Genomic DNA, 56,096 nt, shown 5'->3' on the forward strand with positions numbered 1-56,096 from the left:
AGAGCCGCCGCGGCCCGGCGTCCGCAACCGCAGCCGGACGGCGACGGAACGGGCCTGACGACGCATCCGGCCCGGCAGCGTCGTCGAGCGCGGCGCGGCGGCGACAAGCTGCTCCGACAGCCACAGCGAGCGCTTCTCCAGGTCCAGCTCGTCCAGCAGCCGGTCGATGTTGGCCAGCAGCGCCCCGTACAGGTCCCAGCTCTCCCAGCGCTCCTCCGTCTCCGCGCGCAGCAGCGCGGCGATCCGGTCCCGTTCCTCCCGGCCGCGCCGCAGGGCGTCCTCCAGCCGCGCCTCGGCCTGTTCCGCGCCCGCCGTGACCTGGGCGGCGATCAGCCGCCCGAAACTGTCCACGGCATCGGCCATGTCGGCGAACAGCTCGTCGATGCCCGTGGCGAGCTCGCCGGTGAACAGCGCCTGCCGGCGGCCGCGCTCGCGGTCCAGTTCCGTCAGCGAGCGGCACAGTGTCCGCAGCAGCACGGTCGACACCTCCAGCGTGTCCAGCCCGCTGCGCAGGAGGAGCCGGGCCATCGCGCCCTCGGCCGCCTTCACCCGCGGGTTGAGCCGGGTGCCCTCCTCCGCCCTGCGCAGTGAGGCGTCGAACCGCGCGATCTCGTTGTCCAGCCGGCGCGCGTCCATCAACCAGGTGCGGGCCTGCTCGGCGGTCGCGCCGCGGCGCACCTCGCGGCCCATGCGGAGCATCAGGGCGCGCATGTGCTCGGCCATCTCGCGCACCGCGTCACCGGCCGGCTCCACGAAGGCCGGCGGCGGCACCACGACGTTCAGCAGCACCCCGACGACGGCCCCGACCAGGGTCTCGAGCACCCGGTCGACCGCCTCGCCGGACGGGGCGGGGACGGCCAGGATGAGCATCGCGCTGATCGCGACCTCGGCCACGAACTCGTCCACGCGGATGAAGTGACCGATCACCAGCGAGGCCAGGATGATCAGCCCGAGGCTCCACCACGTCAGGCCGATCAGCTCGGCGAAGCAGACCGCGATGAGGACGCCCGCCACCACGCTGACCACCCGTCGGATGCCCGTCGTGACCGTCGTGTAGAGGGTCACCTGGACGACCAGCAGGGCGGTCAGCGGTGCCGTCAGCGGTTTGGGGTTGGGCAGCAGCCACACGGCCACGGCGTACGACAGCACGGCGGCCACGGTGGAACGCGCCGTCTGCACGACGATCGGGTCGTTGGTGCGTCGCAGCAGGTCGGCGAGGGGGGCGGGGAGGGCGCCGGGCACCCTGCCAGTGTCACCGGCGAGGCGACGGGGTACCGGGTCAGCGGCGGCGGGTTGCGCCGCCCGCGTGAATCCCGCACCCCGACACGCCCTTGAGGCACCGTCGGCGCGTCCCGGCGTCGCTTCATGGTCCCGGGCCGGTGTGTGTCCGGGCAGGGGAGCGAGGTGCGTATGGCGTGCGCGGTGCGGCGCTCGCGGGCCCTTGCCGCGGTGCTCGTCCTCGCGGCCGTCGCGGTCGCCTGCGGCGGGACCTCGCGGACGTCCGGGCGGCCGACCCTCGACTGGTACAACTTCCCCGACGACTCCGGGGCCCTCCAGCAGGCCGCCGACCGGTGCGGCCGTGCCTCCGGCGGCCGCTACGCCATCCGCTACAACAAGCTCCCCCGGACGGCCGACGGCCAGCGGCAGCAGCTGGTGCGCCGGCTCGCCGCACACGACCCCGCGATGGACATCCTCGGCCTGGACGTCACCTGGACCCCCGAATTCGCCGAGGCAGGCTGGATCCGCCCGTGGACGGGGGCGCACCGGGAGGAGGCCGAGCGGGACACCCTCGCCGCCCCGCTGAGCACGGCCACGTGGAAGGGCCGCCTCTACGCCGTCCCGTACAACACCAACATCCAGCTGCTCTGGTACCGCGCGGACCTCGTGCCGGAGCCGCCCGCCACCTGGGCCGAGATGATCGACGAGGCCCGCGCCCTGGCCAAGGCCGGCAAACCCCACCGGATCGAGGTCCAGGGAGCCCAGTACGAGGGGCTCACCGTGTGGTTCAACACGCTCGTCGCCAGCGCCGGGGGGTCGATCCTGAACGCCGCGGCCACCGCTCCCTCACTGGGCCCGCCCGCCGTCCGGGCCGCCGGGATCATGCACGACCTGGCGACCTCGCCCGCCGCCGACCCCTCGCTCGCCAACCAGATGGAGGATCAGAACCGGCTGGCCATGGAGTCGGGCACCGCCGCCTTCGAGCTGAACTACCCCTTCGTGTATCCGGCGATGAAGGCCGACAACCCGGAGCTGTTCCGGCACTTCCGATGGGCCCGCTACCCCCGGGTCGACGCCGACCGCCCCGCGCGGGTGACCATCGGCGGCATCGACCTGGCCGTCGGCGCCCACAGCCGTCACCCGGCACTCGCCTTCGAGGCGGCGCTGTGTCTGCGCGACCGCGACAACCAGCGGACCGCCGCGCTCCGGGGCGGCCTGCCACCCACCCTGCGCGGCCTCTACACCGATCCCGAGATCGAGCGCAGCTACCCCTTCGCCGGGGACATCCTGGCCGAGCTGGAGAACGCCGCCCTGCGGCCCAGGACCCCCGCCTACCAGAACGTCTCCATCGCGGTGTCCCACACGCTGTCACCACCCGCCGGGATCCGCCCCGTCGAGTCCGTCCGGGATCTGGGCGGACAGATCGAGGACGCGCTGCAGTCCAAGGGGCTGGTCCCGTGACCCGGCCCTCCGCGGGTGCCCGGCAGGAGCGCCGGCTCGGCCGGCTGCTCTGCGCGCCCGCCGTCCTGGTGATGCTCGCGGTGACCGCCTACCCCGTGCTCTACGCGGTCTACCTCTCGCTCCACCGCTACGACCTGCGCTTCCCCCAGCTGGCCCGCTTCGTGGGCCTGGACAACTACGCCGCGGTCCTGAGCTCCGGCTTCTGGTGGCAGGCCCTCTGGGTGACCTGCCTGATCACCGTCGTCTCCGTCGCGGTGGAACTGGTCCTCGGCATGGCCCTCGCGGTCGTCATGCACCGCGCGGTCCTCGGCCGCTCCACCGTGCGCACCGCGATCCTGCTGCCGTACGGGATCGTGACGGTGGTCGCCGCGTTCTCCTGGCAGTACGCCTGGACCCCCGGCATCGGCTACCTCGTCGACGCGGCCGGCGGGGCCCCGCTGACCGACCAGTGGAAGGCCATCGGGCTGATCATCCTGGCCGAGGTGTGGAAGACCACCCCCTTCATGGCGCTGCTGCTGCTCGCCGGGCTGGCCCTGGTGCCCGAGGAGACCCTGCGCGCGGCCATGGTCGACGGGGCTACCCGTTGGCAGCGTTTCCGGCTGGTCACGCTGCCGCTGATGAAGCCCGCCGTCCTGGTGGCGCTGCTGTTCCGTACTCTCGACGCGTTCCGGATCTTCGACAACATCTATGTGCTGACACAGGGTTCGAACGGCACCGGATCCGTGTCGATCCTGGGTTACGACAACCTCTTCACCGCGCTGAACCTCGGCATCGGCTCGGCGATCTCCGTACTGATCTTCCTCTGCGTGGCCGTCATCGCCTTCGCCTTCATCCGGCTGTTCGGCACGGCCGCCCCCGGAACGGAGGGCCCCGGACGATGAGCACGAGCGCCGCGCAGCGGCGGCGGACCGCCCGCTGGAGCGTGATCAACACCGTCGTGGTGCTCTACGCGCTGTTCCCGGTGTGGTGGATCGTCGCCCTGTCCTTCAAGGACCCCGGGACCCTCTCCGACGGCAGTTTCGTCCCCCGCACGTGGACGCTGGAGAACTACCGGGGCATCTTCGCGACCTCCGAGTTCACCCGCGCCCTGGTCAACTCCATCGGCATCGCCCTGATCTCCACCGTCATCGCCGTGACGCTGGGCACCATGGCCGCGTACGCCGTGGCCCGGCTGCGCTTCCCCGGCAAGGGGCTGCTGATCGGCACGTCGTTGCTGATCGCGATGTTCCCGCCGATCTCCCTGGTGTCGCCGCTGTTCGACATCGAGCGCTACCTCGGGCTGTTCGACACCTGGCCCGGACTGATCATCCCCTACATGACCTTCTCGCTGCCGCTGGCGATCTACACGCTGTCGGCGTTCTTCCGGGAGATCCCGTGGGACCTGGAGAAGGCCGCCAAGGTCGACGGGGCCACCCCCGCGCAGGCCTTCCGGCTGGTCATCGCGCCGCTCGCGGCGCCCGGGGTGTTCACCACGGCGATCCTGGTCTTCATCTTCTGCTGGAACGACTTCCTCTTCGCGATCTCCCTGACCTCCACCACCGCCGCGCGCACCGTCCCGGCGGCGATCGCCTTCTTCACCGGCAGTTCCCAGTTCCAGCAGCCCACGGGATCGATCGCCGCCGCCGCGGTGGTGATCACCGTTCCGATCGTCGTCTTCGTGCTGCTGTTCCAGCGGCGCATCGTGGCCGGACTGACCTCCGGCGCAGTGAAGGGCTGAGGGACCGCACATGGCCGAGATCACCCTCGAGGGCGTCACCAAGCGCTACCCCGACGGCGCGGTGGCCGTCCGCGACGTCAGCCTCGCCATCGCCGACGGCGAGTTCGTGATCCTGGTGGGCCCGTCCGGCTGCGGCAAGTCCACCACCCTCAACATGATCGCCGGGCTGGAGGACATCACCGAGGGCACCCTGCGCATCGGCGGGCAGGTGGTCAACGACAAGGCCCCCAAGGACCGCGACATCGCCATGGTCTTCCAGAGCTACGCCCTCTACCCGCATATGACCGTCCGTCAGAACATGGGTTTCGCCCTGCGCCTGGCCGGTGCCGACAAGGCCGTCATCAAGGCGAAGGTCGAGGAGGCCGCGCGCGTCCTCGACCTCACCGCCCACCTCGACCGCAAGCCCGCCAACCTCTCCGGCGGCCAGCGCCAGCGCGTCGCGATGGGCCGCGCCATCGTCCGCGAGCCCAAGGCCTTCCTGATGGACGAGCCGCTGTCCAACCTCGACGCCAAACTCCGGGTCCAGATGCGCACCCAGATCGCCCGGCTGCAGCGACGCCTCGGCACCACCACGGTCTACGTCACGCACGACCAGACCGAGGCCATGACCCTCGGCGACCGCGTCGTCGTGATGCGCGGCGGCGTCGTCCAGCAGACCGGCTCGCCGCAGGAGCTGTACGACCAGCCGCGCAACCTCTTCGTCGCGGGGTTCATCGGCTCGCCCGCGATGAACTTCCTGCCCGCCACCCTGGAGGGGGACGGGCTGCGCACCCCGCTCGGCGACCTGCCGCTCGACGACCGCCTGCGCACCGCGCTGGCACGGCGCGGCGCGCCGCGCGAGGTCATCGCGGGCTTCCGGCCCGAGCACTTCGAGGACGCCGAACTCGTCGAACCGGGACGCGGGGGAGCCACCCTCACCGTCACCGTCGACGTCCGGGAGTCCCTCGGCTCCGACGTCCACGTCCACTTCGCGCAGGGGGGCGGCGCGGCCGCCGCGGAGCAGTTGGCCGAACTCGCCGCGGACTCCGGACTCGCCGACACCGGCGCCGGCGGCCCCGAGGTCGTCGCCCGGCTCTCCACCCGGAGCCGGGCCCGCGAGGGCGAGCGCCTGCGGGTATGGCTGGACACCGCCGAGGCCCACATCTTCGACCCGGCCACCGGTGACAACCTCACACTCCCCGAACGCCCCGCCGACACGGCCGCACGGTGAGGGCACGGCCGTGGCCTCCGCCCCGCCACCCCTGCCGGGCCCCCTCGCACACCTGGCCCCGCTCCTCGACGACTGGGGCTACCTCGCGGTCGGCGTCCTGGTCCTGCTCGACAACTGCGGCATCCCCGTGCCCGGCCAGACCGTCCTCGTCGTCGCGGCCGCCTACGCGGGCACCGGGCGGATGGACATCGCCGGTGTGGTCGCGGTCGCCGTCCTCGCGGCCGTCGCGGGTGACTGCCTCGGCTACCTGATCGGACGCAGCGGCGGCCGCGCCTTCGTCCACCGGTGGGGCCGCTACGTCCTGCTCACACCGGAACGCTTCCTGCGCGGCGAGGAGTTCTTCGCCCGGCGCGGCGAACTCGTCGTCCTCCTCGCTCGTTTCGTCGACGTCCTCCGCCAGACCAACGGCATCATCGCCGGCACCGCCGGCATGCCCTGGTGGCGCTTCCTGCTCTTCAACACCCTGGGCGCGATCCTCTGGGTCGGCGTCTGGGCCGGCCTCGCCTACGCGGCCGGCACCCGTCTCGGCCCCCTCTACGCCTGGCTCACCCGCTTCCAGCTCTACGCCCTGATCGCCGTGGCCCTTCTGGCCGCCGCCCTGACCGCCCGCCACATCCGCCGCCGCCGTCTGCGCCGCCGGTCCCCGGGGCCCGGCGGGGGCTAGAGGAGGTCCTCGATGGTGATCGGCATCTTGCGGACGCGGCGGCCCGTGGCGTGGTGGACGGCGTTCGCGATGGCGGCACCGGCACCCACCTGGCCGATCTCGCCGACGCCCTTGACCCCGAGGGGGTTGACGACGGTGTCCTCCACCTCGACCAGTTCGACCTCGACGTCCGGCACGTCCGCGTTGACGGCGACCAGATAGTCGCCCAGGCTCGACGCCGCCCAGCGGCCGGTGCGGGCCTCCATGTGGTTGGCCTCGAGGAGGGCCTGGCCCAGGCCCCAGATCATGCCGCCCGCCAGCTGGCTGCGGGCGGTCTTGGGATTGAGGACCCGCCCGGGGGCGAACGCGCCGACCATGCGGCGGACCCGGACGAGCCCCAGGTCGGCGTCGACCGCGACCTCCGCGAACTGGGCGCCGAAGGTCATCAGGGCATGCCCGCCCGCGCCGGCGTCGGGCGTCCAGGAGCCCAGCGCCTCGACGTCGGGCAGGAACCGGCGGTGCATCAGCTCGGCGTAGGTCTCGCCGGTGCCCGCGTCGTCCCGGAGCACCATGCGGCCGTCGCGAAGCTCGACGGCTTCGGGATCCGCCCCGTGCAGCGGTGACTCGGCGTCGGCGACCGCCCGCCCGATCAGCTCGTCCCGCAGCGCGGTGGCCGCCGTGTGGACGGCCGCGCTGATCATGCCGGCGCCGGCCGAGCCGACGGCGGCGGCGATCTGGGGGAGCGCCGTGTCGCCGTTCTCGAAGCGGCACCGCTCGGCGGGCAAGCCGAGGGCGTCGGCCGCGACCTGGGTCATCGCCGTGGCCACTCCGGTGCCGAAGTCGGGGGTGGCCGCCTGCACCAGGACCGTGCCGTCGGCGTAGAGCCGGGCACGGGCGCGCTGCGGGGTGACGGGCTGGGCGACGGGATAGCCGGCGCTGGCCATGCCCGTGCCGATCAGCCAGTGGCCGTCCCGCCGGGAGCGCGGGCGGGGGTCGCGGTCCGCCCAGCCGAAGCGCTCGGCGCCGCGGCGGTAGCACTCCTCGAGCCCCCAGCTCGACCACGGATCGCCCGTGGCGGGATCCGTCGCCGTGATGTTGCGCAGCCGCAGTTCGAGGGGGTCCATGCCGAGTCGCTCGGCCAGTTCGTCCATCGCGCACTCCATGGCGTACATGCCCGACGCCTCGCCGGGGGCGCGCATGAAGGTCGGCGTCATGGTGTTCGCCCGGAACAGCCGGTACTCGCCCTCGTAGTGGGGGCAGCCGTAGATCTGCGAGGCGACCCCGAGCGACGGCTCGGCCCACTCGTCGAAGTGCGAGGTGGGAGAGAGTTTGTGATGGCGCAACGCCGTGATCCGGCCCTCACCGGTCGCGGCGAGGGTGATCGTCTGTTCCTGCTCCTCGCGGTGCCCCGTCGAGGTGAACATCTGCTCCCGGGTCAGCGCCAGTTTCACCGGGCGGCCCACCTGCCGGGCGGCGATCGCGGCGAGGGCGGGATGATGCCAGATCATGGCCTTTCCGCCGAAACTGCCGCCCGTGTAGTGCCCGATGACGCGGATCCGGGACGTCGGCAGGCCGAGCAGCGCGGCGACGGTCTGCTGGGTGGAGGTGATGCCCTGCGTGGCGTCCCACAGGGTGAGGTCGCCGCCCTCCCAGAACGCGGTGGTCGCGGGCGGCTCGATGGGGTTGTGGTGGTTCGCGGCGTAGGTGAAGGTGGCGTCGACCCGTACGTCCGCCTCGACGAGTCCCTGCCGCACGTCGCCGCGGCTCATGCGTCCGGGGATCCAGCCGCCGAAGATCGCCTCGGGCACGAAGGCCCGGTCGCGTCCCTGGCCGAGGGTGGTCACGGGGGGCTCCTCGGCGTACCGCACGTGCAACAGGCTCGCCGCGTGCCGGGCCCGTTCGTGCGTGTCGGCGACGACGACGGCGATGTGCTGGCCCGCGTAGTGGACGACGTCGTCCTGCAGGGGGAAGAAGGTCTGGCCGGGGGCCGCCGTCCCCGCGAGGGAGGGGATCAGCGGCGGCTGCGCCGCGATGGGCGGGGTGTTCTCGTGGGTGAGGACCGCGAGTACGCCCTCGGCGGCCTCGGCCTCGGCGGAGTCGATGGAGGTGATCCGTCCGGAGGCGATATGGGCGCCGACGAGTGCGGCGTACGCCATGCCGGGGAGCGGGATCTCCGCCGAGTACTGTGCGGAGCCGGTGACCTTGGCGTGGCCGTCCACCCGGTCCATGGGCTGTCCGATGGCCGAGGTCACGACGGGCTCCCGGTGAGGGTCTCGAGCGCGCGGACCACGCTCCGGCAGGCCAGTTCTACTTTGAACGCGTTCATCGCCGTGGGCCGCGCCGCGGCCAGTTCGGCGCGTGCGGCCTCGTGGAAGTTCTGCGGGATCGCGGGGGCCCCGAGCAGGAACTCCTCGGCGCGCTCGGCCCGCCAGGGCCGGGTGGCCACCCCGCCCAGCGCGATGCGGACGTCCAGTACCAGCCCGTCCGCCAGTGCCAGCGCGGCGGCCACGGACACCAGCGCGAACTCGTACGACTCGCGGTCCCTGACCTTCAGGTAGGTGGAATGCCGGGCGATGGGGACGGAGGGCACCTCGATGAAGGTGATCAGTTCCCCGTGCTCCAGCGGGTGCTCCCGGTCCGGGGTGTCGCCGGGCAGCAGGAAGAACTCCTCGAAGGAGTAGGAGCGTTCTCCTCCGGGCCCCTGGGTGTGGATCGTCGCGTCCAACGCGGCGAGGGCCACGGCCACGTCCGAGGGATGGGTGGCGATGCAGTGCGCGCTCGTGCCGAGGACGGCATGGCCGCGGCTGGTCCCCTCGACGGCCGAACAACCGCTGCCCGGCACCCGCTTGTTGCAGGCGGACGCGGCGTCGCGGAAGTAGCCGCAGCGCACTCGCTGCATCATGTTGCCGCCCATGGAGGCCATGTTGCGCAACTGGGCGGAGGCGCCGAGCTCCAGCGCCCGGGCGATGAGCGGGAAGCGCTCCCGTACCACGGGCGCCTCGGCGACCTGGCTCATCCGGGCCAGCGCCCCGATCCGCAGCGACCCGTCGGGCATGCCCTCGACCCCGGTCAGGGGGAGGTCGTTGATGTCGACGAGCCGCCGCGGCGCGAGCACGTTCTGCCGCAGCAGGTCGACCTCCGTGGTGCCGCCGGCCAGGAAGTGGCTCTGCGGGTCGGCGGTGACCGCGGCGATCGCGTCCGCCGTCCCGGTGGCCCGGGTGTAGCTGATGGGGCGCACGGCGTCACGCTCCGCCGGCTGGTTCGGGAGCGGTGTCCGGGCCCGCGTCGCGGACCGCGCGGATCGCCGCACGGATGTTGGGGTAGGCCGCGCAGCGGCAGATGTTGCCGCTCATCCCCTCCTTGATCTCGGCGTCGTCGGAGGCGTGCCCCTCCCGCAGCAGCGCCACCGCCGACATGATCTGCCCCGGTGTGCAGTAGCCGCACTGGAAGGCGTCGTGTGCGATGAACGCCTCCTGCATGGGATCGAGCCGGCCCTCCTCGGCGAGGCCCTCGATCGTGGTCACCTCGCGCTCCTCGCACGTGATGGCGAGCGTCAGGCAGCCCAGCACGCGACGTCCGTCCACCCATACGGTGCAGGCCCCGCAGGTGCCCTGGTCGCAGCCCTTCTTGGCGCCGGTGAGTCCGAGGTGCTCACGGAGGGCGTCGAGCAGGCTCACCCGGGGCTCGATGTCCAGCGCCCGGCGCTCCCCGTTGACCCGCAGCACCACCCGGACGGGATCCGGGCCGCGCTCGGGCAGTACGCCGGATTCCGCCGCGATGTTCGTCGAAACCTCTGAGGACACCGGTCCACCTCCAGAACGGTCTCCTCTTCATGCTGTTTTGCCCGTCAACAACCCGCAACCGGGATCATGCCGCGACGTCGCGGCCCCGCGCCACACCGTGCTCGCCGTCCCGGGCGCGGGGCGGCCCCGCGGCCTCGTCACCCGGCCTCGTCACCCGGCGTCGGCCGGGACCGGACGGACCCGGGCGCCCGCCGGGCGGCGGCCCAGGACCGGCCCTCCGGACGCGATGTGGACGGGCGGCTCCCGCGGTACGTCGTCGGCGGCCGCGACCGTCGCGGGATAGGGCGGGTCGTCGACGTGCCGGACGGCCGCTACGCGCCCGCCAGCTGCCGGACGACCGCTTCGGCGACCGCGCGGGCGCTGCCCGGGTTCTGGCCGGTGATCAGGTGTCCGTCCTCGACGACATAGGTGTCGAACGGCCGCTTCGCCGTGGTGTATTCGGCGCCGAGCTTCTTCAGTTCGTCCTGGAGGCTGTAGGGCACCGCCTCGGCTCGCTGGGCGAGTTCTTCCTCGGGCCACGAGAACCCGGTCACGCGCTTCCCCCGGATCAGGGGCTCGCCGTCGCTGAGGGTTACGTTGAGCAGGCCCGTCGCGCCGTGGCAGACCGTCGACACGATCCGTCCGCTCTCGTAGAACCTGGCCATCAGGTCCTCCAGTTCGCGGCTCTGCGGGAAGTCGAACATCACGCCGTGGCCGCCGGTGAGGTAGATGGCGTCGTAGTCGTCGAGGTTCACGTCGGAGACGCGCAACGTGTCCTCGAGGAGGTCCATGTACTCCCGGTCCGCGTAGTGCTTCCCGGTGCCGAGCTCCGCCAGCACGTCGTGGGACAGGCTCTCCGGGTCGATCGGTACCTTGCCGCCGGCGGGACTGGCGATGTCCATGGTGTAGCCGTCCTGTTCGACCACGTCCCAGAAGTGCGTCAGTTCCCCGAGCCACAACCCGGTCCGCATGCCGACCTTCTCGTACTCGTCGACATTCGTCACGATGACCAGGATCTTCTTGGTCGCAGGCATGCCGCTGCCCCTCTTCCTGGCGGGATGGCGCCGGTCGCGGCGGGGGGCGCCGCTCGATCGCCTTGCCGATTCGAGCCTAAAGGGGCCATATGGGGCAGGCAAGGTGATCCGGCGCCGCCGCCGGACGCACCGGCTACACGACGCAGAACTCGTTGCCCTCCGGGTCCTGGAGCACCACCCCGTAGTGGTCGACGCCCGGTTCCGACAGCACGCGCAGCCGCACCGCCCCCGCCGCGACCAGCCGGCCGACCTCGGCCTCCACCCGCCGCGTTCGGGTCTCCAGCGGCACGTCGGCCCGCTTGCCGCCCACCTTCACGTCGAGGTGGAGCCGGTTCTTGACCGCCTTGCCCTCGGGCACCCGCTGGAACCAGATCCGGGGGCCGTCGCCCTCCGGATCCACGATCGAGTCGCAGCAGTCACCGTCGCCGAGCTCGTCCTCGGGCACACCGATGCTCAGCCAGTACGCCCGCCAGGTGGGGAAGCTGTCCGGCGCGTCCTCGGGCCGGTAGCGCAGCGCGTCCGCCCAGAAGCGCGCCTGCGCCTCCGGATCACTGCAGTCGATCGTGAGCTGGAACGCGACCATGGTGTCTGTCTCCCGTCGGGGCGGCCTGTCCGGTGCCTGCACCGGACACACCCATGCTGCCCGAGGGGTACGACAACGCCGTCCGCCGGCAGAGACGCCTGGGGACCGGCCGGTCAGTCCGTCCCCTCGATCCGGAAGCCCACCTTCAGCCCGACCTGGAAGTGCCCGACCTGCCCGTCCGCGAGGTGGCCGCGGATCTGCGTCACCTCGAACCAGTCGAGGTTGCGCAGGGTCTCCGAGGCCCGGCTCAGCCCGTTGCGGATGGCGGCGTCCACGCCCTCGCTGGAGGAGCCGACGATCTCGGTCACCCGGTACGTGTGGTCGGACATGGGGCCTCCCTGATCGGTGGGACGGGCGGTTCCGCCGCCCCTCCACGGTGCCTCATCGACCGTGCCCCCGCGAGAGGAGGACGGCGCCCGGGTTAGCCCGCGGCGCGGCGCGGGAAGGGGCCCCACATGGCCAGGGCCAACGACGAGGTCGAAGCCCTGCTCCGCGAGTACGCCGACCTCGTCCGGATCACGGGCGGCGACGCCTACAAGGCGCGCGCCTACGAGAAGGCCGCCCGCGCCATCGGCGGCCACCACGAGGACGTCTCCCGGCTCGACGACAAGGAGCTGCGGAAGATACCCAGCGTGGGCAAGTCCGTGGCCGAGAAGGTCACCGAGTACCTGCGCACCGGTGCCGTCCCCGCGGTGGAGGAACTGCGCGCCCGCATCCCCGCGGGCGTGCGCGAGATGACCGCGATCCCGATGCTGGGCCCCAAGCGGGCCATGCTGCTCTACCGGGAGCTGCACATCGCCTCCGTGCAGGAACTCGCCGACGCCATCCACGCGGAACGCCTGCGCGGCCTGCCCGGCTTCGGCCCCCGCACCGAGGAGAACATCCTGCACGGCATCGGCCTGCTGCGGTCCTCGGGCGGCCGGGTCCCGCTGAACGTCGCCATGGAGGTCGCCGAGGAGGTCGTCGCGGAACTCTCGGCGCTGCCCGGCTGCGAGCGCTGCACCTACGCCGGTTCCCTGCGCCGCATGCGGGAGACCGTCGGCGACGTCGACGTCCTCGTCGCCGCCGAGCGGTCCGGGCCGTTCATGGAGGCGTTCACCCGGATGCCGATCACCGCCGAGACCGTCGTGCGGGGCGCGAAGAAGACCTCGATCCGCACCACCAAGGGACTCCAGGTCGACCTGCGGGTCGTGCCGCCCGACTCGTGGGGCGCGGCGCTGCAGTACTTCACCGGCTCCAAGGCCCACAACATCCGCACCCGCGAGATGGCCGTCCACCGGGGGCTCAAGCTCTCCGAATACGGGCTCTTCGACACCACGACCGGCGAGAGGATCGTCTCCCGCACCGAGGAGGAGGTCTACGCCCGGCTCGGACTGCCCTGGATCCCGCCCACGCTCCGCGAGGACCGCGGCGAGATCCAGGCGGGTCTGGCGGGAGAGCTTCCCGACCCGCTCACCGAGCGCGCCGTCCGCGGTGACCTGCACACCCACACCGACCTCACCGACGGCCTCGCGGGGCTGGAGGAGATGGTCACCGCCGCCGCGGCACGCGGCTACGCCTACTACGCGGTCACCGACCACGCCCCGAACCTGTCCATGCAGCGCATGACCGACGAGAAGATCCTCGCCCAGCGCGAGCAGGCCCGGCGCCTGGACCGCGCCCACCGGGGGATGCGCGTCCTGCACGGCACCGAGCTCAACATCGACCCCGACGGGGGCGTGGACTGGCCCGACGAGTTCCTGGCCGGCTTCGACCTCTGCGTGGCCTCGATCCACTCCCACTTCAACCAGGGCCGCGACGCCCTCACCCGGCGCCTCGTGCGTGCCGCCGAGAACCCCCACGTCCACGTCATCGGCCACCCCACCACGAGGCTGCTGGGCAGGCGTCCCGCGATCGACGCGGACCTCGACGAGGTCTTCGCCGCCTGCGCCCGCACCGGCACCGCGCTGGAGGTCAACGCGCAGCCCGACCGCCTCGACCTCGGCGACGAACTCATCCTGCGGGCCCGCCGGCACGGCGTGCGGTTCGCCGTCGACAGCGACGCGCACTCCACCGTCCACCTGGACTTCATGCGCTACGGCGTGGGCACGGCCCAGCGCGGATGGCTCACCGAGGACGACGTCGTCAACGCCTGGCCGCTCACCCGGCTGCGCCGCTTCCTGCGCAAGGACGGCCGTACGCATCCGTGACCGTACCCGGGGTAGGCGCATCGCGACGACCCGCACCACGGCCCGACATCGAGGAGGACACGATGCTGCTGCTGGGACTCGTGCTCATGGGCGCCACCGCCGCCTTCACCGGACTCCTGATCGCGGAGAACCTCGGCGGAGGACCCGACTACACCGTGACGCTGTTCGGCTCGGACATCGGCACCGTCAACACCCTCGGGGCGTTCCTCGCCGGCCTCGCGCTCGCCCTGGTCTTCTGCCTGGCCTCGGTCATCGCCCTGGCCGGCGCCGGACGCGAGCGCAGCAGGCGCGCGGAACTCCGCCATCTGCGCCGCCGGGCCCGTGCCGCCGAGACCGCCCCCGACACCGCCGCCACTGCCGGCACCACCACCCCCGCCGCCGGTGCCGCCAGGACCGAGGACGAGACGGTCACGACGCAGAAGACCCCCACGACGACCGCGCGCCGCCGGGGCATGCACCTGTTCGGACACTGAGCCACCCGGCGCGCGGCGCGTCCGCACGCCGGTACGTACGACGGACCGCCGGAGATGCCTGCCGGACCCGCTGCCGCCATTCTGGGAACGGGGCAGGACAAGGAGGCCGGTACGTGTCCACCACGAAGATCTGCTGTGTGGCGGGCGCCCCGTGCTGGGTCAGCCTGATGGCACGCGACCTGGACGTGGCGAAGGCGTTCTACGGACCGCTGCTCGGCTGGGAGTTCGAACCCGGGCCCTCGCGGTGGGGCGCGTACGAACGCGCGCTGGTGAACGGCACCGAGGTCGCCGGGATCGGGGCCATCGCCCGGGACTGGGAGACCTCGGTCAACTGGACCACGTACTTCGGGGTGGAGAGCGCCGACGCCACCGCCGCCGACATCCGCGACCGCGGGGGTACGGTGGCCGTCGGCCCGCTGGACTTCGACGCCGGCCGGCTGGCCCTGGTCGCCGACTCCATGGGCGCCTCCTTCGGCATCTGGGAGGGCGAGCAGGGCCCCGCCCGCAAGCTGCGGATGCCCGGCGCGCCCTCGTGGATCGAGCTGCGCACCCGCGACGCCTTCGCCGCCGCCATGTTCTACGGCGAGGTCTTCCACTGGGACCGGCGCGGCCCCCGCTACGTCGTGGAGTGGGAGAACGACCGCGTCGTCCTCTATGTCGACGGGCACAGCGTCGCGGGGATCCGTGGCGGGGGCGTCGAGGCCGCGGCCGACCCCAAGGTCCGGCCGCGGTGGCACGTCTTCTTCACCGTCGCCGACGTCGACGAGGCCGTCCGGCGCACCAAGGACCTCGGCGGCGAGGTGACCGGCGAACCCCTGGACAGCGCCTACGGCAGGGTCGCGGGCATCCGGGACCCGGAGGGCGGCCTGCTCTCCCTCGTGGCCGACCACCAGTAGCACGTGCCCGCCGCGTCCCATCGGATGAACCTCGCCCCGCCATCGCCCCGCCGGGTCGCGGACACCCCGGCGGGGCACTAGAGAAGCGGCCATGGAGTGGTTCACCGCACCCGACTACTGGCTGAGCCGCGTCGTCGTCCAGCGCGGCCTCGGGGTGCTCTACCTGGTGGCCTTCCTCGCCGCCGCCCTGCAGTTCCGCGCCCTGATCGGCGAACGCGGACTGCTGCCCGTCCCGCACTTCCTGCGGCGCGTGCCGTTCCGCCACGCGCCCAGCCTGTTCCACCTGCGCTACTCCGACCGGCTCTTCGCCGCCGTCGCATGGGGCGGGGCGGCCCTGTCCGCTGCGGTCGTGGCGGGCGCGGCGGACCTCGTGCCGCTGTGGGCCGCGATGCTGATCTGGGCGGCGCTGTGGCTGCTCTACCTGTCCATCGTCAACGTCGGCCAGACCTGGTACGCGTTCGGCTGGGAGTCCCTGCTGCTGGAGGCCGGCTTCCTGGCGGTGTTCCTCGGCAACGACGACACCGGGCCGCCCGTGCTCATCCTGTGGCTGATGCGCTGGCTGCTGTTTCGGGTCGAGTTCGGCGCCGGACTGATCAAGATGCGCGGCGACGCCTGCTGGCGCGATCTGACCTGCCTGTACTACCACCACGAGACGCAGCCCATGCCCGGCCCGCTCAGCTGGTTCTTCCACCACCTGCCGCGCGGAGTGCACCGCGCCGAGACCGCCGCCAACCACTTCGCCCAGCTGGTCGTGCCCGTCGTCCTGTTCACCCCGCAACCGGTGGCGGGCATCGCCGCGTGCGTCGTCATCGTCACCCAGCTGTGGCTGGTGCTCTCGGGCAACTTCGCGTGGCTGAACTGGCTGACGATCGTCCTCGCCGTCGCCGCGCTCGACGGCTCGTACCTCACCGCGCCGCCGCCCGCCGCGTCCGTCCCCCCGCCCGCCTGGTACGCGGTCCTGGTGATCGCCGCGACCGTCCTCGTCGCCGTCCTCAGCTACTGGCCGGCCCGCAACCTGCTCTCCCGCGGCCAGATGATGAACGTCTCCTTCAACCGGCTGCACCTGGTCAACTCCTACGGTGCCTTCGGCAGCGTCAACCGGATCCGGTTCGAGGTCGTCGTCGAGGGCACCGACGCCGCCGAACTCGGCCCCGACACGGTCTGGAAGGAGTACGGCTTCAAGGGCAAGCCCACCGACCGGCGCCGGCTGCCCCGCCAGTTCGCCCCGTACCATCTGCGCCTGGACTGGCTGATGTGGTTCGCCGGGATCTCCTCCGCCTACGCGTGGAGCTGGTTCATCCCGTTCGTCGGCAAGCTCCTGGAGAACGACCCCCGCACGCTCCGCCTCCTGCGCAGCAATCCCTTCCCGCACGCCCCGCCCACCTACGTCCGCGCCCGCCTCTACCACTACCGCTTCACCGACTGGCGCACCCTGCGCGCCACCGGTGCCTGGTGGGACCGCAGCCTGGTGCGCGAGTACCTCCCCCCGGTCGACCGCGACACCCTGCGACGCCACGGATAGCGAGCGCCGATCTCCCGGGGCCGGACGGGCACGGCCCTTCGTGACGACCGGCCCCGGGACAACTCCCCGGAGCCGTCCACGGGTTCCGGCCGCCCCCGCGCCGGGATCCGCACGGGGGCGACGGGCGCCGTCAGTCGCGCCAGGGCGTCGGACGGATCTCGAACCCGGTGAGGCCCTCCGGCTCCTCCTCGAAGACCTCCACGCGGTCCACGATGGACAGCGGCGAGCCCTCGTGCGCCCAGGCCACCATGGACTCCACGGCCTCTTCCGCGCCCTCGAAGACCGCCTCGACCGTTCGGTCCGGACGGTTGCGGACCCAGCCGCTCACACCGAGCCCGTCCGCCGTCACGCGGCAGGTGTCCCGGAAGTACACCCCCTGGACGTCGCCCGAGACCGCGACCCGCCGCCGGATCACGGCCACACCTGGCGGACGGCCTCGCCGAAGGCGTCGGCGTCCAGCACGGCCGCACCGCCGGGGTCGTTGTTGAAGTACACAAACACGTCGGAGTCCTCCGGCCAGGTGTCCGCGATGCGGTGTGCCCAGGTGGTCAGCGCCCGCGGACCGTAGCGGGGCCAAGGCCGGGCGATGCCCTCATGGAAGCGCACATAGCCCCAGTCCGCGGTGCGCCACAGCGGCGTCGCCGGCCGCGCCCGCCAGTCGGCCCAGCACAGCGCGGCGCCGCGGCGCTTCAGCACGGCGCGGATCTCGGGGGTCCACCACGTGGCGTGCCGGGGCTCGACGGCCACCCGCACACCGTCCGGGAAGCAGCGCAGGCACGCCTCCAGGACGCGGGCGTCCGCCCTCAGATTGGGCGGCAACTGGAGCAGCACCGGTCCCAGCCGGTCGCCGAGTCCCGCGGCGTGCGTCAGCAGCCGGCGCACGGGCTCCTCGGGATCGCGCAGCCGCTTCATGTGGGTCAGGTAGCGGCTGGCCTTGACCGCCATCACGAAGCCCTCGGGCGTGTGCTCCCGCCACGCGGCGAAGGTCTCCGGGGACGGCAGGCGGTAGAAGGCGTTGTTGCTCTCGACCGTCGCGAAGTGCCGGGCGTACTCCTCCAGCCACAGCCGCTGCGGGACGTCCGGCGGATACAGCACGCCACGCCAGTCCTTGTACTGCCACCCCGAGGTTCCCACGAGCACGGACATGGCGCGGTCCCCGCCGATTGATTGCCGGACACTGTTCAGGGTAGGTCGTAAGGAGTCCCGCATCTCCCGCTCGCGGGGGTGGAATCATGCACTTCACAGACCGCGCGGATGCCGGACGGCAGCTCGCGGAGCGGCTGCGGCATCTGGACTTCGACAATCCCATCGTGCTCGGCCTGCCGCGCGGCGGCGTGGTCGTCGCCTACGAGGTGGCACAGGCCCTGCACGCGCCCCTGGACGTGATCGTCGTCCGCAAGCTCGGCGTCCCCTACCACCGGGAACTGGGCTTCGGCGCCATCGGTGAGGGCGGCGCCAGAGTGCTCAGTGACGACATCGTCCAGATGAGCCATGTCTCCCACGCGGACATCGACGCCGTCGAGCACCGCGAGGAGGCCGAGCTGGCCCGGCAGGCGCACCGCTTCCGCGAGGGGCGCCCGCGCATCGCCCTGTCCGGCCGCACGGTGGTCGTCGTCGACGACGGCGTCGCCACCGGAGCCACCGCCCTGGCCGCCTGCGAGGTGGCCCGGGCCCAGGGCGCGGCCCGGGTCGTGCTCGCCGTCCCGGTGGCCTCGCCGCAGGCGATGCCCGCCCTGCGGCACGCGGCCGACGACGTGGTGTGCCTGTCGGCGCCGAGCGCCTTCTTCGCGGTGGGGGAGTGATACCACGACTTCTCCCAGACCGGCGACGACGAGGTCTCCGGGCTGCTGAAACAGGCCGCCGCCCGGGGACCGCGGAGCACCGAGGTGGAGCTCGCGGTGGGCGGCGAGACCGGTGCGCGGCTCGCCGGGACGCTGACCATGCCGGCCGACGCGCGAGCCCTGGTGATCTTCGCCCACGGCACCGGCAGCAGCCGGCACAGCCCTCGCAACCGGGCCGTGGCCGCCGCCCTCAACCAGGCCGGGCTCGGCACGCTCCTGTTCGACCTGCTCACCCCCGCCGAGGAGGCGGACCGGGCCAATGTCTTCGACATCGAGCTGCTGGCCACCCGCCTGGTCGACGTGACGGAGTGGGCCCTCCGGGAGAACCTGCCGGTCGGCTACTTCGGGGCCAGCACCGGCGCGGCCGCCGCGCTGTGGGCCGCCGCCGACCCCCGGGCCGCACCGTATGTCTCCTCGGTGGTCTCCCGGGGCGGCCGCCCCGATCTGGCGATGCCCAGGCTCGGCGGCGTACGGGCGCCGACCCTGCTGATCGTCGGCGGGCGCGACACCACCGTCCTGGAGCTGAACCGGCGTGCCCAGGAAGCCCTCACGTGCCCCAGCCTGCTGCACGTGGTGCCCGGCGCGACCCACCTGTTCGAGGAGCCCGGAGCGCTCGGCGAGGTGGCCCGCCTGGCGCGTGACTGGTTGGCCGGTCACCTCCCTGCGACGGCCGGTCCGTGACCGTACCCTGAGGTCAGGGGGCATGGAAGGGAGCAGGAGGATGCGCCGATGAGCAGCACGGTCACCATGCTGGACTCACTCCCGCCGGCCCACCGCAGGGCCTTCCTGGAGCACGCCAAGAAGGTGAGCTTCCCGCAGAGCTGGCGCATCTGCGACGAGGGCAGATTCGCCGACCGGTTCTGGGTCGTCGAGTCCGGTGCGGTCTCCATCGACATGGACGTGCCCGGCCGCGGCGCCGTCTCCGTGGAGACCCTGGGCCCGGGTGAACTCGTCGGCTGGTCCTGGCTGTTCCCTCCCTACCGGTGGCAGGTCGGCGCCCACGCGCTGGGCTCGGTGGGCGCGTACGAGTTCAGCGGGGCCGAGATCCGCGACCTGTGCCGGGAGAACCCGGTGCTGGGGCAGGCCATCGTGCTGGCCGCCGCCCAGACGATCGCCCAGCGGCTGGGATCGGCCCGGGCCAGGATGCTCGACATCTACGGCCCGCGTCTGCAGGAGCACTCCTGAAGGCACGGCCGACCCTCGGGGGTGCGCCCTGAGGGCCTTCGCCGGCCGTCGCGATCCGGCCATGTGCGCCGGACGCGGCACCTGACCGGCGTGCACCGGGGGCAACTGCCGGTGGCGCTCGGCACGGTCGTCCGGGCCCGCCTTCAGCCGGGCCGGCGCGGTGGTTGCGGCGGGAGGGCCGCCCCTGGGCGAGCGGCTCGATGCGCGTCGGGGTGTCCCGGGGCCGGGTCTCAGCTCACCCAGCTGTCCGCGGTGCCCCTCGTGCCCGCCGGCTGTCGCGATGCGGCCGTGTGCGCCGGACGCGGCACCTGACCGGCGTGCACCGGGGGCAACTGCCGGTGGCGCTCGGCACGGTCGTCCGGGCCCGCCTTCAGCCGGGCCGGGGCGGTGGTTGCGGCGGGAGGGCCGCCCCTGGGCGAGCGGCTCGATGCGCGTCGGGGTGTCCCGGGGCCGGGTCTCAGCTCACCCAGCTGTCCGCGGTGCCCCTCGTGCCCGCCGGGCGGCGGAACAGGGCCTCGCGTTCCGCGTCGTACAGGACGAACGACCGGTGCGTCCGCGCGGCGGGGCGTACCGCGACCACCTCCGACGCCCGGAAGCCGGGCCATGCGGGCCCCGTGTGGCCGGCACCCTCCGCCGCCTTCGGGACCGACAGCGGATCGCCGCTCGCGCAGCGCACCCGGGGCACGCCGCGGTCGTCGACCAGCACCGCGGTGCCCGCCTCCAGCACCGCCGCGAAGGAGGTGGCCGAGCCGTTGTCGAAGCCGTGGTCGGTGACCCGGGTGTCGGCGCGCAGCAGCGCGGGGGTCAGCGACTTCAGGTACCGCCCGATCCCGTCGGCGTCGATGCCCGCCACCCGGGCGAACGCGGCCGCCTTGGCCGGGGTCCCGGTCAGAAGATCGGTCTGCCCGCCGACGTCGCAGGCGGACTTGCCCTTGGTCCCGCCGTACAGCGCGCGTGTGGCGCCGGAGACGCTCGGCGCCCCGTAGGCGGCGGAGGGAGCGGGGCTCAGGCTGGGCGTCGGGGCGTTCGCGGGCGGAGACTCGCGGACCGTGCCCGAGGTGAAGGCGTCCGGGCCCGCTGCCTCCGCCGGCTGGAGCACGATCCGCGCCCGGCCGGGGGACGGGCTCCCCTCCGGGGCGGCGGTGCCGCCGCCCCCGCCGTCGCGTGTGGCCAGGAAGACGGCCAGCACGAGTACCGCGGCGCCCAGCGCCGCCAGAGCCGACAGCCCGGCGCTCGACTTCCACCACGGCCGGCGCGCGTGCGCGGGCTGACGAGGGTCGGGGCCGGGGCCGGGCGCGCCGGATGGTTCCTGGGGCGGAGGAGACGTCACTCCGCATTCTCCGTCCACGCGCCGCGAAGGCCGCAAGCCGGGATGTTCCGGACGGGCGGGCCGCGGCCGGGCTGCTTAGCCTGACACCGTGACCCGGCATCCGCCCTCCGCCCCGCACCCCGCCCCGGGGCTCACCCACGGCTGGCTGCACGCCCTGGCGGCGGTCGTGGCCGGGTACGCCGTCATGGTGGTCGTGGCGGCCCTGGGCCTCTGGCTCGCGGGGGCCTCGGGGCTGCCGCCGGGCGCCTTCCTCCCGGTCATCGCCGCCACCGTCGTCATGGCCCTCGGGGGCCGGGTCAGCCTGGAGGGCGGCGCGGGTGCCATCGCCCAGTCGGACGCGGCCGTGACCGTCGTGCCGCTCTCCGTCGCCCTCGCCGGGGCCCTCGTCACGGCCTACGTCGTCGTACGGCCGCTGCGCCGGCACGCGGTGGTGGCCGGCGACCGGCTGCTCTGGCTCTTCGTCCGGACGGCGCTGCTCTGGGCCCTGGCCACCCTGCTGATCGCCCTCGGCGCACGGCACACGTTCACCGTCTCCACGGGCGAGGACTTCCTCAACGACCTCGGCGAGCTGCTCGACATCACGCCGACCGTGGGCTTCCGCGCCGACATCCCGGTCACGGTCGTCGCGGGCCTGCTGTGGCTGGCGGTCGTCCTCCTGCTGGCCTTCGCCGTGTCACGGAGCGCGCCGCTGCCCTCCCGGCTGGTGCCCGTGCACACCGTCGTGCGGCCGGCCGCCCGCGCCATGGTGGGCGTCCTGCTGGCCTACGTGGTCGTCGGCGGCGTGATCGCGTTCGTCACCGCCTTCACCCGCGCGGAGCCCGCCAACAGCTTCGCGGTCGTCTTCCTCGGTCTGCCGAACGTGGTCTGGCTCGCCTTCGGACTCGGCATGGGCGCCTCGTGGCACGGCAGCGTGGAGGGGGCGCTCGGCGTGCCGATGCCCGAGGCGCTGGCAGCCGTGCTCCGCAGCGGGGGCGGTGACGTCACCCTCGACCTCGCCGCGCTCTCCGAGCGGGACGGCCGGGCGTGGTGGCTGGTGGCCGCCGCAGCGGTCGCCATGCTCGGCGCCGGCTGGGCGACCGCCCGCCGCGCCCCGCCGGGCACGGGGCACGTCCGCAACGCGGTCCACCTGGCCGTGGCGGCCGCGGTGGCCATGCTGCTGATCGGTGTGCTCACCCGCATCGACGCGCACTACGGTCTGTCGCTCTTCGGTATCGGCGACCCCTCCGACACCGGCGGCCTCGGTGGGTCGATCGTGCTGCTCCCCCACCTGCTCCCCGCCATCGGCATCGCGGCGCTGTGGGGTGTGGCGGCCGGTCTGCTGGGCAGCATGGCCGTGCACCTGCTGGCGCGGCGGCGCGCCGCGCCGCAGTCCGGGGGCGCCGGGCGCTGATCGCCCCGGCAGCGCGGCCGGGGCCGCCGGTCAGGGTTCGCCCGTCCAGGAGATGGGATGGGTCTCGGTCGGGGACGCGTCCCCGCCGCGCGACGGTCCCCTCGACGGCTCCGGCATCGGCTCCGGCATCGGTTCCGCCGCGGGTTCCGCGGGCGGCATCGCGGGCGGTTCCGAGGTGGCGTAGGTGGCCATGCGGGCACCGTCGCAGTAGCACCAGCGGTCGTGTTCGGCGTCGAAGAGCCACACCGACTCGCCGTCCACGACGGCGCCGATCCGCACCCCGGTCGTCGCCCGGTTGAAGGTCTCCAGGTCGATCCGGCCGGCCGCGAGGTCCTGCACCAGCGCCTGGTAGCCGTCCAGCGCCTCCACCAGCCGGCCCAGCAGCGGCCGGGCGTCCGCCGTCCGCGCCGGGGACCCGCCCACCGCCGGGGGCCCCTGCGGCACCGTGATGAGCAGCCGTCCGTCCACCCACGCGGACCAGCCGTTGGAGCACACGATCCGCGCCCAGTCGCCCCGGTGCTCGGTCACCCGCACCGGCAGCAGGGGGTCCAGCCCGGCGGAGGGGCTGGAGTCGTCCGGGGCCTGCCAGGTGGGCAGTCCGGTGGCCGGGGCGACATGGGTGGGGACGAACTCGGGCTCGTACATCAGCGCCTACCTCCGCATGACGGCCGGCTCCTGCCGCCTCAGCAACCTGGCGACGACGAGACCGAAGGCCGCCGACAGGACGACGAGCATGCCCATGTCCAGCAGCCACATCGAGGGCACGGACCGGAACAGCGGGTCGGAGGTCACGTTGCCGGGCGTGATGGCGTGCAGATCCAGCGTCGCCGCCATCGCCCCCAGCGCCCAGCGCGAGGGCACCAGCCAGGCCAGCTGCTCCAGACCCGGGACCCCGTGCAGGGGCAGCAGGGCACCGCAGAAGACGACCTGCACGATGGCGAGCAGCACCAGCAGCGGCATGGTCACCTCCTCCTTGCGCACCAGGGCCGAGATCAGCAGCCCGAGCATCATCGAGGTGAACGCCAGCAGCGCCACCGCCAGCGTGATCTCGGCCAGCGGCGGCATCAGCACCCCGCCGCCGCCCTGGGGTCTCAGACGTACGCCGATCAGGGCGACCATCGTCAGCAGTACCGCCTGCGCGATCGTGATCAGCCCCAGCACCACGACCTTGGACGCGAGGTACGCCGAGCGGGACAGTCCCACCGCCCGCTCCCGCTGGTAGATGACGCGTTCCTTGACCAGCTCGCGGACCGCGTTGGCGGCACCGGTCAGCACCGAGCCGACGCACAAGATCAGCAGCACGTTCAGCGCGTTGTTCCGGCCCAGCGATCCGCCCGCCAGGGCTCGCGCCATCCCGCCCATGACGAAGGGCAGGGCGATCATGATCGCCAGGAAGGTGCGGTCGGCGGCGAGCGACGCCGTGTAGCGGCGTACCAGCGTCCACAACTGGTCGCCCCAGCCCTGCGGCTTGGGCGGTTCGAGGGGTTCGAGGTCCGCCGGGGCGGCCGGTTCCGCGGGCTCCAGCGCCGCCGCCACGTACTCCTCGTAGAGCGGGGACGCCTCGTACTGGCCCGCCCAGTCGCGGTTCTCCTGGCTCTCGAACGCCTCGAAGGCTTCCGGCCACTGCCGGAAGCCGAAGAAGGGAAGGGTCTTCGAGGGCGGCCCGTAGTAGGCCATGCGCCCGCCGGGCGCCATCACCAGCAGGCGGTCGCAGACCTCCAGGCTCAGCACGCTGTGCGTCACCACGATGACCGTGCGCCCGTCGTCGGCCAGCTCGCGCAGCATCGTCATCACCGAACGGTCCATGCCCGGGTCCAGGCCCGAGGTCGGCTCGTCCAGGAAGAGCAGCGACGGTTTGGTCAGCAGCTCCAGAGCGACGCTGACCCGCTTGCGCTGGCCACCCGACAGCGTGTGGACCGGCTGCTTCACCCGGGCCTCCAGGCCCAGTTCGGCGATCACCTCGTCCACCCGGGCCTGCCGCTCCTCCTTGGCGGTGTCGCCGGGGAAGCGGAGTTCGGCGGCGTACGACAGGGCGCGCCCCACGGGCAGCTGCTGGTGCAGGATGTCGTCCTGCGGGACGAGGCCGATGCGTTGGCGGAGGTCCGGGTACTCCCGGTAGAGGTCGCGTCCGTCGTAGAGCACCGAGCCGCGGTCCGCGGGGCGCAGCCCGGTGAGCGCGTTCAGCAGCGTCGACTTGCCCGAGCCGCTCGGCCCGACCACCGCCAGCAGGCACTTCTCGCCGACGGGGAAGCTGATGTCGTCCAGCAGCACCTTGTCGCCGTCGTCCACCCGCACCGACAGGTCGCGGACGTTGAGCGAGACCTCGCCGATGTCGGTGAACTCCTGCAACGTGTCGCCGAGCAGCCGGAACACCGAGTGGCCGACGTCGATGATGTCGCCCTGGTGCACGACGGCCCGGTCGACGCGCTGGCCGTCCAGATAGGTGCCGTTGTGGCTGTGCAGGTCGATGATCTCGTAGCCGCCGTCGGGCAGCGACCGCAGCTCGGCGTGGTGCCGCGAGACCAGCAGGTCCGCGACGACCAGGTCGTTGTCGTCGGCGCGCCCGATGTGGATGGTGCGGTCCGGCAGCGTCCGCACCGACGTCGGCCGGCGGAAGGTGCCGGTCGCGGCGGGGGAGGCCATCGGCGGCGCCCGGTAGACGCCGGTGGGGGCCTCCGCGCTGCTCAGCCGGGCGCACGGTCCTTCCTCGGCGTGCCCGAATCGGATGACGCTGCCCGGGCCGACGCCCCACTGGCGGACCTGCCGGCCGCCGACGAAGGTGCCGTTGGTGCTCCCCACGTCCTGCAGCATCCAGCTGTCGCCGGCGGGCCGGATCACCGCGTGGTGCCAGGAGACCCGGGGGTCGTCGAGGACGACGTCGCCGTCGGGGTCGCGACCGACGTGGTAGGCCCGGCTCGGGACCAGGATCCGGGTGTCCCCGTCGGTCTCGAGCACGAGCTTGGGCGCGGTGGGCGCGGAACGGCGCTCGGCCACGCTTCGATCGTAGCCGCGGACCCGCCGCCCCGCCTGTCCCACCTGTCCCGCAACGGGCCGTCACATGGCCCTGAGGGACGGTGCCCGGGACCCTCACCAGTCGGTCGGCGCGTAGTCCTTGAGGAAGACACCGGACAGGTCCTCGCCCAGCTCGCCCCGGACGATCGGGTCGTAGACGCGGGCCGCGCCGTCGATCAGGTCGAGCGGTGCGTGGAAGCCCTCGTCGGCGAGGCGCATCTTCTCGGGGTGCGGGCGCTCGTCGGTGATCCAGCCGGTGTCGACACTGGTCATGAGGATGCCGTCGGTCTCCAGCATCTCCCGGGCGCTGGTACGGGTCAGCATGTTCAGCGCGGCCTTGGCCATGTTGGTGTGCGGGTGGCCGGGGCCCTTGTAGCCGCGGCTGAACTTGCCCTCCATGGCGGAGACGTTCACCACGTACTTGCGGCGTGCCGGCGAGGCCGCCATCGCCGGGCGCAACCTGCTGACCAGGATGAACGGCGCGGTCTCGTTGCACAGCTGCACTTCGAGCATCTCGACCGGGTCGACCTCGCCGACGGCACGGCTCCAGCTGTTCTCCGCGTCGAGGTCCGGGATCAGCCCGCCGGCGTCGATCGCGGTGCCCGCCTCGATCCGGGCGAGCGAGGCCGAGCCGCTGACCAGGGCCAGTTCCGTGACCTCCCGGGCGCGGGACGAAAGTTCCGCGCGCGGGGCGGGCAGGGCCGGCTGGGAGCCGCTGCCGAAGGCGCCGAAGACCTCCGAGGCGGGCAGCACGCCGGCCGGCATCGGCGCTGACTCGGCGGCCACCAGCTCCGCGTACGCGGCGGGGGAGCGGCGCACGGTCTGCGCCGCGTTGTTGATCAGGATGTCCAGCGGGCCCTCGGCGGCCACCGAGTCGGCGAGCGCCACCACCTGGGCAGGGTCGCGAAGGTCTATTCCGACGATCTTGAGGCGGTGGATCCACTCGTCACTGTCCGGCATCGCCTTGAAGCGCCGGATCGCGTCCGCGGGGAACCGCGTGGTGACGGTGGTGTGGGCGCCGTCACGCAGCAGCCGCAGCGCGATGTACATGCCGATCTTGGCCCGGCCGCCGGTGAGCAGGGCGCGTCGTCCGGTCAGATCGGTGCGCGCGTCGCGCCGCGCCCGGTTGAAGGCCGCGCACTCCCGGCACAGCTGGTGGTAGAAGGCGTCGACCTCGACGTAGCGCCCCTTGCACACGTAGCACGAGCGCGGCCGCTCCAGGATGCCGGCGATCTCACCGGTCACCGAGGCCGAGGGCAGCAGTCCCTGGGTCTCGTCGTCGATCCGCTCGGCGGAGCCGGTCGCGGTGGCCTCGGTGACGGCCTTGTCGTTGGCGGTCTTGGCGGCCCGGCGCTCCTGGCGACGGCGATGCTTCACGGTCCGGTAGATGCCGGCCGTGGCCTTGCGCACGGTGATCGCGTCGGGGTGGTCGATCGGCAGCTCGTCGAGCTCCCTCAGCACGTCGAGGCACAGTTCCAGACGTACCGGGTCGATGCCGGGGACGCCGTCCCAGGCCGTGGCCGTGCTCTGTTCGTTCTCGGTCGCCGTCATGCCCGCCGTCGTTCCCTGGATCGTGTGTTCCCGCTGGTTTCCTGCGGAACTCTACGGAGGGTGTGGCGCCCGGCCAAAACGGCGGCATGTGCCCGGGCCGTGCCCGGCGGCCGCCGCAGGGGCCCTGGAGGGGTTTAGGGCGGCGCCCGGGAGGTGGCCGGTGGGTGGCTGGAACGCTCACTCCAGGGGAGCGGTGGCCTCGCTCTCGTACTCGTAGTCCCATGGCTCGTCGGCCATGTGCTCCAGGCGCTTGTAGTACGCGGCGCTGTCGGGCCACGCCTGGTGCGCTCCGGCGTCCTGGACGCTGATGGCCAGCGGGTCGTACAGGATGCCCTCGGGGGGCTGCCGCCCGGATCCCAGGGGGATGCCGAGGGTGAGACCGTCCCCGGGACCGCCGTGGAGTCGGATCCTGGTGGTCATGGAGGTCACCTCCTGTATCCATGATCTCTCGCCGGGGGAGGTTTGGTGAAGAAGCCGCAGGGCGACCGGTCGCGGGCCGACAGTGCGTGAGAGATCCGTTACGTTACGCATCTCCGCCCGCGCCAACCCCGTGAGGAGCCCGCGTGCGCGAATTCAGTCTGCCCGCGCTGGTCCCGGCCACCCATGTCGGCGGTCTCGCCGACGTGGTCTTCGAGACCGCGGCGCAGGCCCCGGACGAGGTGCGGCTGGGCCGCAAGGAGGACGGCCGCTGGCGCGACGTGACCACGGCCGAGTTCCGGGACGAGGTGACGGCCCTGGCCAAGGGGCTCCTCGCGCACGGCGTGCGGTTCGGGGACCGGGTGGGGATCATGTCCCGCACCCGCTACGAATGGACGCTGTTCGACTTCGCGCTGTGGACCATCGGGGCGCAGCCGGTGCCCGTCTACCCGACCTCCTCCGCCGAGCAGCTGCGCTGGATCCTGCACGACACCGGCGCCGTCGGCTGCGTCCTGGAGCACGAGGACCACGCCATGACCCTGGGCTCCGTGATCGACCGGCTGCCCGCCGTCACCCGCGTGTGGCAGCTGGACTCCGGGGCCGTGAAACAGCTGGTGGCCGACGGCGAGCGGATCTCCGAGGACGTGGTCCACCGGCACCGGCTGGCGGTCACCCCCGAAGCCGTCGCCACCGTGATCTACACCTCGGGCACCACCGGGCGGCCGCGGGGATGCGTGCTCACGCACGGCAACTTCATGTGCCAGACCGACAACCTCATCGCCGGCTGGCGCCCGGTCTTCGACACCGGCGGCTCCGAGCAGCCGTCCGTGCTGCTCTTCCTCCCGCTGGCCCATGTCTTCGGCCGGATGATCCAGGTGGCGGCGGTGCGCGCGAGGGTGCGCCTGGGCCACCAGCCGGAGATGTCCGCCGCGGAACTGCTGCCCGATCTGGCCCTGTTCCGGCCGACCTTCCTGCTCGCCGTGCCGTACGTCTTCGAGAAGGTCTTCAACGCCGCGCGCGACAAGGCGGAGGAGGCCGGTCACCTCGGTGTGTTCGACAAGGCCGCCGACGTGGCGGTGCGCTTCGCCGAGGCCCGCGAGCGCCGTGCGCTGGGCACCGGGCCGGGCCCGAGCGCGGCGCTGCGCGTGCTGCACCGCTTCCACGACCGGCTGGTGTACGCGAAGGTCCGCGAGGCGCTGGGCGGGCGGGTCCGCAACGCGGTGAGCGGCGGCTCGACGATGGGGCGGCGGCTCGGGCTCTTCCTCGAGGGCGCGGGGGTCACGGTGTACGAGGGCTACGGACTCACCGAGTCGACCTCGGCGGCCACCGCCAATCCGCCCGGGCGGGTGCGCTACGGCACGGTCGGCCTTCCCGTGCCCGGGACGGAGGTGCGGATCTCCGAGGAGGGCGAGATCCTGCTGCGCGGCCCGGCCGTCTTCTCCGGTTACCTCGACGACCCCGAGGCCACGGCGCAGATCCTGCGCGACGGCTGGCTGTTCACCGGCGACCTGGGTTTCCTCGACGAGCACGGCTATCTGACGATCACCGGCCGCAAGAAGGAGATCATCGTCACCACCAGCGGCAAGAACCTCTCCCCGGCCGTCCTGGAGGAACGGGTCCGCGAGCATCCGCTGATCGAGCACTGCCTGGTCATCGGGAACGACCGGCCCTTCGTGACCGCCCTGGTGACCCTGGACACCGAGGCGACGACGCAGTGGCTGCGGCTGCGCGGCAAGGCCGAGGCCGGACTGCCGGAGCTGGTCCGCGACCCGGATCTGGAGGCCGAGGTACGGCGTGCGGTGTCGGCGGCCAACACACGGGTGTCGAAGGCGGAGTCGATCCGTTCGTTCCGTGTGCTGGCCGCCTCGTTCACCGAGGAGCGGGGGCTGGTCACCCCCTCCCGCAAGCTGCGGCGCCGGGCGGTCGAGGAGGCCTACGCGGCCGAGATCGACGCGATGTACCGGCGCTGAACGACGGTCACGGCTTGGGGAGCGGGCATCCCGGCAGGGTGAGGTCGAAACGGTTGCCCGTGGTCACGCACGCGGCGATCCCGTAGGTCTGCTCGGCGTAGTTGATGCCCTGGCGGACGGTGACCGTGCCGTTCGCGTCCACCTCGCAGGGGTTGTTGAGGGTGCAGCGTCCGCCGTCCTCGTTGCCCGTGTTGTTGACGGCGACGACCTTGCCGGTCGTGGTGTCGATGACCGGCGAACCCGAGGTGCCGCCGATGGTGTTGCACGAGGAGGTGTAACGGACGGAGTCCTTCCAGGTCCAGTCGCCCTCCTTGAGCAGGTGGACGAAGCCGTCGATGCTGCAGCTGTACGTGGTCTTCCAGTAGCCGGAGACCACCTTGATCGCCGTGCCCTGCACGGGGTGCGCGGCCGAGAGCTCCAGCGCGGAGATCCCGTACGAGGACTGGATCTGCGCGTAGGTGCGGCCCAGCTGGTAGACCGAGATGTCGGTGTCGGTCATGGTCGCGTACGCGAGCCTGGTGGCGCGCAGCGTGGCGACCGTACGGCCGGAGGCGTTCAGCAGGCCGAAGGAGCGCGTCGACGACTGGTTGACCACCACCTCGCCGGGGTCGAGGAAGCCGCTGGTGAGGCAGTGGCCGTTGGACAGCACCAAGGCGGGGTCGGTGGACGCGGAGTTCGGAAGCCGGATCAGCGATCCGGAGCAGTTGCTGAGCGACACCGTCCCGGCGAAGTCGACGACGGGGGCGGCCGTCCTCGCGTTCGGGGCCGCCGCGGTGTCCCGGCCGGCGGCCGAGGCCGGAGCGGCCGACAACCCGAGGGTCGCGACCGCGGCGAGGGCCGCAAGGGCAGCCGCCAAGGCTTCTTTGAGAGGTCGTTTCATGTGGGGGGTCCTCTCGAGACCGAAGTTCTTTCGGTTTTGGCATGGACATTGTTATGACTCGAGAGGGTGGTCACAAGAGGGCCCCGGCAGCGGCGGACCGCGCCCCGGCGGTGCCGGTGACGCGGTCCCGGAGCGGCGCCGCTCGCGGCCCGCCGTGTACGAAGTCCCCGCGGTCGCCCGGCCTTTCGGGACCGGATCCGGCGGCCCGGGAACCGCGGACTCAGCCGGGGAGGCCCGCGACCGGCCCGCCCGGCCGCGGGACGGGAGCGCCGATCCGCACGTCCGTCTCCCGCGGGTGGGAACCGGCCTGGGAAGGTACGGAGGCGCGCGCGGCGGCGGGAGCCACCGCGTACCGGGCGGCGCTCGCCAGGGCGCGCCGGTCCGGCAGCGAGCCCGCCGCGATCCTGGGGAGCATCGTCACCTCGGCGGTGAGACCGCGGGCCGCGACCACCCGGCGCACCGAGTCCATCAGGGTGTCCTCGCCGAGGAACGCCGCCGCGGTGCTGGGCCGCCCGTCGGCGTGCCGGTAGCGGATCAGCAGCGGCTGGACGTCGGCCCCGGCGTCCAGCGCTGCCTGGAACAGCGCCCGCCGGTACCGGCCTTCCTCACGGCCGCACCAGGTGCTGCCCTCCGGGAAGGCCACCACCGTCGCGCCCGAGCGCAGCGCCTCCGCGACCTCCGCCACCGTGTCCGGCAGCGAGCGGATCCGCTCCCGGTCGATGAAGATGGTGCGGCCGCGCACGCACAGCCGTCCGATCAGCGGCCAGTCGCGGATCTCCCGCTTGGCGACGTTGCGGCCCGGGAGGACGGCGGCGATCAGCACGATGTCCAGCCACGACACGTGGTTGGAGACCACCAGCAGGCCGCGGCCCGGCTCCCGCGGCGCAGGCTCGGGCAGCCGCACCCCGACGCCGAAGGCGGCCACCACGGAGCGGGTCCAGCGCCGGATCAGCCGCTCGCGTCCCGCCGGGCCGCACAGCGTCCCGAGCGGCACCGACAGCACGACGCCGATGAGCAGCACCACCACCGCGGCGGCGTACCGCAGCAGCCGCCGGGCCCGGCCCACGACCGGACCGTCGCCGGTCACGCACGCCTGCGGGGTGCAGGGCGCGACCGGCGACCACCATGCCGCGGCCATCTCACACCGACCCGAGCGAGCCCAGGGCACCGAAGTGGCGCAGGTAGCGTTCGTCGGTGCGCTCCAGCGAGAGCAGGATGAACAGGTCGGCGACGCCGAAGTCCGGGTCGTGGGCGGGCTCGCCGCACACCCAGGCGCCCAGCCGCAGATAGCCGCGGAGCAGCGCGGGCAGCGCGGTACGGGCCGGGCGGGCGATGCCCGCCGGGTCCCAGGGGCGGTGCGGGGAGACCCGGTACTCCTCGGGGGCCAGGTTCTTCGCGGAGACCCGGTCCCACACGCCGGCCGCCGTCGAGCCGCCGTCGGCCAGTTCCACCGAGCAGCAGCCGGCGAGCCAGTTGTGGCCGGTGGTCGCCATGTAGCGGGTGATGCCGCCCCACATCAGCGCGACGACGGCTCCGTCACGGTGGGCTGCGTGCACGCACGAGCGGCCCACCTCGACCATGTCGTGCTGGATCGGGGCGAGCCGCGTCAGGTCGAACTCGGACTCGGAGTAGGTGCGGCCGGCGCGGCGGGCGTTGGCGGGGGTGAGCAGCCGGTACGTGCCCACCACCTCGCCGGTCGCGTCCTCCTTCACCAGCAGGTGGTCGCAGTAGGCGTCGAGGGCGTCGATGTCCAGGCCCGGCTCGGGCGTGTCCAGCACGGCCCCCATCTCCCCGGCGAACACCTGGTGCCGCAGACGCTGTGCGGCCCGCACCTCGGCCTCGTCCTGGGCGAGACTCACCGAATAGCGGGGGCGGTCGGTCGGGGTGTCGACGACGGGCGCGAGTTCGTACGAAGCGGTCATGGCGCGATTCCCTGGTCAGGGGGACGGGGACACCCCTATCTGTCCCGTCGCGGCCTTGCCTTGGCGTGTCCTTGGCGGAGCGCGCAGATGTGGGCTCGCTGAAGTGCCGGTGCCGTGGGCGCGGATGCCGCCCGCTTCACCCGGAAAGCGCGCCCAGGCGGCCTTCGAGGAGCAGCAGGAGTTCGCCGAGGATCTCCGCCAGTTCCTCGCGGCGGCCCTCCGGGAGCCCCGTCAGCAGGCCCGTCTCGTAGGCGAGCTGCTCGGGCAGTACGCGGTCGACCAGGGCCAGCCCCTCCTCGGTCAGCCGCAGGTGCGAGACCCGGCGATCGCGGCCGTCCGGGCGGCGGGCGACCAGGCGGCGTTCCTCCAGCAGCTTGATCCGCTTGGTGACCGCGGCGCCCGAGGCGAAGGTCTCGCGGGCCAGTCGTCCCGGTGTCAGCTCGCCGCCGACCCGGCGCAGGGCGAGGAGGATGTCGTACTCCGGGCGGGTGAGTCCCTCGCGTCCCAGGGGCGTGTCGGTGACCTGCTGCAGCAGGGCGGCGCAGCGGTTCAGCCTGCCGATCACGGCGACGGGCCCGAAGTCCAGGTCCGGGTACACGTCCTGCCACTGGCGCAGCACCGTCGCGACGGCGTCCTCCACGCGGGATGTCCTTCCTCCGTACGCCGGCGGCTCCGGCGGCGTCCGCATGATCGTACGCGTCGTCACGCCGTGGTGACGGACCGGCCGCCCTGGCGGCGGCCCGCGAGCGTCAGGTGGCCGCGCTCCTCCGCCGCGGCGATCCGCCGCTCGGGCAGGGCCGGGCTCCGCCACTCTCCGGAGGCGGTGTCCGCGGCCTCGCGCAGTTCCAGGAGGGCGGCGGTGAGCCGGGCCCCACGGGCGACGGGGGCGGCGAGTTCGTCCTCCAGGCGCTCCAGGGCGGCGCCGACCCGGCGGCCCGCGTGGCGGTTCGGTACGGCGAAGCAGGCCAGCAGCCCGGCGGCGGCGCCGACGAGGGTGTCCAGCCAGCGATCGGCCACCAGTCGGCCCGTGGGCAGGGCACCCGCGAACTCGGTCATGATCATCGCCATGGGCGTCACGAAGGCGCTGGCGATCCAGTAGTTGCGCGCGATGGTCGCCTCGGCCGCGACGTTGCACACCAGCGCGGTCACGATGAGGGCCACGGCGCCGGTGGTCGTGAGCGGCACCAGGGCGGTGAACAGCAGCACCCCCAGGAGGTTGCCGAGCACGCGCTGCAGCGCGCGGTGCCACGACAGGGTGGTGTTGGCGGCGAAGACCGCCGCGGCGGTCACCACGGCCCAGTAGGGCCGGTCCACGCCCAGGGCCAGCGATCCCCATCCCCCGAGGGCGCTGCCCAGCAGGACGCGAAGCCCGAGCGGGAGCAGATGCCGCGGAGCGGGCCGGTGAGGCCGTCCCGCCCGGCCGGTCCGGGTTCCGGGGGAGGGTGCGGGGGTGCGCGCGGCGGGGTCGGGGCCGGGGGTGCGCGCGGCGGGGCCGGGGTCGGGCAGGGTGCGGGTACGGCGCAGGGCGCGGGCCCATTCGGTCAGCCGGGCGGCCTCGGCCGGGTCGGCGGCCTCGGCGCGCGCCAGCAGCCGCTCCAGGCCCGTCGCGTGGGCGGTCGTCCTCGCCGCGCGCAGGGTGTGCCGGGCGGCGTGCACGGCGGCGATGGCCTCGTGCCGGCTGCCGGCCGTGCCCCCGTTGGCCAACGCGCGGGCCCGGGCCTCCAGGGCCCGCGCGACGGCGGTGCGTTCGGGCACGTGGGGCCGCATCAGCACGGGGGCCATGCACACCAGCCAGGCGACGGCCCCGCCGAGCAGCACCAGTCCGGTGTGTGCGGGCACCTGCGCGGGGGACTGCGGGAGGAAGGCGGCGCTCGCCGCGACGAAGGTGAAGATCACGTTCCCGGGCGGGCCGATCCGCGTCGCGTCGCACACCACCTTGTGCGCGGCCGCGAGCAGGGCCGCCACCGCCACCCGGACCGCCGCCGACTCCGTCAGCGCGGCGGTGGTCAGCGCCACCCCGGTCCCGGCCGCCATGCCCAGGACGACCAGGGCGAGCGCCCGGGCCCGGGCCGCGAAGGGCAGCCCGTGCGCGTACAGGGCGCACAGTCCGCCTCCCGCGGCGTACGGCACCAGGTCCAGACGCCCGAGGGCCAGCAGGGTCACCTCGATCGCGCCCACGGCGACCACGACGCCGAGGGCCCGGTGGTGCCAGGCGTCCTGGACGGAGCGGAGCCGGAAGGCGCCGCGGACGGGCAGGGGGAAAGCGGACATGGAAAAAGCTTAGCAGGTGTTTTACTCGTAAAAGATCCGTGTGGCCCCGGACGACCGCGGTGGCCGGCCCCACTCCGGGACCGGCCACCGCGGAATCGTCCGGATCAGGCCGGGAAGGCCAGCGACAGCGCGAACCGGCCCTCGGGGTCGGTCCACCAGTGCCGCAGGGTGAGCCCGGCGGTGGACAGCTCGGCCCGCACGCCCTCCTCGCGGAACTTGGCGGACACCTCGGTGCGCATCTCCTCGCCGCGGCCGAAGTCCACGGTCAGGTCGAGCGCGGGGACCTTCACGGTCACGTCGGCGCGCGCCCGCAGCCGCATCTCGATCCACTCCTGCTCGCGGTCCCACACGGCGACGTGGTCGAAGTCGTCCGGATGGAAGTCCGCGCCGAGTTCGCGGTCGATCACCGACAGGACGTTCTTGTTGAAGGCCGCCGTGACGCCCTGCGCGTCGTCATAGGCCGCGACCAGCACCGCCTCGTCCTTCACCAGGTCGGTGCCGAGCAGCAGCGCGTCGCCCGGGGAGAGCAGGGCGCGGACCGAGGCCAGGAAACGGGCCCGCTCCCGGGGCAGCAGATTGCCGATCGTGCCGCCGAGGAACGCGACCAGGCGCGGGCCCGGGGTCTCGGGGAGGGACAGGCCGTGCTGGAAGTCGGCGACCAGCGCGTGCACGGTCAGGTCCCGGTGGTCGGCGAGCAGCGCCTCGCCGGCGCCTCTGAGCGCGGACTCGCTGACGTCGATCGGCACATACGTCAGCGGTGCGCCCAGCGCCCCGATCAGCAGCCGGGTCTTCTCCGAGGAACCGGAACCCAGCTCGACGAGCGTGCGGGCGCCGGTCGCCTTGGCGATCTCCGGTGCCCTCGCGAGCAGGATCTCCCGCTCGGCGCGGGTCGGGTAGTACTCGGGCAGCCGCGTGATCTCCTCGAACAGCTCGCTGCCGCGGGCGTCGTAGAACCACTTGGGCGGCAGCTGCTTGGGAGTGCGGGTCAGCCCGTACGCGACGTCGGCGCGCAGCGCGGCCGCGGTGGCGTCGGCGGGCAGGGTGCGGGTGAGGGTGAACGGGCTCACAGGTGCGGCTCCTTGAGCGGTATCAGCAGGACCTCGGTGGGATCGCCGTAGAGCAGGTGGCGGTCGGGGACCTCGGTCCAGCGCGGACTGTCGTCGTACGGCTCGGAGGCCACGACGAGAGAGCGGCCGGGCGTCTCCAGGTAGAAGAGCGTGTCGCCCCATGCGGTGGCGGCGATCGCGCGGCCGTCGGTCAGCAGGAAGTTGAGCCGTGAGTCGGGGGTCAGCGCGGCGAGTCGGCCGACGGTGTCGGCGAGCGCCTCGTCCGCGGGGGCCCCGGCGCGCAGCCGGTGCAGGGTCAGCGCCCAGGCCAGCGCCGAGTCGCAGCGCGCCTCCAGGGTGAGCAGCTCCTCCGGCGGCAGGGCGCGGGCGGCCTCGGCGACCGAGTGCGGCCAGCCGCGCAGCGCTCCGTTGTGGCTGAACAGCCACCGGCCGGCGGTGTACGGGGCCGCCGCGGACTCGTCCGCGGCCGACCCCTCCGTGATGTCGCGGACGGCGCCGAGCAGCGCGCCGGAGCGCGTCACCCGGCACACGTCCGCGAACGACGGATCGTCCCAGATCGGCCCGGAGCGCCGATAGCGCGCCGGCAGCGGGTCGTCGTCCGCGTACCAGCCCAGGCCGAAGCCGTCGGCGTTGACCGTGCCGTACTTCTGCCGGCGCGGCGCCCACGACTGGCGGTAGAGCGAGTGCGGCGGGTCGATGACGAGCTCGCGGAGCGCGACGGGCGGACCGACGTACGCGAGGTGCCGGCACATCAGCCGTCCCCCCGTCTTCCCGGGGCGCTCACACCTGCTCCGGACGGGCGTCGCGGGCGGTGCGGAAACCGGAGAAGATCTGCCGCCGGATCGGGTAGTCCCAGTTGCGGAACGTACCCCGGCAGGCCACCTGGTCCACGGCGAAGGAACCGCCGCGCAGCACCTTGTGGTCGGGGCCGAAGAAGACCTCCGAGTACTCCTTGTACGGGAACGGGGCGAAGCCCGGGTAGGGCAGGAAGTCGCTCGCCGTCCACTCCCACACGTCGCCGACCAGCTGCCGTACACCCAGCGGCGAGGCACCGGCCGGGTAGCTGCCCACCGGGGCCGGCTGGAGGTGCCGCTGCCCCAGGTTGGCGTGCTCGTGGCCGGGATCGGCGTCACCCCACGGGTAGCGGCGGGAGCGGCCGGTCGCGGGGTCGTGGCGCGCCGCCTTCTCCCACTCGGTCTCCGTGGGCAGGCGGCGCCCGGCCCAGCGGGCGTAGGCGTCGGCCTCGTACCAGCACACGTGGAGCACGGGCTCGTCCCGCGGTACCGGCTCGGTCGCCCCGAAGCGGCGGCGCAGCCACACGCCGCCCTCGTGACGCCAGAACAGCGGAGCGAACAGGCCGTGTTCACGGACATGTGCCCAGCCGGCCGGCGTCCACCAGCGCTCGTCCTCGTAGCCGCCGTCCTCGAGGAAGGCGATGTACGCGCCGTTGCTCACCGGCACCGTGTCGATGAAGAACGGCGCCACCTCGCGGGTGTGCGCCGGCCGTTCGTTGTCCAGCGCCCACGGCTCGGCCGAGGTGCCCATGGTGAACGGGCCGCCGGGCACCAGGACCTCGGCCGGCAGCAGGGCCGTGTCCGCGGGTGCCGCCGGCGGCGGGGGAGCGGTCAGGACGGCGGGGCCGTGCCGCAGCTGATGGGTGATCAACATGGTCTCGTCGTGCTGCTGTTCGTGCTGGGCGATCATGCCGAAGGCGAAGGCCGCGTCGGTCAGCGGGCTGCCGTGCAGCGGGGCGCGCTCCAGGATGTCCAGCACCCGGCCGCGCACGTCGGCGGCGTAGGCGTGGGCCTCCGCCGGCGGCAGCAGCGGCAGCGTGGGCCGCTCCGAGCGCGGGTGCTCGAAGGCGTCGTAGATCGGGTCGATGTCGGGGCGCAGGGCCTCACGGCCGCCGACGTTCCGCAGCAGCCACTGCTCCTCCTGGTTGCCGATGTGGGCCAGGTCCCAGACCAGCGGGGACATCAACGGGGAGTGCTGGGCCGTGAGTTCGCTGTCGTCGACGCAGGTGGTGAGCGCCCGGGTGCGGTCACGTGCCGTGGTGAGGGCCGCCAGTGCCCGCCGGCGCAGGGCTTCGGGGTCGAGCGCGGGTGCGGTCACGAGCGGCTCTCCTTGCGTAGGAAGTCGTCGAGCAGGTCGTCGGCGGGACACCGGCCGCGCAGGACGTAGCGCTCGGTGAACTCGGCCACCGCCTGCTGTACGGCCTCGTCGGCCCCGAGCCGCGGCAGGGCCTCCCGGGCCGCGGCGAAGCAGGTCACGGCGGTGGCGCGCAGCTCCGGGTCGGCCAGGCCGTGCCGCGCGGCGCGCCGCCACAGCGGGTTGCGCGGCGCCGGGTGCTGCCCGGCCGTGTCGGCGAGCGGCTTCACCGCCCGGTACGCGACCTCGGATGCGGCGGCGTCGTCGAACAGCGCCGCGGCCACGGCCAGCGGCACGACCCAGCCGTCCCGGCCCGACTGCGCGTCGATCATGCGCAGCTCCAGGTAGCCGCGCGGCCGCACCGGCGGGAAGAGCGTCGAGAGGTGGTAGTCCAGGTCGGCGACGGTCGGGCGCCGGTACGCACTGTCGCGGATCCAGTCACGGAAGGTCAGCCCGTCGGGCACCGTCCACGGTCCCTCGTCGCCGCGGATGCACAGCACCGGGGCGTCCAGGGCATAGGCGGTCCACGCCGTGCGCGGATCCGTTCCCAGGGGCGGGGCCAGGGTGCGTCCCGGGTCCAGCGCGGCCCACACCGCCTGCCGGGTGGACCGCCAGCCGGTGGGTCGGCCGCCGCTGAGCGGCGAGTTGGCGAACGCGGCCACCAGGACCGCGCCCAGCAGATGCGCGAGCACCCAGCGCCTGCCGAGCCCGAAGGGGCCCGGTTCGGCCGTGCCCGAGTCCAGGCAGACCTGGACGGACGCGGTGGAGCACATCATGGCGCGGCCCGCGGGGCTCGAGCGGTCGAAGTACATCTCCATGGCGGCGTAGCGGGGCTCGTTCAGCAACCGCCGGGGGCGCCGCCACGGATCGTGGCCGTGCCCGGCCAGCGCCAGGCCCTCCTGGCGGAGTCTGCGGCGTACGGAGTGGAGATCGGCGGCCGCGGCGTTGACGCACGCGGTAAGTGACGCGGCGGGCAGCGAGCTGAGCTCAAGCTGGCCGCCGGGCTCGGTGGTGAGCCGGGAGCGGAGGTACAGGGTGCGCAGTCCGGCGACGGCGGCGCCGAGTCGCGCGGGGCCCACCGGGCGGGCCGGGTCGTGCGGATCGTGGAGGAGCCATTCCAGTTCCACGCCTATGCGGCGGGGCGGGCCGGTTTTGAAACAGATGCCCTGGATATGGTCCTCCGCCGCTGTCTCGGTGATCGGTTCGGATGTCTCCATCCGCTGGCTGGTGCCGGGCATGGCCGGGACCTCCCGTCGAAGGCGGCGTTCCGTGTCCGCCCGGCCGGAGCCGCGCGGTGTCCGTACCACCTAAGCCCTTCGGTGCGGGGTGCTCAAGAGCGCCCCGGACGAACGGCCGAGGGACGGCAGGTGACGCCCGTGTCGATGGCGGCCCCTGCCGTCCGGTCCGAATCAAGAGTGGACCGGTCCCCGGCAACCCGCATCTCCAGGGGGCGTTGCCGCAGGTCAGGGGGAGGGACGCCGGAACCTCCCCGGCGGTCTTCCGGTCGGCGGCGGCGCGCACCGGCGCCGCGGCCGGGACGGCCGCCTCACCCCCGGGCAGCGCCGCCGCGAGCTCCGCGGCCGTGCGCGGCCCCGCTCCGGGTGCGCCAAGCCGATCACGTCGCATTGTGTGCGCCTTACCGGACGGACCCACACCAAACCGGTCCGGCCGGTGCGGCAGGTCTGCGGCGGCGCCCTTCCGCGGGCCGATTCCGCTCAGCGGTCCAGGAGGGCCGCGCGCCCCTGTGCGCGGTAGCGGTCGAGCAGGGCGGTCCGGTCGGCGGCGGTGAAGCGGCGGTACGCCGTGCCGCAGGGACCGTCGTCCGGTGCGGACCACCAGACGGGGTCGGGACAGCGGAAGCCTTCGCGGCGGAGCGCCGCGCGCCGCACCTTGTTGGTGGCGGTGACCGGCATGCGCGGCACGACCCGTACGAAGCGCGGGGCCGACTTCGTGCCGAGGTCGGGCTGCGCGGCCAGGAAGGCGGCGAAGGCGGCGGGGTCGAAGCGGCCGCCCTCGCGGGGCGCGAGGGCGGCCATCACCTGGTCGCCCGAGACGGGGTCGGGGACGGCGTACACCGCGACGGCCGCCGCGGCCGGGAAGCGGGCCAGTACGTTCTCGATGACGGCGGCGGCGAGGTTCTCGCCGTCCACGCGCAGCCGGTCGTCGGCGCGGCCCGCGAAGTGGAACCAGCCCTCCGTGTCGCGGAAGAACAGGTCACCGGTCCAGTACCAGCCGTCCCGGGTGCGGGCGGCCACCGCCTCCGGGTTGCGCCAGTAGCCCTCGAAGCGCGATCGGCCGCGGTTGACCAGCTCGCCGATCGCCTCGTCGCCGTTGAGCAGCCTGCCGGCCGTGTCGAGGACCGCGCGGGGCCGTTCGGCGCCGGTCCGGGGGTCCACGACGGCCAGGTCGGCGCCGGGTGCCGCGCGCCCGACCGCGCCGGGCGGTGTCCCGGGGGAGCGCTGGATGGCGGCCCCGCCCTCGGAGGAGCCGTACCCCTCGGTGAGGGGGACTCCGAAGCGCTCCGCGAAGCGGGCCGCGTCCACGGCGCCCGCCTCGGTGCCGAAGCCCCGGCGCAGCCGGTGGTCGCGGTCGTCGGGCCGTTCGGGAGTGGCGAGCAGATACTGCACGGCCCGCCCGACGTAGGTGAAGTAGGTGGCTCCGTAGGACCGCACGTCCGGCAGGAAGCGGGAGGCGGAGAACGTCCGGCGGAGCGCGACCGCGCCGCCGCCGGCGAGGGCGGGGGCCCAGCCGGCGATCACGGCGTTGCCGTGGAAGAGCGGCATGCAGAGGTAGTGGACGTCCTCCGGTCCGAGGCCGAGGAAGCCGCTCAGCGACGCGCCCGCGTCGGCCAGCCGCCCCTGGGAGACGATCACGGCCTTGGGCGCGCCGGTCGAGCCCGACGTGAAGTAGAGCAGCAGCCGGGACTCCGGCCGTATCCGCCCGGAGCGCGCCGGCGGACCGGAGCACTCGTACGGACGCAGCAGGGCCGGGTACGCGGGGTCGTCGACCACGAGGATCCGTTTCCGGGGCAGACCGAGCGGCAGTCCGTCCAGCGACGGAAGATGCGCGCGCTCGGTGACGAGCAGCGCGCACTCGGTGTGCGTGATGTCCCGGGCGAGTTCCGCGCCCCGCCGGGTCGGGTTGACCCCCACCACGGCGGCCCCGGCGCACGCGGCGGCGCCGAGCCACAGCGGGAACTCCGGGACGTTGCCCAGGAGCACACCCACGTGCGGCTCGGCGCCGCGCGGCAGCAGGTCGGTCAGGAGCGCGGCGCGGGCGGCGGAGGCCGCCGCGACGTCATGACGGCTGAGTCTGCGCTCCCCGTAGAGCAGGCCCGGGCGCCGATCGCCCCACTGGCCCTCGACGAGCTCCGCTATGGTGCGGCCCATGAGCCCGCACCATAGCTGACGCCACGTCAGATGTCAGGCCTTCGGGGCCTCCTGGCCCTCGGCGATGGACTTGCGGACCTCGTCCATGTCCAGGTCGCGGGCCTGCTTGATCAGGTCCTCGAACGCGGGCGCGGGCAGCGCGCCGGGCTGGGAGAAGATGGCCACCTTGTCGCGGATGATCATCAGCGTCGGGATGGACTGGATCTGGAACGCGGCGGCCAGCTCGGGCTGCGCCTCCGTGTCGACCTTGCCGAACACGAGGTCGGTGTTCTTCTCCGCGGCCGCCTCGTACACGGGGGCGAACATCCGGCACGGGCCGCACCAGGACGCCCAGAAGTCGATCAGGACGAAGTCGTTGTTGCCCACGACCTCGTCGAAGTTGTCCTTGGTGAGCTCAACAGTGCTCATGCTTCCCTTACCTGCTTCCGGGTGCCGTCGGTCGGGACCCACTGACCGTAACCGAGGGCAGCGCTGCGCTATTCCGAACGCCGTCCCCCGGCGCGTCCGCCCGCGGCCCCTCCCCGGACAGGGATGCCGGGAGCGGATCGGGGCCCGATGCTGGAGAGGGCGGGGCCTTCCGTCGCCCCGCCACCGCAGGCGCGGTGCCGGCACTCCGACGGGAGCGAGCGACGATGGCGACGATGCACGCCGTACGGGCCCATGAGCGCGGCGGCCCCGAGCGGCTCCGCTACGAGACGGCGCCCCGCCCCGAGCCGGCGGCGGGCGAGGCGCTGGTGGCCGTCCGGGCCGCCTCCGTGACCGCCGGCGAGCTGGACTGGGACGCGACCTGGACCGACAGCTTCGACGGCTCGGGCCACGACCGCACCCCCACCATCCCCTCGCACGAGGTGTCCGGCGTGGTCACCGCGGTCGGCCCCGGGGTCACCACCCCCAGGGTCGGGGACGCCGTCTACGCGCTGATCCCCTTCGTCCACGACGGCGCCGCCGCCGAGTTCGTCACCCTCCCCGCGGACATCCTGGCCGCCAAGCCCCGGCGCCTCGACCACGACACGGCCGCCTCGGTGCCGCTCGCGGCGCTCACCGTCTGGCAGGCGCTGGCCCGGCACGCCGGGGTCACCCCCGGCCGGCACGTCCTCGTCCACGGGGCGGCGGGCGGCGTAGGGTCCTTCGCCGTCCAGATCGCCGCCGCACTGGGTGCGAAGGTCACCGCGACCGCCTCGGCGCGCGACGCCGCCTTCGTCACCGGACTGGGCGCCGAACGCGTCATCGACTACGCCGGCAGCCGCTTCGAGGACGAGGTGTCGGATGTCGACGTCGTCTTCGACGGCGTCGGGGGCGACACGCAGAACCGCTCCTGGTCCGTGCTGCGCCCCGGCGGGATGCTGGTCAGCATCGTCTCCCCGCCCGATCCGGAGATCGCCCGCGCGCACGGCGCCCGCGGTCTCTTCTTCGTCGTCGAGCCGGACCGGACGGGTCTGGAAGCGGTCTCCCGGCTCATCGACAGCGGCAAGCTGATGCCGAAGGTCGACCGGGTGGTCCCGCTCACCGAGACCCGCGCCGCCTATGAGGCGCTGGAGCGCGAGCACCGCCGCGGCAAGGTCGTCATCCACGTCGCCGACGAGGCGTGAGCCCTGATCCCGGAAGCGGGCGCGCCCCTACGGGACGACCGTCACCGGCCAGCGGCCCGCCTTGACCAGCCGCACCGCGACCGAGCCGACGATCCGGTGCCCGGCCTTCTCGGAGGCGCCGACGACCACCGCGTCGGCCTTGAGCTCGTCGGCCGCCTTGGACAGGCCCCCGAAGGGGTCGCCGGTGAAGGTGTGGAACTCCCAGCGCAAGGGGGAGACGACCTGGAAGCGCTTGGTGGCCTTCTCTATCTCCGACTTGAGCTGATCGGCGATCTCGGCGGTCGCCTCCGCGACCGGCGCGCCGAACGCCGCCCCCGCCGCCAGGACGGGCTGGACGTAGACGATCGCGAGGAGCGCGTTCTGGCGCCGCGCCAGCCCTGCCGCGTAGGCGACGGCACGCCACGACGACTCCGAACCGTCCAGTCCGGCGGCGATCACCTTCGGACCGTCCGTGCCCCGCTCGAAAGCCGTCTTGTCGCTCACGTTCCGAGCCTACTGGCGCGGCTGCCTGGCGCGCCGCACCGGGCGGGGGGAATCCGCGGTCGTGGCCAGGTGGCCGCCGACCAGGCGCTGCAGCGCGGAGGCGAACACCGCCCGCTCGCCCTCGGGGAGGGCCTCCAGCGCGTCACCGTGCACGCGTGCCGTGATCGCCCCGCCCCGGGCGGCCAGCTCCCGGCCCGCGTCGGTGACGGTGATGATCCGGGCCCGGCGGTCCGTGGGGCACGGCCGCCGTTCGGCGAGTCCGGCCCGCTCCAGCTCGTCCATGGTGACCACCATCGTGGTTTTGTCCTGCTGGGAGAGCTCGGCGAGTTGAGCCTGCGTCAGCTCCCCGGGGAGCGCGTGCAGCAGCACGCAGTAGCCGCGCGGGGTGAGGCCGATCTCGGCCAGCGCGGCCGCCATCCGGTTGGTCATCGCGTGGCTGGCGTGCTGCAGCAGTCCCGTGAGGTCGGGCGCGGCGGGCAAAGGTGCCGTGGAGCTCATGTTCCGAGCCTAGCAAACAAGTTCGTTACGGGATTATCAGTGCCGCGAATTGTTCGACCGGTAAATCGCTCGGCCGCGCGGGCGGTGCTGCCTAGCATGGGACGGCATGAACCTCCCGACGCGTCACCACGACGTCCCCGGCAAGCCCTCCCTCGACGGGCTCGAAGCGAAATGGTCGCTGCGCTGGGACGAGTCGGGTGTACACCGCTTCGACCGGTCGAGGCCGCGCGAGGACATCTTCTCCATCGACACCCCGCCGCCCACGGCCAGTGGATCGCTGCACGTCGGCCATGTCTTCTCGTACACGCACACCGACACCGTCGCCCGCTACCGGCGCATGCGCGGGCAGACCGTCTTCTACCCGATGGGCTGGGACGACAACGGCCTGCCCACCGAGCGCCGGGTCCAGAACCACTACGGCGTCACCTGCGACCCCTCGCTCCCGTACGACCCGGCCTTCACCCCGCCGGAGCGCCCCGGCGCACGTCACCTGCCCATCTCCCGGCGGAACTTCATCGAACTGTGCGAGGCCCTCACCGCCGAGGACGAGAAGGCCTTCGAGGAGTTGTGGCGCCGCCTCGGCCTCTCCGTCGACTGGACGCTCACCTACCAGACCGTCGACGCCCGCTCGCGCGCCGCCTCGCAGCGCGCCTTCCTGCGCAATCTGGCGCGCGGCGAGGCCTACACGGCCGAGGCGCCCACCCTGTGGGACACCACCTTCCGCACCGCCGTCGCCCAGGCCGAACTGGAGGACCGCGAACGGCCCGGCGCCTACCACCGGCTCGCCTTCCACCGCCCGGACGGCGGCCGGGTCCTCGTCGCCACCACCCGGCCCGAACTCCTCCCCGCCTGCGTCGCCCTGGTCGCGCACCCCGACGACGAGCGCTACCGGGAGCTGATCGGCACCACCGTCACGACCCCGGTCTTCGGCGTCGAGGTCCCCGTTCACGCCCACCGGCTGGCCGACCCGGACAAGGGCACCGGCATCGCCATGATCTGCACCTTCGGCGACACGACCGACGTCACCTGGTGGCGTGAACTCCGGCTGCCCACCCGCCCGGTGGTCGGCCGCGACGGGCGCTTCCTGCCCGCGCCGCCGGCCGCCCTGGAGACGGCCGCGGCCCGCGCCGCCTACGCGAGGCTGGCCGGCGCCACCGCGCACACCGGCCGCGAGCGGCTGGTCGCGATGCTGCGCGAGAGCGGCGACCTGGACGGCGAACCCGAAGCGGTCGTCCACGCCGTCAAGTTCTTCGAGAAGGGCGACCGGCCGCTGGAGATCGTCACCACCCGCCAGTGGTATCTGCGCAACGGCGGCCGCGACGAGGCCCTGCGCCGCCGGCTGCTGGAGCGGGGCCGCGAACTGCAATGGCACCCCGAGCACATGCGGGTCCGGTACGAGAGCTGGGTCGAAGGCCTCAACGGCGACTGGCTGATCAGCCGCCAGCGCTTCTTCGGCGTCCCCGTCCCGGTCTGGTACCCGCTCGACGACTCGGGCGAGCCTGTCCACGACAAGCCGCTGCTCCCCGACGCGTCGGCGCTGCCCGTCGACCCCGGCAGCGACGTCCCCGACGGCTACCGGGAGGAGCAGCGCGGCGTCCCCGGCGGCTTCACCGGCGACCCGGACGTCATGGACACCTGGGCGACCTCCTCGCTCACCCCGCAGATCGCCGCCGGATGGGGCACGGACGAGGAGTTGTTCGCCAAGGTCTTCCCGATGGACCTGCGGCCGCAGGCCCACGAGATCATCCGGACCTGGCTGTTCGGCAGCATCGTCCGCGCCCACAGCGAGCAGGACGTCCTGCCGTGGCGGCACGCCGCGATCTCGGGCTGGATCCTCGACCCGGACCGCAAGAAGATGTCCAAGTCGCGGGGCAAGGCCGTCACCCCGGGCGACCTCCTGGAGCAGCACGGCTCCGACGCCGTCCGCTACTGGGCGGCCGGCGCCCGGCCCGGTACGGACACCGCCTTCGACACCGGGCAGATGAAGATCGGCCGGCGCCTCGCGATCAAGATCCTCAACGTCGGCCGCTTCGTGCTCACCTCCGGCGCGGTCGCCGACGGCGGCGCCGCGGCGGTCACCGCGCCGCTGGACCGCGCCCTGCTGGCCGGGCTCGCCGCGACGGTCCGCGCCGCCACGGACGCCCTGGAGGGCTTCGACCACGCCCGGGCCCTGGAAGCCGTGGAGTCCTTCTTCTGGGACTTCTGCGACGACTACGTCGAGCTGGTCAAGGCCCGCGCGTACGACGGCGACCCCTCGGCCCTCGCGACGCTGGCCACCGCCCTGTCCGTCCTGCTGCGGCTGTTCGCGCCCTTCCTTCCCTTCGCCACGGAGGAGGTCTGGTCGTGGTGGCAGGACGGTTCCGTCCACCGGGCCGACTGGCCCTCCGCGGAGACGCTGGACGCCCTGGCGGGCGACGGCGATCCGCGCGTCCTGGACGCCGCCCGGGACGCGATCACCGCGGTCCGCAGGGCCAAGTCCGAGGCCCGGCTGTCGATGCGGGCGGACGTCGAGCGGCTCGTCGTCACCGGCCCTGCGGAGGCGCTGGCCCGCCTCGCCCTGGCCGAGGACGACATCCGTGCCGCGGCCCGCGCGCTGGCGGTGGAGCGGGTCACGGCGGGCGGTGACGAGCTGTCGTTCGAGGTGCGCCTCCCGGAGGCGCCCTGACCGATTCGTTGCTGTTGGCCTGGTGGGTGGGGGGCCTGCCGGTGGGTGGGTGCGGGTTCGTCTCGCTCCCTTCGGTCGCAAGGCGGCGGGCTGCGGATGGGAGGGTGGGTGCGGGGCCCTCGTGGCGGTGTGCGGGTGGGTGCGTGGCGGGTGTTCAGGCACCGGAGCGGGTTGCCTTTCCGGCGCCTGGGGTCTCGTTGCCGTCCGCGGGTATAGATGGCCGCTTCCCCGCCATCGGTGGGTGGTGGGCGCGCCCGCCGTGACCGGCGTCTGCGGCTGATTCGAGGTGCTGTCGAGCCGTTGACGGGAGATCGGGCTCTCTTTCGCCGATATGTTCGGCGGAACAGAGCCCGTTCTTTGAGCGGGGGGACATCGGGCTCGCTTTCGCCGACATAGTCGGCGGAACGGAGCCCGATCTCGGAAATCCACCCGCCGAGCCCGTCGTCGGCCGGGGAAGCACCCGCAGACGCGGGTTACGGCGGGCGCGCCACCCACGAAGGGTGGGCGTGGCAACCAGCCATCTCTACCCGCGGACGGAAACGAGACCCCAGGCGCCGGAAAGGCACCCCGCTCCGGCGCCTGAACGCCCGCCGACCACCGGCCCGCACACTGCCGACGGCCCGACGCCGCCCACCCTCCCATCCGCAGCCCGCCGCTTTGCGACCGGAGGGAGCGAGACGGCGGGACAGCCGAACCACCGGCAGCACCCCCCCACCACCCCGCACGGAGCACCTACGGCATCGGCACCGGCTGCGGTGGGCGCGGCCCCACATAGAGGCCGCTCGGGCGCATGCGCAGCGGAGGCTCCCCGTACTCCTCTAGGGCGTGGGCGATCCAGCCCGCGGTCCTGGCGACGGAGAAGATCGTCTCGCCGGCCTCCGGGAGCATGCCCGCGGAGACGGAGAGCACCGCCAAAGCAAGGTCGACGTTGGCGTGGAGCGGGGTGTGACGGGCCGTCGTCCCGGCCACCTCGCGGGCGGCGGCCAGGGCCGGCGCCGCGTACGGGACGTCCTCGAGCAGCCGGAAGAGCATCACCGCGCGCGGATCCTCGGCCGCGTAGAGGCGGTGGCCGAGGCCCGGGACGCTGCGGCCCGCGCGCAGGTGGTCGGCGACGACGGGGGCCGCGCTGCCGCGGTCGAGGACCTCGGTGAGCATGCGGTGGGCCAGCCCGCTGGCGGCGCCGTGCAGCGGACCGTCGAGGGCCCCCAGGCCGGCCGAGACGACGGCGTACGGGTGGGCACGGGCGGAGGCGGCGATGCGCACGGCGAGTGTCGAGGCGGCCAGGTCGTGGTCGATGAGCAGGACGAGTGCCGCGTCCAGCACCCGCAGTGAGGCCTCGTCGGCCGGGTGACCGGACAGGCGGGACCACAGCCGCCAGGCCAGCCGGCCTCCGCCCCGGTGCGGGGTCCCGGCCGGGGGCAGAGCGCGGACCAGCGTGGGGATCAGGCCGCGGGCGGCGCCGAGCACGGCCTCGGGGGAGAGGTCGAACCGGAGCGGGTCCGCCACGGCCGCCGCCACGGCCGTCGCCCGCAGCCGGTCCATCGGGCCGCTGTGCCCGGGCAGCGCCGCGACCGCCCGCCGGGCGGCCTCCAGCGCCTGCGGTGGCGAGATGAAGCGCACCCCGCGGCGCAGGACGCCGGTCCACAGCCACTCCGCCACCTCCTCGTAGCCGTACCGCTCGGCCAGGGCCGTCGCGTCGACCCCGCGGAAGTAGTAGCGGTCCCGGTCGATGAGGGTGATCGCGGTGCGCACCGGGCCCGTGCCGGCGTCCTCGGCGGGCTGCTGCGCCGCGCGCCGGGTGCGGCGCACCAGGGCGTCGACCTCCTCGGGATCGAAGGTGCTGCCGCGCCCGCCGGGGGCGCGGCGGCTGCTCAGCAGGCCGCGGCTGACATAGGCGTACACCGTTTCGGGCTTGACCCCGAGCCGCTCGGCCGCCTCGCGGGTGCTCAGCCGTTCCTCCGTCGTCATGACTCCATCCCATCACACATTGATTCAATCAATGTTGACGAGGATTGAATCAATGATGGATGGTCGAGTCAACATCGAGCCGTCGAAGCAGCAGCGGAGGACCACCGTGACCGTCATGCCCGTCATCCCCGACGTACCCCGCGGCCTGAAAGGAGTCGTCGTCACCGAGACCGCGCTCGGCGACGTCCGAGGGACCGAGGGCTTCTACCACTACCGCCAGTACTCGGCCGTCGACCTGGCGCAGAGCCGCACCTTCGAAGACGTCTGGCACCTGATGCTGCTCGGCACGCTCCCCGACGCCGCGGGGCGGGACGCCTTCGCCGGGCGCGTCGCCCCGCTGCGCCGCCTGCCGGACGCGGTCGGCGAGGCACTGCCCGCCATCGCCCGCTCCGGCGCGCTCAGCGGCCCTCTCGCCGGGCTGCGCTCCGCGCTGTCCCTGCTGGGGGCGGCCGAGGGGTTCCGCCCGCTGTACGACGTCGGCCCGGAGCGTCGGCTGTCCGACGCCCTCGCCGCGACCGCCGCCGTGCCGACGCTGCTGACCGCCCTGTACCGCCTCGGCCGGGGCCTGGCGCCGGTCGCCCCGCGCGAGGACCTGCCGTACGCGGCCAACTACCTCTACATGCTCACCGGAGCGGAACCCGACCCTGCGCACGCCCGGGCCGTCGAGCGCTATCTGATCTCCACCGTCGACCACGGCTTCAACGCGTCCACCTTCACCGCCCGGGTCATCGCCTCCACCGGGGCCGACCTCGCCGCCTGTCTCACCGGAGCCGTCGGCGCGCTGTCCGGCCCGCTGCACGGCGGCGCCCCCAGCCGCGCCCTGGACACCCTGGACGCCATCGGCACCCCGGACCGCATCGATCCCTGGATCCGCGAACGCGTCCTGGCCGGCGACCGCATCATGGGCTTCGGGCACCCCGTCTACCGCACCGAGGACCCCCGCTCCCGGATGCTCAAGGAGGTCGCCCGCTCCTTCGGCGGCCCCCTGGTCGACCTCGCCGTCCAGGTCGAGGCGGGGGTCGAGGCGATACTCGCCGAGTTGAAGCCCGGCCGCGAACTCCACACCAACGTCGAGTTCTACGCGGGCGTCGTCATGGAGCTGTGCGGCCTGCCGCGCGAGATGTTCACGCCCACCTTCGCCTGCGCCCGAGTCGTCGGCTGGTGCGCCAACATCCTCGAACAGGCCGAGGACAGCAAGATCATTCGTCCCGCCGCCCGCTACGTCGGCCCGGTCCCGCCCCAGCCCGTGCCGGCGGCGTGACGGCCCCGCGGACCGGTCAGGGCATCGCGGGGCGTTCCATCAGGAGGTAGTCGCCCTCCTCGCCCGTGCGGCGGTAGCCGGCGTCCTCGTAGAGGCGGAGGGCCGGATTGGCGCGGTGGACCCCGAGTGCCGGCGTCCGGTGGCCGGCCTCGCGGGCCTGCGCGGCGAACGCGTCGAGGAGGAGGCGGCCGAAGCCGCGTCGCCGCAGGGCGGGGACGACATGGATGCCGATCAGCGTCGCCTTGCCGTCCGCGGGCATCCACATCATGGAGCCGGCCGGCTCGCCGTCGACCTCCAGGATCAGGGTCCGGTCCAGGCAGTCCACCCACAGGGCGAGGTTGCGGTCGATCGCCCCGGTCCAGGCCGCCTCGGCGGCCGGTTCGACGGTACGGATGTAGTCGCGTTCCCACCGCAGCAGGTGCGGCAGGTCCGCGGGCCGCGCGGGGCGGGTGACGGTCGTCGGGCCGGGGCTGCTGTGCACGGTGGTCACCGTAACGTCCCGCCCGCGCCCGGCGGCGGCCGGGCCGCCGCTACCCCCGGGCGGCCGGCTTGCGGTCGACCGGCGTGACCGGGGTGAGGGTCTCCTCCTGGGTGCGGCGGGGGCCGGACCAGGGCGCGGGGACCGCGTCGAAGAGATAGGCGAAACGGTAGGCCAGGTCCTCGTAGTTGACCCGCCAGCCGCGGAAGTGCGGCCACGCCTCCTCGGGGGCGCGCTCCAGCGGGTAGCCGTTGGCCGCGGTGTGGGCGACGGCCGCGGCGAACTCCTCGTACGGCAGCCGGATGGCCGCGTCGGGCGAGGGGTCGGCGTCGTACGGGATCCGCCAGATCGCGGCGATGTCGCGCAGGCAGACGAAGCCCGCCCGCAGGGCGAGCCGGGCCTCGGCCTGCGGGCGGCCGGGGTTGAGGGCGAGCTGCATGGCGGCGGCGTCCATGACGGCGAGCAGGGCGATCAGCCAGCTGCGGTCGGGCTGCGGGGAGCGGAACCGGCTGAGCACCGTGTAACTGGTGTGGCTCTCGCTCACCTCCGCCGCCCACCGCTCCCAGTTGCGGAACAGCTCGGTGAGGCTGTCGGTGAGCCCGATCTGGGCGTAGCGGGCGAGGATCTCCGGTCCCCACGGCGGGTTGCCCGCCCGGGCCTGCAGCAGGGTCACCTCCGCCTCGCGGCGGGAGTAGGCGGCGTACAGGGTCGGCAGGTAGCCGATCTGGAGGCCGATGGTGATCGGGCCGGTCGCGGCGGCGATGAAGTCGATCACCGTGAGGTCGACGTGGTGGCTGCTGGCGAAGCCCAGCGTGAACAGCGAAGAACCCGCCTCCCGCAGCGCGTCGACCGGGTCCAGGTCGCTGACGGCGGCCTGCAGCATGGCGTAGCCCGCCCAGAACGCGATCAGCCAGCCGATCAGGTTGGCGAGGATGGACACCGCGGCCACCGGGACCAGCACGCGGTCCTTGGCCTCGGGTGAGCGGCAGCGGTCGGCGACGAACTGGAAGGGCAGGTGGACCGCCGCGTGCACCAGGCGCGTGAAGCTGGACCGGGTGGGCCGCGGGATCACCAGGGTGCGCAGCACCGACGAGAAGGTCCCGGCGACGACCAGCGCCCCGACGAGACCGATCAGGACGCGCACTGGACTTCCCTCCCCGGACGGTTCACAGCACCCGCCGGCGGACCAGCGCGGCCAGCACCAGCACACCGGGGAGCAGGGGCAACCATACGGTGACGATGCGGTAGGCCAGCACCGCGGAGGTCGCCGCCACACCGGTGGCGCCCGCGGTGACAAGTGCCAGGACCAGGGCGACGTCCAGCGAGCCGAGTCCGCCCGGCGTCGGCAGCAGCGCCGCCGCCGCGCTGCCCGCCAGGTACGCCACGGCCACGTGTGCGGCCGGTACCGGCGCGTGCAGCGACCGTACGACCGCTACCAGTACCGCGGCGTGCATCACCGGGAAGGCCAGGGAGCCCGCCCACAGCGCCGCCACCCGCGCGGAACGGCCGTGCACCGCCCGGACGTCGGTGGCGACCGTGCCGAGGAACGAGCGGACCGTGCGGCGGACGTGGCGCACCGACAGCAGGACCACCAGGACGGCGCAGAGCGCCGCGCCGGCGACGAGGGCGAGGGTGAGGTCGGGCCGCCCGGGCACGACCTTGTGCAGGTCGAGCGCGTGCGGGAAGGCCGCCAGCAGGACCGCCAGCAGCCCGATCCGCACCACGCATGCCGCGAGCGCCCGCACGGTCAGCGCGGCCGCGGAACGGCTGGGGGACAGGCCGCAGCGCAGCAGGAAGCGCAGGTTGACGGCGTTGCCGCCGACACCCGCCGGGAGGATGTGGTTGGCCGCCGACGCGGCGAACTGGGTGGCCAGCAGCCGTCCTGCGGGCAGCTGTTCCAGCACCGCGCCCTGCTGGGCGGTGGCCGAGCACACCCAGGCGAGCAGCGTCGCGGCCCCGGCCGCCAGCAGCCACTCGCCGTCGGCGGAACCCAGCCGGTCGGTGCCGGCGTCCACCATCGGCCACTGCCGCTGAACGATCAGGGCCACCACGAACAGCGGTGCCACACCGAAGATCTGACGCATTGGGAGGCGCCGCCACATGCCTGTTACGCCCTTCCGGTCGCCGCGGTCGCCCGCGCTGCCGTGAGGCGCTCCCCGGCGCAGCCCCGGCCGTACCTACGCACGACCATACGGTGCGGCGACCCGTGCCGCTCATTCGGCGGCGGGTCCGGCCCTCCCGTGGTACGCGGCGGGACCGGACGCGGCGCCGTCGTGCGTCGCGGGGCAGGCGGGAATGCGACGACAGGCTCTACAGCTCGAGGTGGCTGCCCTGGCCGTCCACGCGGTCGGCCGACTCGTCGTCGAACCACACCGCGTCGGTGGCGAGGTAGCGGAAGCGGTGCGCACCCGCCGGGAGGATCACCGACACCGTGCGGGTGCCGTCGCGGCGGGGGACGAGGGTGTGCCGGCCGGGTTCCCAGCCGTTGAAGTCGCCGACCACGCTGACGGTGCCCGGCGGATGGTCCAGGGGCAGGGCGAAGGTGATCCGGGTCTTGCGGCCGAACAGCTTGGTGCGCCTGAGCATGGACTCTCCCTGCGATGGCGGACGAGGGACGGAGGACGTGCGGTGCGCGGGTGCCCCACATTCTTCCGGTGCGCCGGGGAAAGTCACATACCGACTGGTCGGTGTTCCGGGATATCGTGACCCCGGACGACACGACGTAGGCATGTTTGCGGAGGGAGTCGCGGTGCGCGCGATCCAGATCACCGAGTTCGGCGGGCCCGAGGTGCTGCGGCAGGTGGAGCTGCCCGAACCCGAGCCGGGGCCGGGGCAGCTGCTGGTCGAGGTCTCCTCGGCGGGCGTCAACTACGCCGACACGCACCTGGTGGAGAACTCCTACCTCTCCAAGGCCACCCTTCCCCTCGTCCCCGGCGCCGAGGTGGTCGGCCGCACCGCCGGCGGCCGCCGCGTGGTCGCCCTCACCGACAACGGCGGCTACGCCGAGCGGGCCGTCGTCGAGGAGTACCTCGCCCACGACGTGCCCGAGGGCGTCACCGACGGCCAGGCCCTCGCCCTGGTCGTCCAGGGCCTCACCGCCTGGCACCTGCTGCGTACCTCCGCCCGCATGGCCGAGGGCGAGTCCGTCGTCGTGCACGCCGCCGCGGGCGGCACCGGCTCGCTCGCCGTGCAGCTCGCCAAGGAGTTCGGCGCGGGACGCGTCATCGCCACCGCGTCCTCCAAGGAGAAGCGGGACCTCGCGCTGGAGCTCGGTGCGGACGTCGCGGTCGAGGCGGACCCCACGGACGCGGCGGGGCTGAAGGAGCGGCTCGTCGAGGCCAACGGCGGCAAGAAGGTCGACATCGTGCTGGAGATGACCGGCGGCCCGGTCTTCGACGCCTCGCTGGCCGCGCTCGCCCCCTTCGGCCGCCTGGTGACGTACGGCCTCGCCTCCCGCGTCCCCCCGACCCCGGTCCAGGCGGCGCAGCTGATGGGCCGCTCCCGGGCCGTCGTCGGCTTCTGGCTGATGCACTGCCTGGGCCGCCCGGGCATGTACCGCGAGCCGATGGCCGAGCTGCTGGCCATGACCGCCGACGGCCGGCTGAAGCCCCAGGAGGGCGGCAGGTACCCGCTGTCCGAGGTCGCCCGCGCCCACGAGGACCTGCGGGCCCGGCGCACTTACGGGAAGCTCACGCTCGACCCGGCGCGCTGATCCTCCCGGGCCGCCGGCCGCGTTCCCGCCCCGCCGTTCGCGCCTCCGCGGAGGCACAATCGACAGCGGAGCACGAAGCCGCGGCCGGCGGCCCGGAGGAACGGGAGGGGCCATGGACAGGACCCGCTTCGCCCCCGACCGGGGGCTGACCACCCGCATGGTGGTCACCATGTTCATGATCGGGCTGCTCTACGTCGTGTTCGTGGGCGTCCTGCTGGCGCTGCTGCGGGGCGCCTGGCCGCTGATCCTCATCGTGGCGGGCGGGCTGTTCATCGCCCAGTTCTGGTTCAGCGACCGGATCGCCGCCTTCAGCATGGGCGCCCGCGAGGTCACCCCCGAGCAGGCCCCCGAACTGCACGGCGTCGTCGACCGCATCTGCGCCCTGGCCGACATGCCCAAACCCCGTGTCGCCATCGCCGAGAGCGACGTCCCCAACGCCTTCGCCACCGGCCGCAACGAGAAGGCGGCCCTGGTGTGCGCCACCACCGGCCTGCTGCGCCGCCTGGAGCCCGACGAACTGGAGGGCGTCCTCGCCCACGAGCTCTCGCACGTCGCCCACCGCGACGTGGCGGTGATGACGATCGCCTCGTTCCTGGGCGTCCTCGCCGGGGTGGTCACCCGGATCGGACTGTGGGGCGGCCTCGGGCGCAACAGCCGCGACCCCGGCACCGCGATCGTGGTCATCCTGATCCCGCTGGTCAGCGCGCTCGTCTACTGCGTCAGCTTCCTGCTGACCCGGATGCTGTCCCGCTACCGCGAGCTGTCCGCCGACCGCTCCGCCGCGCTGCTGACCGGGCGGCCCTCCGTCCTGGCCTCGGCGCTGACCAAGGTCTCCGGTCAGATGGCCCGCATCCCCACCGAGGACCTGCGCAAGGCCGAGCCCTTCAACGCCTTCTACTTCGTCCCCGCCTTCGCCGGCGGCCAGAGCCTGGCCCAGTTGCTGTCCACGCACCCCACGCTGGAGCAGCGGCTGGCGCAGCTCGGCCGGATCTCCGTCGAGCTGGGGCGGCGCTGATGGGGTTCCTCGACGCGCTGCTCGGGCGCAGCAAACCCGTCAAACCCGACCTGGACCAGCTCTTCGGGCTCCCCTCGGCGGCCCTCACCCTGGAGGCCGCGGCCGGGTTCCGGCCCACCGGGGTGGGCTCCGTGTGCTTCGCCGCCGTGGAGGGCGGCGCCTTCGCCGAAGTCCAGCAGGACGTACGGGCCCTCCTTGACATGGAGACCGGCGAGGGCGCGGTCCCGGTGGAGTCCGTCCGTGACGCGTACGGCTACACATGGTTGGTCGTCCGCCGTCCGGCCGACGACCTGACGGGTCTCGTCGGCGACCTGCACGCGGTCAACTCGGCCCTGGAGGGCCACGGCTTCGGCCCGCAGCTGCTGTGCTCGCTGGCCGCCTTCCGCGACGACGACGGGCGCTCCCTGGCGCTGGTCTACCTCTACAAACGAGGTTCGTTCTACCCTTTCGCCCCGCTCCCGGGGGAGAAGCGCGACAGCCGCCTGGAACTGCAGGCCAAGGCCCTGCTCGGCAACGACCTGCGCCTCGAGGAGGACCTCGGCCGCTGGTTCCCCCTCTGGGGCGCGCCGGGCCTGGGCGGCTGAGGACCGGCGGTTCGCCGGCCCCGCCGCTCCCGCCGTCGGGGGCGGCTGCGGCTCAGCCCCAGGGCTCGACGTCCACCACGGCCTCGACCGGCACGGACCCGTACACGTGCGGGAACTCCTCCCCGTTCGGTGGCATGGCCTCGTACTTCAGCGGGACGTCGAGCCGGGCCGGGTCCACGACCAGCACCACGAGCTCGTCGGGGCCCTCGTGGTCGCCGTACAGGAAGGCCGCGACGCGTGGGAGCTGATCGCGGGTCGAGAAGTGGACGAATCCCACCTGCTCGAGCGTGCGGCCGCGGGTCGACATCGCGTAGCGGCCCGACGCGCGGGCCGTCTCCCACAGGGACCGTTCGGTGAGGTGGACGATGTGCTCGGTGTTCGGCATGCGGTCACGCTACGGAACCGGCCGGGCCCCGCGCATCCGCATTCCGTGCCGCCGCGGACGGAGGGGCGGGGGGGTGAAGCTGTCAGCCGCCGTTGGTGAACACGCCGATGCCGTTGGCGACCAGGCGTTCCGTGCCGCCCGCGGGGTGGTTGCGCACCTTGGCGCGGGGCGCGCCGGGGGCGCGGGTGACCAGGGTGGAGGAGCCGCCGCCGTCGAGGTTGACGGCGGAGTCCGCGCCGAGCCCGGACATCAGCGAGGCCAGTTCGCGCACCGTGAGACCGGCACCGGACTCGGCCTTGCCGTCCAGCGCCATGAGGTACAGCGTGCGCCCGCCGTCGCCGAAGCCCGCCGAGGTGC

At 73.5% G+C, this 56,096-nt stretch carries 52 protein-coding genes and 1 pseudogene (2 of these 53 cut by a window edge); 19 read left to right on the forward strand and 34 right to left on the reverse strand.

Annotated elements, in window-relative coordinates:
- Positions 1–1,242: the 5' portion of an aromatic acid exporter family protein gene (locus tag AB0F62_RS07120; RefSeq protein WP_361793056.1), read on the reverse strand. Its footprint begins 15 nt before the window's first position; the window shows 1,242 of its 1,257 coding nt (coding positions 1–1,242); it begins with the start codon at positions 1,240–1,242; the stop codon falls past the left edge of the window.
- Between the two features lie 168 nt (positions 1,243–1,410).
- On the opposite strand from AB0F62_RS07120, the gene AB0F62_RS07125 reads away from it, so the two are divergent.
- The 5 genes from AB0F62_RS07125 to AB0F62_RS07145 are packed head-to-tail and all read left to right on the forward strand — an operon-like array spanning position 1,411 to position 6,270.
- Entirely contained in the window at positions 1,411–2,679 is a 1,269-nt protein-coding gene (locus tag AB0F62_RS07125; RefSeq protein WP_361793058.1) for an ABC transporter substrate-binding protein, read from the forward strand.
- Complete coding sequence (locus AB0F62_RS07130) at positions 2,676–3,560, forward strand: sugar ABC transporter permease (protein ID WP_361793060.1); 885 nt, start codon at positions 2,676–2,678, stop codon at positions 3,558–3,560. Before AB0F62_RS07125 ends, AB0F62_RS07130 begins: the two co-directional genes overlap by 4 nt.
- Entirely contained in the window at positions 3,557–4,396 is an 840-nt protein-coding gene (locus AB0F62_RS07135; RefSeq protein ID WP_361793062.1) for a carbohydrate ABC transporter permease, read from the forward strand. The genes AB0F62_RS07130 and AB0F62_RS07135 overlap by 4 nt, the downstream gene beginning before the upstream one ends.
- Before the next feature lie 10 nt (positions 4,397–4,406).
- Complete coding sequence (ugpC, locus tag AB0F62_RS07140; RefSeq protein ID WP_361793064.1) at positions 4,407–5,606, forward strand: sn-glycerol-3-phosphate ABC transporter ATP-binding protein UgpC; 1,200 nt, start codon at positions 4,407–4,409, stop codon at positions 5,604–5,606.
- 10 nt (positions 5,607–5,616) lie between these two features.
- Positions 5,617–6,270, forward strand: coding sequence for a DedA family protein (locus AB0F62_RS07145; RefSeq protein ID WP_361793066.1), 654 nt, complete (start codon positions 5,617–5,619; stop codon positions 6,268–6,270).
- Here AB0F62_RS07145 and AB0F62_RS07150 read toward each other — a convergent pair.
- The 6 genes from AB0F62_RS07150 to AB0F62_RS07175 form a co-directional block, all read right to left on the reverse strand.
- Positions 6,267–8,501 carry a xanthine dehydrogenase family protein molybdopterin-binding subunit gene (locus tag AB0F62_RS07150; RefSeq protein ID WP_361793068.1) on the reverse strand — a complete coding sequence of 745 codons (2,235 nt, stop codon included), beginning with the start codon at positions 8,499–8,501 and terminating at the stop codon, positions 6,267–6,269. The two genes, AB0F62_RS07145 and AB0F62_RS07150, sit on opposite strands and share 4 nt — an antisense overlap.
- A complete protein-coding gene (locus AB0F62_RS07155; RefSeq protein ID WP_361793070.1) occupies positions 8,498–9,487 on the reverse strand; it encodes a xanthine dehydrogenase family protein subunit M in 990 nt (329 codons plus the stop codon). The genes AB0F62_RS07150 and AB0F62_RS07155 overlap by 4 nt, the downstream gene beginning before the upstream one ends.
- A 4-nt stretch (positions 9,488–9,491) precedes the next feature.
- Positions 9,492–10,028 carry a (2Fe-2S)-binding protein gene (locus AB0F62_RS07160; protein ID WP_361793440.1) on the reverse strand — a complete coding sequence of 179 codons (537 nt, stop codon included), beginning with the start codon at positions 10,026–10,028 and terminating at the stop codon, positions 9,492–9,494.
- A gap of 335 nt (positions 10,029–10,363) precedes the next feature.
- A complete protein-coding gene (locus tag AB0F62_RS07165; RefSeq protein WP_361793072.1) occupies positions 10,364–11,065 on the reverse strand; it encodes a type 1 glutamine amidotransferase domain-containing protein in 702 nt (233 codons plus the stop codon).
- Positions 11,066–11,198: 133 nt separating this feature from the next.
- Positions 11,199–11,648: a VOC family protein gene (locus AB0F62_RS07170; RefSeq protein ID WP_361793074.1), complete on the reverse strand. Its 450-nt coding sequence runs from the start codon at positions 11,646–11,648 to the stop codon at positions 11,199–11,201.
- 113 nt (positions 11,649–11,761) lie between these two features.
- Positions 11,762–11,977 (reverse strand): dodecin, encoded by a 216-nt coding sequence (locus AB0F62_RS07175; RefSeq protein ID WP_361793076.1) that lies wholly within the window; start codon positions 11,975–11,977, stop codon positions 11,762–11,764.
- Between the two features lie 126 nt (positions 11,978–12,103).
- Between AB0F62_RS07175 and polX the strand changes: the two genes are divergently transcribed.
- The 4 genes from polX to AB0F62_RS07195 all read left to right on the forward strand — a co-directional run bounded on the left by polX (position 12,104) and on the right by AB0F62_RS07195 (position 16,728).
- Positions 12,104–13,837, forward strand: coding sequence for a DNA polymerase/3'-5' exonuclease PolX (gene polX / locus AB0F62_RS07180; protein WP_361793078.1), 1,734 nt, complete (start codon positions 12,104–12,106; stop codon positions 13,835–13,837).
- A gap of 62 nt (positions 13,838–13,899) precedes the next feature.
- Complete coding sequence (locus tag AB0F62_RS07185; RefSeq protein ID WP_361793080.1) at positions 13,900–14,310, forward strand: hypothetical protein; 411 nt, start codon at positions 13,900–13,902, stop codon at positions 14,308–14,310.
- 113 nt (positions 14,311–14,423) lie between these two features.
- Positions 14,424–15,206, forward strand: a complete 783-nt coding sequence (locus AB0F62_RS07190; protein WP_361793082.1) for a VOC family protein — start codon at positions 14,424–14,426, stop codon at positions 15,204–15,206.
- Positions 15,207–15,297: 91 nt separating this feature from the next.
- Positions 15,298–16,728 (forward strand): lipase maturation factor family protein, encoded by a 1,431-nt coding sequence (locus AB0F62_RS07195; RefSeq protein ID WP_361793084.1) that lies wholly within the window; start codon positions 15,298–15,300, stop codon positions 16,726–16,728.
- 130 nt (positions 16,729–16,858) lie between these two features.
- Here AB0F62_RS07195 and AB0F62_RS07200 read toward each other — a convergent pair whose 3' ends face one another.
- Positions 16,859–17,143 carry an acylphosphatase gene (locus tag AB0F62_RS07200; RefSeq protein ID WP_361793086.1) on the reverse strand — a complete coding sequence of 95 codons (285 nt, stop codon included), beginning with the start codon at positions 17,141–17,143 and terminating at the stop codon, positions 16,859–16,861.
- Positions 17,140–17,874, reverse strand: coding sequence for a DUF72 domain-containing protein (locus AB0F62_RS07205; RefSeq protein ID WP_361793088.1), 735 nt, complete (start codon positions 17,872–17,874; stop codon positions 17,140–17,142). The genes AB0F62_RS07200 and AB0F62_RS07205 overlap by 4 nt, the downstream gene beginning before the upstream one ends.
- A gap of 86 nt (positions 17,875–17,960) precedes the next feature.
- Here AB0F62_RS07205 and AB0F62_RS07210 point away from each other — a divergent pair.
- A pseudogene (locus AB0F62_RS07210) lies at positions 17,961–19,250 on the forward strand (phosphoribosyltransferase).
- A 48-nt stretch (positions 19,251–19,298) separates the two neighbouring features.
- Entirely contained in the window at positions 19,299–19,754 is a 456-nt protein-coding gene (locus tag AB0F62_RS07215; RefSeq protein WP_361793089.1) for a cyclic nucleotide-binding domain-containing protein, read from the forward strand.
- 457 nt (positions 19,755–20,211) lie between these two features.
- On the opposite strand, the gene AB0F62_RS07220 is transcribed toward AB0F62_RS07215, so the two are convergent.
- Positions 20,212–21,084 carry a DUF6777 domain-containing protein gene (locus tag AB0F62_RS07220; protein WP_361793091.1) on the reverse strand — a complete coding sequence of 291 codons (873 nt, stop codon included), beginning with the start codon at positions 21,082–21,084 and terminating at the stop codon, positions 20,212–20,214.
- An 88-nt stretch (positions 21,085–21,172) separates the two neighbouring features.
- Here AB0F62_RS07220 and AB0F62_RS07225 point away from each other — a divergent pair, with 88 nt between their 5' ends.
- On the forward strand, positions 21,173–22,474 hold the full coding sequence (locus tag AB0F62_RS07225) for a streptophobe family protein (protein WP_361793093.1): 1,302 nt from the start codon (positions 21,173–21,175) through the stop codon (positions 22,472–22,474).
- A 30-nt stretch (positions 22,475–22,504) separates the two neighbouring features.
- Here the strand turns inward: AB0F62_RS07225 and AB0F62_RS07230 are convergent, their stop codons facing one another.
- The 4 genes from AB0F62_RS07230 to AB0F62_RS07245 all read right to left on the reverse strand — a co-directional run bounded on the left by AB0F62_RS07230 (position 22,505) and on the right by AB0F62_RS07245 (position 27,457).
- On the reverse strand, positions 22,505–23,119 hold the full coding sequence (locus tag AB0F62_RS07230) for a hypothetical protein (protein ID WP_361793095.1): 615 nt from the start codon (positions 23,117–23,119) through the stop codon (positions 22,505–22,507).
- Between the two features lie 6 nt (positions 23,120–23,125).
- A complete protein-coding gene (locus tag AB0F62_RS07235) occupies positions 23,126–25,468 on the reverse strand; it encodes an FHA domain-containing protein (protein ID WP_361793097.1) in 2,343 nt (780 codons plus the stop codon).
- Positions 25,469–25,561: 93 nt separating this feature from the next.
- Positions 25,562–27,037: an SDR family NAD(P)-dependent oxidoreductase gene (locus AB0F62_RS07240; protein WP_361793099.1), complete on the reverse strand. Its 1,476-nt coding sequence runs from the start codon at positions 27,035–27,037 to the stop codon at positions 25,562–25,564.
- Positions 27,038–27,214: 177 nt separating this feature from the next.
- Positions 27,215–27,457: a hypothetical protein gene (locus tag AB0F62_RS07245; protein ID WP_361793101.1), complete on the reverse strand. Its 243-nt coding sequence runs from the start codon at positions 27,455–27,457 to the stop codon at positions 27,215–27,217.
- A 143-nt stretch (positions 27,458–27,600) separates the two neighbouring features.
- Here AB0F62_RS07245 and AB0F62_RS07250 point away from each other — a divergent pair, with 143 nt between their 5' ends.
- Positions 27,601–29,424, forward strand: a complete 1,824-nt coding sequence (locus AB0F62_RS07250; protein WP_361793103.1) for an AMP-dependent synthetase/ligase — start codon at positions 27,601–27,603, stop codon at positions 29,422–29,424.
- A gap of 7 nt (positions 29,425–29,431) precedes the next feature.
- On the opposite strand, the gene AB0F62_RS07255 is transcribed toward AB0F62_RS07250, so the two are convergent.
- From AB0F62_RS07255 to trxA, 11 genes are all read right to left on the reverse strand, one after another.
- A complete protein-coding gene (locus tag AB0F62_RS07255; protein ID WP_361793105.1) occupies positions 29,432–30,304 on the reverse strand; it encodes a serine protease in 873 nt (290 codons plus the stop codon).
- 220 nt (positions 30,305–30,524) lie between these two features.
- Complete coding sequence (locus AB0F62_RS07260; protein ID WP_361793107.1) at positions 30,525–31,442, reverse strand: lysophospholipid acyltransferase family protein; 918 nt, start codon at positions 31,440–31,442, stop codon at positions 30,525–30,527.
- A gap of 1 nt (position 31,443) precedes the next feature.
- Complete coding sequence (locus tag AB0F62_RS07265) at positions 31,444–32,226, reverse strand: GNAT family N-acyltransferase (RefSeq protein ID WP_361793109.1); 783 nt, start codon at positions 32,224–32,226, stop codon at positions 31,444–31,446.
- 136 nt (positions 32,227–32,362) lie between these two features.
- Entirely contained in the window at positions 32,363–32,914 is a 552-nt protein-coding gene (locus AB0F62_RS07270; protein WP_361793443.1) for a MarR family transcriptional regulator, read from the reverse strand.
- Between the two features lie 14 nt (positions 32,915–32,928).
- Positions 32,929–34,497 carry an FUSC family protein gene (locus AB0F62_RS07275; protein WP_361793111.1) on the reverse strand — a complete coding sequence of 523 codons (1,569 nt, stop codon included), beginning with the start codon at positions 34,495–34,497 and terminating at the stop codon, positions 32,929–32,931.
- Between the two features lie 104 nt (positions 34,498–34,601).
- Complete coding sequence (egtD, locus tag AB0F62_RS07280) at positions 34,602–35,564, reverse strand: L-histidine N(alpha)-methyltransferase (protein ID WP_361793113.1); 963 nt, start codon at positions 35,562–35,564, stop codon at positions 34,602–34,604.
- Complete coding sequence (gene egtC / locus AB0F62_RS07285) at positions 35,561–36,316, reverse strand: ergothioneine biosynthesis protein EgtC (RefSeq protein WP_361793115.1); 756 nt, start codon at positions 36,314–36,316, stop codon at positions 35,561–35,563. The genes egtD and egtC overlap by 4 nt, the downstream gene beginning before the upstream one ends.
- Positions 36,317–36,344: 28 nt before the next feature.
- Positions 36,345–37,676: an ergothioneine biosynthesis protein EgtB gene (gene egtB, locus AB0F62_RS07290; RefSeq protein WP_361793118.1), complete on the reverse strand. Its 1,332-nt coding sequence runs from the start codon at positions 37,674–37,676 to the stop codon at positions 36,345–36,347.
- Positions 37,673–38,950, reverse strand: coding sequence for an ergothioneine biosynthesis glutamate--cysteine ligase EgtA (gene egtA / locus AB0F62_RS07295; RefSeq protein ID WP_361793120.1), 1,278 nt, complete (start codon positions 38,948–38,950; stop codon positions 37,673–37,675). Before egtA ends, egtB begins: the two co-directional genes overlap by 4 nt.
- A gap of 477 nt (positions 38,951–39,427) precedes the next feature.
- Entirely contained in the window at positions 39,428–41,101 is a 1,674-nt protein-coding gene (locus AB0F62_RS07300; protein ID WP_361793123.1) for an AMP-binding protein, read from the reverse strand.
- A gap of 33 nt (positions 41,102–41,134) precedes the next feature.
- Entirely contained in the window at positions 41,135–41,509 is a 375-nt protein-coding gene (gene trxA / locus AB0F62_RS07305) for a thioredoxin (protein WP_361793126.1), read from the reverse strand.
- 224 nt (positions 41,510–41,733) lie between these two features.
- On the opposite strand from trxA, the gene AB0F62_RS07310 reads away from it, so the two are divergent.
- Positions 41,734–42,690, forward strand: a complete 957-nt coding sequence (locus AB0F62_RS07310; protein ID WP_361793129.1) for an NADP-dependent oxidoreductase — start codon at positions 41,734–41,736, stop codon at positions 42,688–42,690.
- Positions 42,691–42,717: 27 nt separating this feature from the next.
- On the opposite strand, the gene AB0F62_RS07315 is transcribed toward AB0F62_RS07310, so the two are convergent.
- Both AB0F62_RS07315 and AB0F62_RS07320 read right to left on the reverse strand, forming a co-directional pair.
- Positions 42,718–43,173, reverse strand: a complete 456-nt coding sequence (locus AB0F62_RS07315) for a universal stress protein (protein ID WP_361793132.1) — start codon at positions 43,171–43,173, stop codon at positions 42,718–42,720.
- A gap of 9 nt (positions 43,174–43,182) precedes the next feature.
- The gene (locus AB0F62_RS07320; RefSeq protein ID WP_361793135.1) at positions 43,183–43,671 is read right to left on the reverse strand and encodes a MarR family winged helix-turn-helix transcriptional regulator; all 489 of its coding nucleotides are present in this window, start codon (positions 43,669–43,671) and stop codon (positions 43,183–43,185) included.
- Between the two features lie 106 nt (positions 43,672–43,777).
- Here AB0F62_RS07320 and valS point away from each other — a divergent pair, with 106 nt between their 5' ends.
- The gene (valS, locus tag AB0F62_RS07325; protein WP_361793138.1) at positions 43,778–46,336 is read left to right on the forward strand and encodes a valine--tRNA ligase; all 2,559 of its coding nucleotides are present in this window, start codon (positions 43,778–43,780) and stop codon (positions 46,334–46,336) included.
- Between the two features lie 732 nt (positions 46,337–47,068).
- On the opposite strand, the gene AB0F62_RS07330 is transcribed toward valS, so the two are convergent.
- Entirely contained in the window at positions 47,069–48,304 is a 1,236-nt protein-coding gene (locus AB0F62_RS07330; RefSeq protein ID WP_361793141.1) for a citrate synthase, read from the reverse strand.
- A gap of 115 nt (positions 48,305–48,419) precedes the next feature.
- On the opposite strand from AB0F62_RS07330, the gene AB0F62_RS07335 reads away from it, so the two are divergent.
- Positions 48,420–49,565 (forward strand): citrate synthase/methylcitrate synthase, encoded by a 1,146-nt coding sequence (locus AB0F62_RS07335; RefSeq protein WP_361793446.1) that lies wholly within the window; start codon positions 48,420–48,422, stop codon positions 49,563–49,565.
- Positions 49,566–49,581: 16 nt separating this feature from the next.
- Here AB0F62_RS07335 and AB0F62_RS07340 read toward each other — a convergent pair whose 3' ends face one another.
- The 4 genes from AB0F62_RS07340 to AB0F62_RS07355 all read right to left on the reverse strand — a co-directional run bounded on the left by AB0F62_RS07340 (position 49,582) and on the right by AB0F62_RS07355 (position 52,629).
- Positions 49,582–50,046 (reverse strand): GNAT family N-acetyltransferase, encoded by a 465-nt coding sequence (locus AB0F62_RS07340; RefSeq protein ID WP_361793143.1) that lies wholly within the window; start codon positions 50,044–50,046, stop codon positions 49,582–49,584.
- Positions 50,047–50,095: 49 nt separating this feature from the next.
- Positions 50,096–51,187, reverse strand: a complete 1,092-nt coding sequence (locus AB0F62_RS07345) for a hypothetical protein (RefSeq protein ID WP_361793146.1) — start codon at positions 51,185–51,187, stop codon at positions 50,096–50,098.
- A 22-nt stretch (positions 51,188–51,209) separates the two neighbouring features.
- Entirely contained in the window at positions 51,210–52,109 is a 900-nt protein-coding gene (locus AB0F62_RS07350) for a lysylphosphatidylglycerol synthase transmembrane domain-containing protein (protein ID WP_361793149.1), read from the reverse strand.
- A 244-nt stretch (positions 52,110–52,353) separates the two neighbouring features.
- Positions 52,354–52,629 carry an isoamylase early set domain-containing protein gene (locus AB0F62_RS07355; RefSeq protein ID WP_361793152.1) on the reverse strand — a complete coding sequence of 92 codons (276 nt, stop codon included), beginning with the start codon at positions 52,627–52,629 and terminating at the stop codon, positions 52,354–52,356.
- 163 nt (positions 52,630–52,792) lie between these two features.
- On the opposite strand from AB0F62_RS07355, the gene AB0F62_RS07360 reads away from it, so the two are divergent.
- The 3 genes from AB0F62_RS07360 (at position 52,793) to AB0F62_RS07370 (ending at position 55,354) form a co-directional block, all read left to right on the forward strand.
- The gene (locus AB0F62_RS07360) at positions 52,793–53,755 is read left to right on the forward strand and encodes an NADPH:quinone oxidoreductase family protein (RefSeq protein WP_361793154.1); all 963 of its coding nucleotides are present in this window, start codon (positions 52,793–52,795) and stop codon (positions 53,753–53,755) included.
- 112 nt (positions 53,756–53,867) lie between these two features.
- The gene (gene htpX, locus AB0F62_RS07365; RefSeq protein WP_361793156.1) at positions 53,868–54,770 is read left to right on the forward strand and encodes a zinc metalloprotease HtpX; all 903 of its coding nucleotides are present in this window, start codon (positions 53,868–53,870) and stop codon (positions 54,768–54,770) included.
- Positions 54,770–55,354: a hypothetical protein gene (locus tag AB0F62_RS07370; RefSeq protein WP_361793158.1), complete on the forward strand. Its 585-nt coding sequence runs from the start codon at positions 54,770–54,772 to the stop codon at positions 55,352–55,354. The genes htpX and AB0F62_RS07370 overlap by 1 nt, the downstream gene beginning before the upstream one ends.
- Positions 55,355–55,406: 52 nt before the next feature.
- On the opposite strand, the gene AB0F62_RS07375 is transcribed toward AB0F62_RS07370, so the two are convergent.
- The gene (locus AB0F62_RS07375) at positions 55,407–55,739 is read right to left on the reverse strand and encodes a DUF952 domain-containing protein (RefSeq protein WP_361793161.1); all 333 of its coding nucleotides are present in this window, start codon (positions 55,737–55,739) and stop codon (positions 55,407–55,409) included.
- A gap of 82 nt (positions 55,740–55,821) precedes the next feature.
- Positions 55,822–56,096 carry the final stretch of a phosphodiester glycosidase family protein gene (locus AB0F62_RS07380; RefSeq protein WP_361793449.1) on the reverse strand. 931 nt of this gene lie beyond the right edge of the window, so the window shows 275 of its 1,206 coding nt (coding positions 932–1,206); its start codon lies off the right edge, out of view; the stop codon is at positions 55,822–55,824.

Origin of the sequence: Streptomyces sp. NPDC026673, from assembly GCF_040638135.1 — a bacterium.
Classification (GTDB): domain Bacteria; phylum Actinomycetota; class Actinomycetes; order Streptomycetales; family Streptomycetaceae; genus Actinacidiphila.

Excerpts from the sequence above, each read along its gene's own strand:
- AB0F62_RS07125 (WP_361793058.1), top strand. The coding sequence starts at position 1,411 with ATGGCGTGCGCGGTGCGGCGCTCGCGGGCCCTTGCCGCGGTGCTCGTC.
- AB0F62_RS07135 (WP_361793062.1), top strand. The coding sequence starts at position 3,557 with ATGAGCACGAGCGCCGCGCAGCGGCGGCGGACCGCCCGCTGGAGCGTG.
- ugpC (WP_361793064.1), top strand. The coding sequence starts at position 4,407 with ATGGCCGAGATCACCCTCGAGGGCGTCACCAAGCGCTACCCCGACGGC.
- AB0F62_RS07165 (WP_361793072.1), bottom strand. The coding sequence starts at position 11,065 with ATGCCTGCGACCAAGAAGATCCTGGTCATCGTGACGAATGTCGACGAG.
- AB0F62_RS07170 (WP_361793074.1), bottom strand. The coding sequence starts at position 11,648 with ATGGTCGCGTTCCAGCTCACGATCGACTGCAGTGATCCGGAGGCGCAG.
- AB0F62_RS07175 (WP_361793076.1), bottom strand. The coding sequence starts at position 11,977 with ATGTCCGACCACACGTACCGGGTGACCGAGATCGTCGGCTCCTCCAGC.
- polX (WP_361793078.1), top strand. The coding sequence starts at position 12,104 with ATGGCCAGGGCCAACGACGAGGTCGAAGCCCTGCTCCGCGAGTACGCC.
- AB0F62_RS07185 (WP_361793080.1), top strand. The coding sequence starts at position 13,900 with ATGCTGCTGCTGGGACTCGTGCTCATGGGCGCCACCGCCGCCTTCACC.
- AB0F62_RS07195 (WP_361793084.1), top strand. The coding sequence starts at position 15,298 with ATGGAGTGGTTCACCGCACCCGACTACTGGCTGAGCCGCGTCGTCGTC.
- AB0F62_RS07205 (WP_361793088.1), bottom strand. The coding sequence starts at position 17,874 with ATGTCCGTGCTCGTGGGAACCTCGGGGTGGCAGTACAAGGACTGGCGT.
- AB0F62_RS07215 (WP_361793089.1), top strand. The coding sequence starts at position 19,299 with ATGAGCAGCACGGTCACCATGCTGGACTCACTCCCGCCGGCCCACCGC.
- AB0F62_RS07230 (WP_361793095.1), bottom strand. The coding sequence starts at position 23,119 with ATGTACGAGCCCGAGTTCGTCCCCACCCATGTCGCCCCGGCCACCGGA.
- AB0F62_RS07240 (WP_361793099.1), bottom strand. The coding sequence starts at position 27,037 with ATGACGGCGACCGAGAACGAACAGAGCACGGCCACGGCCTGGGACGGC.
- AB0F62_RS07245 (WP_361793101.1), bottom strand. The coding sequence starts at position 27,457 with ATGACCACCAGGATCCGACTCCACGGCGGTCCCGGGGACGGTCTCACC.
- AB0F62_RS07255 (WP_361793105.1), bottom strand. The coding sequence starts at position 30,304 with ATGAAACGACCTCTCAAAGAAGCCTTGGCGGCTGCCCTTGCGGCCCTC.
- AB0F62_RS07260 (WP_361793107.1), bottom strand. The coding sequence starts at position 31,442 with ATGGCCGCGGCATGGTGGTCGCCGGTCGCGCCCTGCACCCCGCAGGCG.
- AB0F62_RS07265 (WP_361793109.1), bottom strand. The coding sequence starts at position 32,226 with ATGACCGCTTCGTACGAACTCGCGCCCGTCGTCGACACCCCGACCGAC.
- AB0F62_RS07270 (WP_361793443.1), bottom strand. The coding sequence starts at position 32,914 with ATGCGGACGCCGCCGGAGCCGCCGGCGTACGGAGGAAGGACATCCCGC.
- AB0F62_RS07275 (WP_361793111.1), bottom strand. The coding sequence starts at position 34,497 with ATGTCCGCTTTCCCCCTGCCCGTCCGCGGCGCCTTCCGGCTCCGCTCC.
- egtC (WP_361793115.1), bottom strand. The coding sequence starts at position 36,316 with ATGTGCCGGCACCTCGCGTACGTCGGTCCGCCCGTCGCGCTCCGCGAG.
- egtA (WP_361793120.1), bottom strand. The coding sequence starts at position 38,950 with ATGCCCGGCACCAGCCAGCGGATGGAGACATCCGAACCGATCACCGAG.
- AB0F62_RS07300 (WP_361793123.1), bottom strand. The coding sequence starts at position 41,101 with ATGGGCCGCACCATAGCGGAGCTCGTCGAGGGCCAGTGGGGCGATCGG.
- trxA (WP_361793126.1), bottom strand. The coding sequence starts at position 41,509 with ATGAGCACTGTTGAGCTCACCAAGGACAACTTCGACGAGGTCGTGGGC.
- AB0F62_RS07310 (WP_361793129.1), top strand. The coding sequence starts at position 41,734 with ATGGCGACGATGCACGCCGTACGGGCCCATGAGCGCGGCGGCCCCGAG.
- AB0F62_RS07320 (WP_361793135.1), bottom strand. The coding sequence starts at position 43,671 with ATGAGCTCCACGGCACCTTTGCCCGCCGCGCCCGACCTCACGGGACTG.
- valS (WP_361793138.1), top strand. The coding sequence starts at position 43,778 with ATGAACCTCCCGACGCGTCACCACGACGTCCCCGGCAAGCCCTCCCTC.
- AB0F62_RS07330 (WP_361793141.1), bottom strand. The coding sequence starts at position 48,304 with ATGACGACGGAGGAACGGCTGAGCACCCGCGAGGCGGCCGAGCGGCTC.
- AB0F62_RS07335 (WP_361793446.1), top strand. The coding sequence starts at position 48,420 with ATGCCCGTCATCCCCGACGTACCCCGCGGCCTGAAAGGAGTCGTCGTC.
- AB0F62_RS07355 (WP_361793152.1), bottom strand. The coding sequence starts at position 52,629 with ATGCTCAGGCGCACCAAGCTGTTCGGCCGCAAGACCCGGATCACCTTC.
- htpX (WP_361793156.1), top strand. The coding sequence starts at position 53,868 with ATGGACAGGACCCGCTTCGCCCCCGACCGGGGGCTGACCACCCGCATG.
- AB0F62_RS07370 (WP_361793158.1), top strand. The coding sequence starts at position 54,770 with ATGGGGTTCCTCGACGCGCTGCTCGGGCGCAGCAAACCCGTCAAACCC.
- AB0F62_RS07375 (WP_361793161.1), bottom strand. The coding sequence starts at position 55,739 with ATGCCGAACACCGAGCACATCGTCCACCTCACCGAACGGTCCCTGTGG.